The 56,110-nt window shown below is 70.1% G+C and carries 53 protein-coding genes and 1 riboswitch (1 of these 54 cut by a window edge); of the genes, 34 read left to right on the top strand and 19 right to left on the bottom strand.

All coding sequences use genetic code 11. The features are described 5' to 3' along the window. Positions 1–271 carry the 5' end (the start) of a bifunctional diaminohydroxyphosphoribosylaminopyrimidine deaminase/5-amino-6-(5-phosphoribosylamino)uracil reductase RibD gene (ribD, locus tag VJ693_RS16675; protein WP_324155932.1) on the bottom strand. 845 nt of this gene lie to the left of the window's left edge, so the window shows 271 of its 1,116 coding nt (coding positions 1–271); the start codon lies at positions 269–271; its stop codon lies beyond the left edge, outside the window. A gap of 203 nt (positions 272–474) precedes the next feature. Here ribD and VJ693_RS16670 point away from each other — a divergent pair, with 203 nt between their 5' ends. The 7 genes from VJ693_RS16670 (at position 475) to VJ693_RS16640 (ending at position 7,816) form a co-directional block, all read left to right on the top strand. Continuing rightward, a complete protein-coding gene (locus VJ693_RS16670; RefSeq protein ID WP_324155930.1) occupies positions 475–1,065 on the top strand; it encodes a GspH/FimT family pseudopilin in 591 nt (196 codons plus the stop codon). A gap of 96 nt (positions 1,066–1,161) precedes the next feature. After that, positions 1,162–1,710 carry a GspH/FimT family pseudopilin gene (locus VJ693_RS16665; protein ID WP_349255090.1) on the top strand — a complete coding sequence of 183 codons (549 nt, stop codon included), beginning with the start codon at positions 1,162–1,164 and terminating at the stop codon, positions 1,708–1,710. Next, positions 1,707–2,294: a type IV pilus modification protein PilV gene (gene pilV / locus VJ693_RS16660; RefSeq protein WP_324155926.1), complete on the top strand. Its 588-nt coding sequence runs from the start codon at positions 1,707–1,709 to the stop codon at positions 2,292–2,294. The genes VJ693_RS16665 and pilV overlap by 4 nt, the downstream gene beginning before the upstream one ends. Then, positions 2,294–3,154: a PilW family protein gene (locus VJ693_RS16655; RefSeq protein WP_324155924.1), complete on the top strand. Its 861-nt coding sequence runs from the start codon at positions 2,294–2,296 to the stop codon at positions 3,152–3,154. The genes pilV and VJ693_RS16655 overlap by 1 nt, the downstream gene beginning before the upstream one ends. Then, on the top strand, positions 3,154–3,705 hold the full coding sequence (locus tag VJ693_RS16650; protein WP_324155922.1) for a hypothetical protein: 552 nt from the start codon (positions 3,154–3,156) through the stop codon (positions 3,703–3,705). The genes VJ693_RS16655 and VJ693_RS16650 overlap by 1 nt, the downstream gene beginning before the upstream one ends. Before the next feature lie 20 nt (positions 3,706–3,725). Further along, positions 3,726–7,364 carry a pilus assembly protein gene (locus VJ693_RS16645; protein WP_324155920.1) on the top strand — a complete coding sequence of 1,213 codons (3,639 nt, stop codon included), beginning with the start codon at positions 3,726–3,728 and terminating at the stop codon, positions 7,362–7,364. Continuing rightward, on the top strand, positions 7,364–7,816 hold the full coding sequence (locus tag VJ693_RS16640) for a type IV pilin protein (protein WP_414652304.1): 453 nt from the start codon (positions 7,364–7,366) through the stop codon (positions 7,814–7,816). The genes VJ693_RS16645 and VJ693_RS16640 overlap by 1 nt, the downstream gene beginning before the upstream one ends. A gap of 30 nt (positions 7,817–7,846) precedes the next feature. Here the strand turns inward: VJ693_RS16640 and nrdR are convergent, their stop codons facing one another. From nrdR to VJ693_RS16625, 3 genes are all read right to left on the bottom strand, one after another. Further along, complete coding sequence (gene nrdR, locus VJ693_RS16635; RefSeq protein ID WP_324155916.1) at positions 7,847–8,290, bottom strand: transcriptional regulator NrdR; 444 nt, start codon at positions 8,288–8,290, stop codon at positions 7,847–7,849. 52 nt (positions 8,291–8,342) lie between these two features. Then, positions 8,343–9,593 carry a serine hydroxymethyltransferase gene (glyA, locus tag VJ693_RS16630; RefSeq protein ID WP_324155914.1) on the bottom strand — a complete coding sequence of 417 codons (1,251 nt, stop codon included), beginning with the start codon at positions 9,591–9,593 and terminating at the stop codon, positions 8,343–8,345. 72 nt (positions 9,594–9,665) lie between these two features. Further along, positions 9,666–9,806: riboswitch (ZMP/ZTP riboswitch) on the bottom strand. A 41-nt stretch (positions 9,807–9,847) separates the two neighbouring features. Continuing rightward, positions 9,848–10,756: a lytic transglycosylase domain-containing protein gene (locus VJ693_RS16625; RefSeq protein WP_324155912.1), complete on the bottom strand. Its 909-nt coding sequence runs from the start codon at positions 10,754–10,756 to the stop codon at positions 9,848–9,850. A gap of 268 nt (positions 10,757–11,024) precedes the next feature. Between VJ693_RS16625 and VJ693_RS16620 the strand changes: the two genes are divergently transcribed. The 4 genes from VJ693_RS16620 to VJ693_RS16605 all read left to right on the top strand — a co-directional run bounded on the left by VJ693_RS16620 (position 11,025) and on the right by VJ693_RS16605 (position 17,523). Then, a complete protein-coding gene (locus VJ693_RS16620; RefSeq protein WP_324155910.1) occupies positions 11,025–12,575 on the top strand; it encodes a UbiD family decarboxylase domain-containing protein in 1,551 nt (516 codons plus the stop codon). Between the two features lie 280 nt (positions 12,576–12,855). Next, positions 12,856–16,518, top strand: a complete 3,663-nt coding sequence (locus tag VJ693_RS16615) for a DUF748 domain-containing protein (protein ID WP_324155908.1) — start codon at positions 12,856–12,858, stop codon at positions 16,516–16,518. A gap of 29 nt (positions 16,519–16,547) precedes the next feature. Then, positions 16,548–17,090: a peptide-methionine (S)-S-oxide reductase MsrA gene (gene msrA / locus VJ693_RS16610; RefSeq protein ID WP_324155906.1), complete on the top strand. Its 543-nt coding sequence runs from the start codon at positions 16,548–16,550 to the stop codon at positions 17,088–17,090. Between the two features lie 25 nt (positions 17,091–17,115). After that, entirely contained in the window at positions 17,116–17,523 is a 408-nt protein-coding gene (locus tag VJ693_RS16605; RefSeq protein ID WP_324155905.1) for a response regulator, read from the top strand. On the opposite strand, the gene pdxH is transcribed toward VJ693_RS16605, so the two are convergent. Then, positions 17,524–18,159 (bottom strand): pyridoxamine 5'-phosphate oxidase, encoded by a 636-nt coding sequence (pdxH, locus tag VJ693_RS16600; protein WP_324155903.1) that lies wholly within the window; start codon positions 18,157–18,159, stop codon positions 17,524–17,526. A 136-nt stretch (positions 18,160–18,295) separates the two neighbouring features. Here pdxH and VJ693_RS16595 point away from each other — a divergent pair, with 136 nt between their 5' ends. Continuing rightward, positions 18,296–18,910, top strand: a complete 615-nt coding sequence (locus VJ693_RS16595; protein ID WP_324155901.1) for a nucleotidyltransferase family protein — start codon at positions 18,296–18,298, stop codon at positions 18,908–18,910. Position 18,911: 1 nt separating this feature from the next. Here VJ693_RS16595 and VJ693_RS16590 read toward each other — a convergent pair whose 3' ends face one another. Next, positions 18,912–19,499 carry a gamma-glutamylcyclotransferase gene (locus VJ693_RS16590; RefSeq protein WP_324155899.1) on the bottom strand — a complete coding sequence of 196 codons (588 nt, stop codon included), beginning with the start codon at positions 19,497–19,499 and terminating at the stop codon, positions 18,912–18,914. Positions 19,500–19,616: 117 nt separating this feature from the next. Here VJ693_RS16590 and edd point away from each other — a divergent pair, with 117 nt between their 5' ends. Both edd and eda read left to right on the top strand, forming a co-directional pair. Beyond that, positions 19,617–21,440 carry a phosphogluconate dehydratase gene (gene edd / locus VJ693_RS16585; RefSeq protein WP_324155897.1) on the top strand — a complete coding sequence of 608 codons (1,824 nt, stop codon included), beginning with the start codon at positions 19,617–19,619 and terminating at the stop codon, positions 21,438–21,440. A gap of 10 nt (positions 21,441–21,450) precedes the next feature. Then, complete coding sequence (gene eda, locus VJ693_RS16580; RefSeq protein WP_324155895.1) at positions 21,451–22,074, top strand: bifunctional 4-hydroxy-2-oxoglutarate aldolase/2-dehydro-3-deoxy-phosphogluconate aldolase; 624 nt, start codon at positions 21,451–21,453, stop codon at positions 22,072–22,074. 25 nt (positions 22,075–22,099) lie between these two features. Here the strand turns inward: eda and VJ693_RS16575 are convergent, their stop codons facing one another. The 7 genes from VJ693_RS16575 to VJ693_RS16545 all read right to left on the bottom strand — a co-directional run bounded on the left by VJ693_RS16575 (position 22,100) and on the right by VJ693_RS16545 (position 27,818). Beyond that, positions 22,100–22,906: an SDR family NAD(P)-dependent oxidoreductase gene (locus tag VJ693_RS16575; RefSeq protein ID WP_324155893.1), complete on the bottom strand. Its 807-nt coding sequence runs from the start codon at positions 22,904–22,906 to the stop codon at positions 22,100–22,102. Positions 22,907–22,922: 16 nt separating this feature from the next. After that, entirely contained in the window at positions 22,923–23,876 is a 954-nt protein-coding gene (locus VJ693_RS16570; RefSeq protein ID WP_324155950.1) for an MBL fold metallo-hydrolase, read from the bottom strand. 17 nt (positions 23,877–23,893) lie between these two features. Then, entirely contained in the window at positions 23,894–25,102 is a 1,209-nt protein-coding gene (locus tag VJ693_RS16565) for a hypothetical protein (protein ID WP_324155891.1), read from the bottom strand. 100 nt (positions 25,103–25,202) lie between these two features. Then, positions 25,203–25,628 carry a biopolymer transporter ExbD gene (locus VJ693_RS16560; RefSeq protein WP_324155889.1) on the bottom strand — a complete coding sequence of 142 codons (426 nt, stop codon included), beginning with the start codon at positions 25,626–25,628 and terminating at the stop codon, positions 25,203–25,205. Positions 25,629–25,643: 15 nt separating this feature from the next. Beyond that, positions 25,644–26,072 carry a biopolymer transporter ExbD gene (locus VJ693_RS16555; RefSeq protein ID WP_324155887.1) on the bottom strand — a complete coding sequence of 143 codons (429 nt, stop codon included), beginning with the start codon at positions 26,070–26,072 and terminating at the stop codon, positions 25,644–25,646. A 125-nt stretch (positions 26,073–26,197) separates the two neighbouring features. Then, positions 26,198–27,037 carry a MotA/TolQ/ExbB proton channel family protein gene (locus VJ693_RS16550; RefSeq protein WP_324155886.1) on the bottom strand — a complete coding sequence of 280 codons (840 nt, stop codon included), beginning with the start codon at positions 27,035–27,037 and terminating at the stop codon, positions 26,198–26,200. A gap of 109 nt (positions 27,038–27,146) precedes the next feature. Next, positions 27,147–27,818, bottom strand: a complete 672-nt coding sequence (locus tag VJ693_RS16545) for an energy transducer TonB (RefSeq protein WP_324155883.1) — start codon at positions 27,816–27,818, stop codon at positions 27,147–27,149. A gap of 438 nt (positions 27,819–28,256) precedes the next feature. On the opposite strand from VJ693_RS16545, the gene VJ693_RS16540 reads away from it, so the two are divergent. From VJ693_RS16540 to VJ693_RS16480, 13 genes are all read left to right on the top strand, one after another. Further along, complete coding sequence (locus tag VJ693_RS16540) at positions 28,257–29,411, top strand: DUF3182 family protein (protein ID WP_324155881.1); 1,155 nt, start codon at positions 28,257–28,259, stop codon at positions 29,409–29,411. After that, positions 29,398–30,201, top strand: coding sequence for an alpha/beta hydrolase family protein (locus VJ693_RS16535; RefSeq protein ID WP_324155878.1), 804 nt, complete (start codon positions 29,398–29,400; stop codon positions 30,199–30,201). The genes VJ693_RS16540 and VJ693_RS16535 overlap by 14 nt, the downstream gene beginning before the upstream one ends. A 92-nt stretch (positions 30,202–30,293) precedes the next feature. After that, positions 30,294–31,070 (top strand): endonuclease/exonuclease/phosphatase family protein, encoded by a 777-nt coding sequence (locus VJ693_RS16530; protein WP_324155875.1) that lies wholly within the window; start codon positions 30,294–30,296, stop codon positions 31,068–31,070. Then, positions 31,067–32,242 carry a cardiolipin synthase ClsB gene (clsB, locus tag VJ693_RS16525; protein ID WP_324155872.1) on the top strand — a complete coding sequence of 392 codons (1,176 nt, stop codon included), beginning with the start codon at positions 31,067–31,069 and terminating at the stop codon, positions 32,240–32,242. Before VJ693_RS16530 ends, clsB begins: the two co-directional genes overlap by 4 nt. After that, entirely contained in the window at positions 32,232–33,233 is a 1,002-nt protein-coding gene (locus tag VJ693_RS16520) for a YbhN family protein (protein ID WP_324155870.1), read from the top strand. The genes clsB and VJ693_RS16520 overlap by 11 nt, the downstream gene beginning before the upstream one ends. A 3-nt stretch (positions 33,234–33,236) precedes the next feature. After that, a complete protein-coding gene (gene ligD / locus VJ693_RS16515) occupies positions 33,237–34,121 on the top strand; it encodes a non-homologous end-joining DNA ligase (RefSeq protein ID WP_324155867.1) in 885 nt (294 codons plus the stop codon). A gap of 38 nt (positions 34,122–34,159) precedes the next feature. After that, on the top strand, positions 34,160–34,363 hold the full coding sequence (locus tag VJ693_RS16510; protein ID WP_324155864.1) for a hypothetical protein: 204 nt from the start codon (positions 34,160–34,162) through the stop codon (positions 34,361–34,363). Positions 34,364–34,447: 84 nt separating this feature from the next. Further along, entirely contained in the window at positions 34,448–37,222 is a 2,775-nt protein-coding gene (locus VJ693_RS16505; RefSeq protein WP_324155861.1) for an ATP-binding protein, read from the top strand. A 90-nt stretch (positions 37,223–37,312) separates the two neighbouring features. After that, positions 37,313–37,492: a hypothetical protein gene (locus VJ693_RS16500; RefSeq protein WP_324155858.1), complete on the top strand. Its 180-nt coding sequence runs from the start codon at positions 37,313–37,315 to the stop codon at positions 37,490–37,492. A 148-nt stretch (positions 37,493–37,640) separates the two neighbouring features. Continuing rightward, on the top strand, positions 37,641–39,122 hold the full coding sequence (locus VJ693_RS16495; protein ID WP_324155948.1) for a sigma-54 dependent transcriptional regulator: 1,482 nt from the start codon (positions 37,641–37,643) through the stop codon (positions 39,120–39,122). A gap of 198 nt (positions 39,123–39,320) precedes the next feature. Beyond that, positions 39,321–40,520 (top strand): glycosyltransferase family 1 protein, encoded by a 1,200-nt coding sequence (locus VJ693_RS16490; RefSeq protein ID WP_324155856.1) that lies wholly within the window; start codon positions 39,321–39,323, stop codon positions 40,518–40,520. Next, entirely contained in the window at positions 40,504–41,043 is a 540-nt protein-coding gene (locus VJ693_RS16485) for a phosphatase PAP2 family protein (RefSeq protein ID WP_324155853.1), read from the top strand. The genes VJ693_RS16490 and VJ693_RS16485 overlap by 17 nt, the downstream gene beginning before the upstream one ends. A 10-nt stretch (positions 41,044–41,053) precedes the next feature. Beyond that, entirely contained in the window at positions 41,054–42,199 is a 1,146-nt protein-coding gene (locus tag VJ693_RS16480) for a zinc-binding metallopeptidase family protein (protein WP_324155852.1), read from the top strand. Positions 42,200–42,243: 44 nt separating this feature from the next. Here the strand turns inward: VJ693_RS16480 and VJ693_RS16475 are convergent, their stop codons facing one another. Continuing rightward, the gene (locus VJ693_RS16475; protein WP_324155850.1) at positions 42,244–42,690 is read right to left on the bottom strand and encodes a response regulator; all 447 of its coding nucleotides are present in this window, start codon (positions 42,688–42,690) and stop codon (positions 42,244–42,246) included. A gap of 242 nt (positions 42,691–42,932) precedes the next feature. Between VJ693_RS16475 and VJ693_RS16470 the strand changes: the two genes are divergently transcribed. Both VJ693_RS16470 and VJ693_RS16465 read left to right on the top strand, forming a co-directional pair. Continuing rightward, positions 42,933–45,596, top strand: coding sequence for a PAS domain S-box protein (locus VJ693_RS16470; protein WP_324155848.1), 2,664 nt, complete (start codon positions 42,933–42,935; stop codon positions 45,594–45,596). 38 nt (positions 45,597–45,634) lie between these two features. Then, entirely contained in the window at positions 45,635–46,897 is a 1,263-nt protein-coding gene (locus tag VJ693_RS16465) for an AI-2E family transporter (protein ID WP_324155846.1), read from the top strand. On the opposite strand, the gene VJ693_RS16460 is transcribed toward VJ693_RS16465, so the two are convergent. From VJ693_RS16460 to VJ693_RS16450, 3 genes are all read right to left on the bottom strand, one after another. Continuing rightward, positions 46,803–47,252 carry a PEP-CTERM sorting domain-containing protein gene (locus VJ693_RS16460; protein WP_324155844.1) on the bottom strand — a complete coding sequence of 150 codons (450 nt, stop codon included), beginning with the start codon at positions 47,250–47,252 and terminating at the stop codon, positions 46,803–46,805. The two genes, VJ693_RS16465 and VJ693_RS16460, sit on opposite strands and share 95 nt — an antisense overlap. A 210-nt stretch (positions 47,253–47,462) precedes the next feature. Beyond that, complete coding sequence (locus VJ693_RS16455) at positions 47,463–49,694, bottom strand: amylo-alpha-1,6-glucosidase (protein ID WP_324155842.1); 2,232 nt, start codon at positions 49,692–49,694, stop codon at positions 47,463–47,465. Next, positions 49,687–50,748, bottom strand: a complete 1,062-nt coding sequence (locus VJ693_RS16450; RefSeq protein WP_324155840.1) for a glycosyltransferase family 4 protein — start codon at positions 50,746–50,748, stop codon at positions 49,687–49,689. The genes VJ693_RS16455 and VJ693_RS16450 overlap by 8 nt, the downstream gene beginning before the upstream one ends. A gap of 108 nt (positions 50,749–50,856) precedes the next feature. On the opposite strand from VJ693_RS16450, the gene VJ693_RS16445 reads away from it, so the two are divergent. Together VJ693_RS16445 and VJ693_RS16440 are read left to right on the top strand one after the other, a co-directional pair. Then, entirely contained in the window at positions 50,857–51,471 is a 615-nt protein-coding gene (locus tag VJ693_RS16445) for a LysE family translocator (RefSeq protein ID WP_324155838.1), read from the top strand. A gap of 12 nt (positions 51,472–51,483) precedes the next feature. Beyond that, a complete protein-coding gene (locus VJ693_RS16440; RefSeq protein WP_324155836.1) occupies positions 51,484–51,669 on the top strand; it encodes a hypothetical protein in 186 nt (61 codons plus the stop codon). On the opposite strand, the gene VJ693_RS16435 is transcribed toward VJ693_RS16440, so the two are convergent. Continuing rightward, the gene (locus VJ693_RS16435; RefSeq protein ID WP_324155835.1) at positions 51,670–52,638 is read right to left on the bottom strand and encodes a glycosyltransferase; all 969 of its coding nucleotides are present in this window, start codon (positions 52,636–52,638) and stop codon (positions 51,670–51,672) included. A gap of 554 nt (positions 52,639–53,192) precedes the next feature. Between VJ693_RS16435 and VJ693_RS16430 the strand changes: the two genes are divergently transcribed. After that, a complete protein-coding gene (locus VJ693_RS16430) occupies positions 53,193–53,489 on the top strand; it encodes a hypothetical protein (RefSeq protein ID WP_324155833.1) in 297 nt (98 codons plus the stop codon). Positions 53,490–53,510: 21 nt separating this feature from the next. On the opposite strand, the gene VJ693_RS16425 is transcribed toward VJ693_RS16430, so the two are convergent. Further along, the gene (locus VJ693_RS16425) at positions 53,511–53,831 is read right to left on the bottom strand and encodes an ATPase with chaperone activity (protein ID WP_324155832.1); all 321 of its coding nucleotides are present in this window, start codon (positions 53,829–53,831) and stop codon (positions 53,511–53,513) included. Between the two features lie 151 nt (positions 53,832–53,982). Between VJ693_RS16425 and VJ693_RS16420 the strand changes: the two genes are divergently transcribed. Together VJ693_RS16420 and VJ693_RS16415 are read left to right on the top strand one after the other, a co-directional pair. Beyond that, a complete protein-coding gene (locus tag VJ693_RS16420; protein WP_324155830.1) occupies positions 53,983–54,669 on the top strand; it encodes a DUF3348 domain-containing protein in 687 nt (228 codons plus the stop codon). Further along, a partial coding sequence (locus tag VJ693_RS16415) for a DUF802 domain-containing protein (protein WP_324155829.1) occupies positions 54,666–56,110 on the top strand: 1,445 nt, incomplete at its 3' end. The genes VJ693_RS16420 and VJ693_RS16415, both read left to right, overlap by 4 nt.

Raw genomic sequence — 56,110 nt, 5'->3', positions numbered from 1 at the left:
GGGTGCGGCCGTGGTGCGAGCAGGGCTCGAGGGTGACGTAGGCGGTCGCGCCGCGCGGGTCGTGCCCACGCGCTTGGGCATCACGCAGCGCCATCACCTCCGCATGCGCCGAGCCTGCGGCCTGGGTGTGGCCCTCGCCGATCCAGCGGCCGTCGGCGGCCACCAGCACGCAGCCGACGCGCGGGTTCGGCTCGCTCAGCCCGATGGCGCCCTCGGCCAGCGCCAGCGCGTGCAGCATCGGATCGGTCGGGGGACGGGCGGCGTTCAGCATCGCGGCCGAGTTTAGGGCCGGCGCTGGAGCATCCCCCCAAAGAGGGGGTGGCGGGGCCCCTTCAGGGGGAAAGACCTGGACCTCGCAGCTGCGAAGAATTCACGCCCAGAAGTACCGCGGCGGCACGAACCGCCACCGACAACGCGGCTGACCCATGACGGCTTCGAGGAAGGGGCCGGGACAGCCACTCGAGGAGGATCCCCATGTTCTCGCAGCAGCAGTCCCTGCGCCGCGCGCAGCGCCGTGCCCGTCAATCGGGCGTGACTTTGACCGAAACCGTGGTGGCGCTCGGTATCGCCGGCACGCTGGCGGCGATCGGCGTGCCTAGCCTGAAGCAGTTTCGCGACAAGGCGGCAGTGGATGCGCGCTACCACGACCTGAACTCGGCGTTGCGGCGGGCCAGGTCAGAGGCCATGATCCGCGGCGAACTGGTCAGCGTCTGCGCCCTGGATGGCGACAGCTTGGAGGCCGGGACGGCGAGGTGCATCGATGGCGGCCACGACTGGAGCGACGGCTGGCTGGTCTTCGTCGATCGGGACGACCGTGGTGAAGTCGAGTCCGCCGACAAGATCGTAGCCATCTACCAGGCGCCGGCGAATCCGGCGCCGGTGGTCGCGACGCTGCGCTACCTGACCTACCGCCCGAGCGGTGTACTGTTGAGCATTTCTGCACACTTTCGTTTCCTTCCGCCGGGGGAGGAACCGGTCGATGTGGCGGTGCCCGGCTCGGCGCTGGTGTGCGTCAACAAGCCAGGCAAGGCGCGGGTGGCGACCGAGGCGCAGTGCCGAGGTTGACGCATTCGGCGCCGAGGTCCAACCGCTCGTCGCCGGGTAATCGCCGCTCGTCCGACTGGCGTGCGGTCAGGCGGAGCCGCGACCGATCATGGCGATATGGACCGTCAGGTGCTTTCCCATGCTGGCTCGGCGAGCAGTCGAGCCCCCTCCAAACGCGGGTTTACCCTCGTCGAGATGCTGATCACGCTGGCCATCGCAGGCATTCTTCTGGCGATCGGGGTGCCGGCCATGACCAGCTTCCTGGCGATGCGCTCCTCGGTGGCCAATGCAGAGGAACTCGTCGAAGCCTTGCGTTTTGCCCGCTCGGAAGCAATCAAGCGCAGTTCTCAGGTGACGGTCTGCTCGACCACCGAGCCGGACGCGGCTGACCCGAGCTGTGGTGGGACAGGTGATTGGATATCGGGCTGGGTCGTGAAGCACACCGCGAGTGGTCGGGTGCTGCGCGTGCAGAACGTGGTTCGTGCGATGAAGCAGATCAATACGTCTGAGGACACGGTGAGTTTCGAGGCGACCGGCATCGCCAGCAGTGGTGCGACGACCTTTGAGTTCGTTCCCATCGGCGAGGAGGTTGATGACCGTGTGCGAACGGTTGAACTGAGCGCCCAAGGGCGGGTCCAGTTGCTCAAGGGGAGGGCGCCGGCGTGAGGCCCGTCACACATTCAGGCATCGGCGCGCGCCCGGCGCGCGGCGTGTCGCTGATCGAGGTGCTGGTCGCGATTCTGGTCGTGTCCTTTGGCATCCTTGCCCTGAGTGGCCTGCTGGGGGCTGCCACGCGATACGGCAAAACGAGCGAATACCGCTCGACGGCGACGCTGCTGGCGGCGGATATTGCCGATCGGATGCGGGCGAACATGCCGGCGCTCGATCCCACGGCCGATCTGCCCAACCCGCCCGGCGCCATCAATGCATACGACATCACGGAGGAGTGGCATGAACTGAGTGGCCCGCCGGCCGCGCAGCCCTGCAATCCCTGCACCCCGGCACAGATGGCCGCGATGGACAAGGCGGAATGGCAGCGCGCGCTGTACTACGGCCTGCCCAATGGCATGGGGTATCTCTCGTACAACAACACAGAACGTTCTGCTGACGTGTGGGTTGCCTGGTTGGATCCGGCTGCGTCTGGCGATGAGGCCCGGTTCGGCGACGGGAATCAGCGCCAGGAGTGCCCGCCGGGTTTTCGCAATCAATCGCCGCAGCCGCGCTGCATGTACTTCAGGGTAGGCCTGTGATGAAACCGCGTGCCCTTCTTCCGCGGCTGGCCGTCCAGGCTGGTTTCTCGCTGATCGAGCTGATGATCTCCATGGTCATCGGCATGGTGGTGGTTGGTGCCGTGTTGGCGGCCTATCTGGGCGCAGGCACGGGAAGCAAGGCCGGCCACGCGTTGTCGCAAGTGACCGAGGACGCGAGTCTGGCGCTGAATGTGCTGAGAAACAGCATCAGCATGGTGGGGTATGGCGCTCCGATCGCCGTCACGCCCGGCGGCAAGTTCCAGAAATGGTACGCGGGCACGGGGTTGCGAGGTTGCGACAAGGGCTTCACGAACCCCGAGGCTGCGACGATCGACCTGTTGAACTGTCCGGCTGGCGACGACGGTGGACCCGACTCGGTCGCGGTCGCCTACCAGGCCGACACCTGGAACAGCGTGAACAGTGGTGGCGTGCCATTGGACTGTCTGGGCAACACGCTGACCGATGCGGGCGGGGGGAATTACCTGAACTACGCCCGCTTCTACGTCCGCGACGGAAATCTGTACTGCCGCGGGCGGGTCCCCGGACAAGAGGACGCGTTGGTGGAGAACGTTGTCGACCTGCAGGTGCTGTACGGCGTGGCCGTGATGGCGACGCCCAACCAGGCGACGCACTACATGAAGGCCGACAACATGTTGTTCGATGCCTTGACCGTCGACGACTTCGACCGCGTGGTCTCCGTACGACTGTGCGTGGTGATCCGTAGCACTGACGAGGTGATGGACACGCCGATGGCCTATCTCGATTGCGGCAGCAACGAAGTGACAGCCGGGGACAGGCGACTGTATCGGTCGTTCACGACGACGGTCGTGCTGCAGAACCGGCTTGGAGGCATGATGTGATGGCAGCGGCGTCAATGCATGGGAAACGTCGCGCCAGCCGGGCGCACCGGCGCGAGCAGGGGGTTGCCCTGATCGTCGCGCTCGTGGTGCTGGTGATCATCGGCCTGACCTCGGCGTCTGTGATGCGAGGTGCACTCAGCTCGGATCTGGTGGCCAACAACGCCCGGACACAGACGCTGGCGGCGCAGGCAGCGCACATTGCCCTTCGCTTCTGCGAGGCGGACCTCGTCGCCGGCGGTGCCAACATCACGGTGTTGCCCATGTCCAATCCGCCCGCGTTCGAGAATCTCGACAACTGGGACGACCCGAACATGGCGTCAACGATGACGGCCGACTACATGCAGTCGGCTGACAGTACGTTCGCGCCGACGTTCCGCCCGCAGTGCATGGCCCAGCAGATGGATCTCACGGGCGACGGGATCTACACCCCAGGGTCGGACGCAATCCAGTTCACCGCCCGGGGCTTCAGCCCCGACTATGCGGCCGACGCAAACGGCAACACCGACAGCGGCTCGGTTGTCTGGGTGCAGTCGTTGGTCGTTGCTAACTGATCCGTTCAAAGGTGGCACCGATGCCCAAGCTCACAGCCTCCACGTCGATCCGCTTTGCCGCCCTGGTTTTGTCCGGCGCATCGAGCCTGCTCGCCTTTGTTGCCGCGCGAGCGGCCGAGCCGGCCCAGGTGCCGCTGACCAGCCGGGTTTCCGAGCCGCCACCGCCGAACGTGATGGTCACGATCGATGATTCGGGCTCGATGCTTGCCGATTTCATTCCTGAAGGAAACTTCGTCGTCGGCAAGACAGCCAAGTCGGTCAATCTGGCCAGCGGCTGGCTGGGCGGCTTCCCCGGCGATCAGCGAAAACTGGGCGGCGCCTCGCCGACCGGCAATTACCTCGATGGCGTGGTGACCGGACAGAAGAATGCATCGCTGACCAGCGACCCGGTCTATCAGATGCAATACCGGTCGCCTGACGTCAACGCCATTTGGTACAACCCCGACCTTCGCTATGACCCTTGGTACAAGCCGGATGGGTCGGCCCGTATGGCGAACTCGACGCCTTCCGCCGCACGCTGGGATCCGGTCATCGCCACGGGCACGTTCAACCTGACGTCCAACTCCAACTACAACACAAGGTGGTACGACAAGTACAACCACGTGCTGCTCAATGGCACGGCAAAGTTCTACCCCGGCCTGTATTACCGGCTCAAGACTGAAACGTCCGATCCGACGAGCTCGAGCAGTTACTACCGATACGACGTCAACGTCAACGGCGAACATACAAATACCCTCATTCCGAAGAATCCTGCTCGCACTGACTGCGCCGGCTCGGTGTGCACGCAGGCCGAGGAACAGCAGAACTTCGCGAACTGGTTCACCTACTACCGGATGCGGGAGTCCTTCACCAAGGCAGCGGTGGCGGATTCGCTGGTGTCCTTCAAGGACAAGCTGCGGGTCGGTTGGGGTCGAATCAACAAAACCACCTCGACGTCCATCGACGGCGTCAAGTTCACGCGCGTCGAGAAGGGGGTCCGCCAGCTCGACTCAACCCAACTCAATACGGTGCTGACTGGCGTCAATGGCATCCAGTCCTGGCCGAGCACGCCGCTGCGTCTGGCCCTGAAGGAGGTGGGGCGCTATTTCGATGAATCGACGGCCGGCCGGCCCACTGGCAGCCCCTGGCTTACCGATCCTACCAAGTCCGACTCTGGCAAGTACGACTGCCGACGCTCGGTCAACCTCTTGATGACTGACGGCTATTACAACGATGACACCGCGAACGTGCGAGTCGGGAACGTCGACGCTGTCAACGGTACGGACTACAAGGGCAGCAATCCGTTGGGCGCGTCACCGACGCTGTACGAGGCCAAGCGCCCCTTCATCGATGCGCCCGGAGCCTATTCGGACACGCTGGCCGATGTGGCGATGAGGTACTTCGTCAAGGACTTGGACGAGACGCTGGAAAACCGCGTCGCGCCGGTCAGTGGAGACATTGCCTTTTGGCAGCACCTGACTCAATTCATGGTCGGACTGGGCGTCAAGGGCACGCTGGATACGACCGACAAGACTCAGACGATCAAGCGCATCACCGACGGCACACTCAACTGGCCTGATCCGAGCAAGGGCAGTCCCCAGAAGATCGACGACATGTGGCATGCGGCCGTGAACACAGGCGGCGATTTCTATTCTGTCCGCAACGTCACAGAGCTGACCACTGCCCTGAAGGAAGCCTTTGGCAAGGCTGCCGGCAACGAAGCCAAGGAGGCTGGCGTGGCGACCGTGGCGTCGACGCTGGTAGCCAACAACGTCAAGTATGTGCCGAAGTACAAGTCGGTTGACTGGTATGGCGACCTGGAAGCCTGGCCGCTCGGCATTGACGGCAAACAGGGCGACGTGCCGAACTGGCGTGCAAGCGAAAGGCTGGCCAAGTTCCTGGACGTCGACGGCGGTCAGCGCAACCTTTTCACCTGGGACGGCACGAAGGCGGTTCCGTTCACTTGGGCCGGCATGGGCGACACCAACAAGTCGCTGGTCGGTTCGGAAGATTTGACGAACTACATCCGCGGCAGCCGCAGCAAGGAAGGTGAGAACCAACCCTTCCGCCTGCGCGGCACGAATCGCCTGGGCGACTTCGTCAACTCGCCGCCGGTCGTGGTGCGCGACCATGTCGATCTCGGCTATTCGGCCATCAACGACTCGTATTCCAGCTACCTGGCGGCGAAGAAGGCGCGTACCGACGCGCTGGTGGTCCTGGGCGGCAATGCCGGCATCCTGCACGGCTTTCGCGCCTCCGATGGCAACGAGGTCTTCGGCTTCCTGCCTCAAACCGGGCTGAAGGAGCTTGCGACCATCGCCTCGAAGGACTATGGCACCCAGGACAACTACCACAAGTTCTTCGTCGACGGGCCGATGTCCGAGACCGACGCGTACATCTCCACGCCCGGCAGCGCCGGCGTCGCCTGGTCCAACCTCGTCATCGGCAGCATGGGGGCCGGCGGCCGCACATTCTTCGCGCTCCATGTCCCGACGACCGACCCCACCACACTCGATTCGAATGCGGTGATTTGGGAGGTTGATGGCAAAGCCAAGGGCGACGGCGACGTCGGCTACATGTTCGCGGATTTCGCGGTCGGCAAGGTCAAGAACGGCGGGTGGTACGCCTTCGTCGGCAACGGCGTCTACAGCCCGAACGGTAATGCTGTCTTGCTGATGGTGAACCTGACCACCGGCGTGATCGAGAAGCGCATCACCGTTGGTAGTTCGGGCAACAACGGCTTGATGGGCGTGGCCCTGGTCAAGGACGCAAAGACCATGGAGGTCGTGGCGGCATACGCGGGCGATTTGCGCGGGGATCTCTGGCGCTTCGATTTCGAGGGACCAGCCCCGTCTGACTGGAAGGTCGGCTTCAATGGCGAGCCGCTGTTCGTGGCAAGCAGCCCGGATGGCAAGACCGTGCAGCCGATCGTGTCGCCGCCGGTGTACGTGAACCACACCAAGGGCGGGCGCCTCGTGCTATTTGGCACGGGCCGCCTGATCGATTCTGTCGATAGCGACAACGTCGACGTCCAAACCTTCTACGGGGTGTGGGACACGACGAAGGAAGGTGATTCCTCGGCGACTCTGGACAGCCCGTTCAAGGTATTCGATGTCGACCGCAGTTCATTGCATGTGCAGACGATTCACACTGACGCGGTGACCAATGTGGACGGTGGCAGCTATTACCAGGTCGACACGACGCCCGTCGACTGGAGCACGGAAATGGGCTGGCTCGCCGATCTGCCCTTCCTGGGGCAGCGGGTGATCTATCCAAGCATGGTCATCGGCCGTGACTATGTGTTGATCAGCACGATCGTGCCGGCAACCAAGGCCGAAGTTTGCCGGTCCAGTACGGGCGTCGGCTACAACTACATTCTGTCGGCCGAAGAGGGGCTGCAGTTGACGATACCGATCATCGACACCAACGGCGATGGTGAAGTCAACGACAAGGACACGATTGCCAGTGGCTACGCCACGACCAGCGATGGCCGCGACGCGCTGATCAGTGATCCAGACCATCCGTTGATCGACGGGGACGAAACCGGCGGGAAGGGCCAGATTTGTGATACGGGCAGCCAATGCAAGGTGATCGAATTGCCGCCGCCGCTGCCATCTCCGGGAGGTGTGACGATCAGGGATCGGGTCTGGAAGCAGCTTGTGACTCCGCCGAAGAGGTAATGAAGTACATGACACTCAGTTCGTCGATTCCATCCAGGCGCCTGGCCGGGCGGCAAGGCTTCACCCTGATCGAGATGATGATCGTCGTCGCGATCATCGGCGTCCTCGCAGCGATCGCCTATCCGGCCTATACCGAGCAGGTCCAACGGGGCAAGCGCGCCCAAGCCACGACTGCGCTGATGGAGGCAGCGCAGTTCATGCAGCGCTACTACGTGGCGAAGAGCACCTTCGCGGGGGCGAACCTGTCTGACGCGGGACTGAACCGCGCTCCGAAAGACGCGACGGACGAGACCTACACCTACACGCTGACGGTGGAGTCGCAGAACAATGACCGCAGCTTCACGATCACGGCCACGCCGCGGAGCACCGACAGCAAATGCGGCAACCTTACTCTGACCGACACGGGCCACAAGGACGCGACGGCCGGCAGCGCGGCCGACTGCTGGAAGTGACGACGAACCGGCGCTGTGCGCAGCGCCGGCTCAGATCTCCTTGATCAACCGGCTGAACTCGTCCACGTCCTCGAAGCTGCGGTACACCGACGCGAAGCGCACGTAGGCGACCTTGTCCAGGCGCTTCAGTTCGCGCATCACGAGTTCGCCGATGCGCGTGGACGGCACTTCGCGCAGGCCGCTGGCCAGCAGCTTGTCCTGGATGCGCTCGATGGCGGCATCGACCTGCTCGATGCTGACTTGCCGTTTGCGAAGCGCCAGGGTCATCGAGGCGCGCAGCTTGGCGGGGTCGAACTCGACCCGCGCGCCGCTGCGCTTGACGATCGCCGGCAGCGCGATCTCGGCGCGCTCGTAGGTCGTGAACCGCTTGTCGCACTTGGTGCAGCGGCGCCGCCGGCGCACCACGTCGCCCTCGTCGGACTCGCGGGTCTCGACGACCTGGGTTTCGACGTGGGCGCAGTAGGGGCAGCGCATGGCTCAGGCTTGGTCCGACCAGGCTCGATGGTGCCTCAGTCTGGCCCCGGCCTCAACGATAGACCGGGAAGTCGCGTGTCAGTGCGGCCACCTGCTCGCGCACGCGGGCGATGTTCGCTTCGTCATGCGGCTTGTCGAGCACGTCGGCGATCAGGTTGGCCGTCAGGCGGGCTTGCGCTTCCTTGAAGCCGCGCGTCGTCATCGCCGGCGTGCCCAGGCGGATGCCGCTGGTGACCATCGGCTTCTGGGGGTCGTTCGGGATGCCGTTCTTGTTGCAGGTCATGTGCGCTGCGCCGAGGATGGCTTCGGCCTCCTTGCCGGTCAGGCCCTTGGGCCGCAGGTCGACCAGCATCACGTGGCTTTCAGTCCGGCCGCTGACGATGCGCAGGCCGCGCTCGGTCAGCGTGTCCGCCAACACCTTGGCGTTGGCGACGACCTGGCTCTGATAGGCCTTGAACTCGGGCTGCAGCGCCTCCTTGAAGGCCACCGCCTTGCCGGCGATCACGTGCATCAGCGGGCCACCCTGGATGCCGGGGAAGATCGCGCTGTTGATCTTCTTCGCGATGGCTTCATCGTTCATCAGCACGATGCCGCCGCGCGGGCCGCGCAGGCTCTTGTGCGTCGTGGAAGTCACCACGTCGGCGTGCGGCACCGGGTTGGGGTAGACGCCGGCGGCGATCAGGCCCGCATAGTGGGCCATGTCGACCATGAAATAGGCGCCGACCGCCTTGGCCACGCGGGCGAACCGCTCGAAATCGATGCGCAGGCTGTACGCCGACGCGCCGGCAATGATCAGCTTGGGCTTGTGCTCGTGGGCCAGGCGCTCCATCGCGTCGTAGTCGATGGCCTCGCTGGCGTCCAAGCCGTAGCTGACAACCTTGAACCACTTGCCGCTCATGTTCAGGGCCATGCCATGGGTCAGGTGGCCGCCCTCGGCCAGGCTCATGCCCATGATGGTGTCGCCAGGCTGCAGCAGCCCGAAGAAGACCGACTGGTTGGCTTGTGAGCCCGAGTTGGCCTGCACGTTGGCGAACTGCGCGCCGTAGAGCTGCTTCAGGCGATCGATCGCCAGTTGCTCGACGATGTCGACGTACTCGCAGCCGCCGTAGTAGCGCTTGCCGGGGTAGCCCTCGGCGTACTTGTTGGTCAGCTGCGAGCCCTGCGCGGCCATCACGGCCGGCGAGGTGTAATTCTCCGAGGCGATGAGCTCGATGTGCTCTTCCTGGCGGCGGTTCTCGGCCTGGATGGCGGCCCAGAGGTCGGGGTCGACGTTGGCGATCGTCGATTGCGAGCGGTCGAACATGGAGGCTTCCTTCAATACGGGGCGGTTGCACCTGCGCGGACCGCACACCTCGGCATCGAGGCGTCGCAGTCGGCAGGCTGCCCAGGCGAACGGCTGTTCAAGGCGGCCAAAACGGCCGCCCCGCGCTTCCCGGTGGTGATCCACCTCGCAGCCTTCATTCCGTCGATCTTCGTGTCGCCGGTCGAGGCCCTATCGCCAGTTGCGCGTCGGCTCTAGTGTATCCCGCGGCACCGGCCGGTCGGGCCGCAGGAATTTCAGTTCGCCAGGGCGACGTGTTCCAGTTCGGCCGGCTTGGCGTCCGCGGCCGGCGCGGTGGCGCCGCCGGTTGCCGCAGCCGAGGCCGCCTCGGCTGCGGTAGCGGTCACCGCGGAAGGGTTCACGTTGGGCACGGTCACCGGTACCTGCTGGCCGGCGGCCACGCGGGCCAGGTGGCGCTGCTCCGCGAGCACCTTGGCGGCATAACCGCCGTCGTCCTCCATGTTGGCGCTGCCCACATAGAACCTCAGGCCCGCCTCGAGGCTGCCGGCGCGGGCGATGCACTCTTTCAGCACCTGGACGCCGACGCGCAGGTTGGTCACTGGGTCGAAAGCCGTCAGCTTGCCGCCGAAAACCTCGTACTTCTCGTTGTGCACGCGGGTCATGACCTGCATCAGGCCCTGGGCCCCGACGGGGCTTTGGGCGAACGGGTTGAAGCTCGATTCGATGGCCATGATCGCCAGGATCAGCGTCGGATCCAGGCGGGCCCGCTGGCCGACCTGCCAGGCTTCCTGTACCAGCCGGGCGACCGGCTCCGGCGCCACTCGGTAGCGTCGCGAGAGCCAGCTGGCCACCGCAGCCTGCTGCCTGTTCAAGCCGGCGGGGTCGGCTGCCAGGGCCTTGGCCAGCGCGGCGCTGTCGGCGTCGTCCGGCCCGGCCACGTAACCCGGGTCTTCGGCGCGCGCACTGTGGCGCTGCTGAAGCCAGTCCAGGGCCTGTTGCTCGACGCTGGCGCGCAAGTCGGCGCGGCCGGCGGCGAACACCAGCACCGCGACGACCAGCAGGCCGACCAGGGCGAGCATGTTGTGGCTGACCTCGAGCAGGCCATAGCCCACGTCGCGCAGGAAGATGCTGGCGGCGCGGCGGGCGGCCTGGGCCATGCGCAGCCACCAAAGGGGCTCGGTCATGTCCATCCTTTCGTCTATCGCACCAGCCGGGGCGGCACGGCGGGCAGGGCGCCCGGCCCCGTGCCGTGGGGCTGGTGATAATCGGCTGCCACCTCGCAAAGGTGCGCTGCAAAGGCAGGCGCGCCGGCGGCAGGGCGGGGTGCTTACCCTCTCGGTGCGCCGAGAGCTCGGCGCGGGTAAACCCTTGTTACGGTCGTTTCGGCGAATTGTAGGAAGGCTTGAAATAACCGGTCAAGCATATGATTTGCTCCTCTAACAACTTTTGATTATGAAGTATCGCGACTTGAGGGGCTTCATCGAGGGTTTGGAAGGCCTTGGCGAACTGCGCCGAGTGATCGAACCGGTGTCGCCACGCCTCGAGATGACCGCCTTGGCCGACCGCGTGCTGCAGGCCGGCGGCCCGGCCCTGCTGCTGACCAACGTGCCTGGTTACACGATGCCGTCGCTGGTGAACCTGTTCGGCACGCCGCGGCGGGTGGCGCTGGGCATGGGAGCCGGCGACGTGGCCGAGCTGCGAGATGTCGGGCGTCTGCTCGCCGCACTGAAGGAGCCAGAGCCACCCGCCTCGCTGCGCGAAGCCGGCAAGCTGTGGGACATGGCCAAGGCGGTGTGGGACATGAAGCCGGCGCGCGTCGGCTCGGCGCCCTGCCAGGAAGTCATCGTCGACGGGCCGGACATCGACCTCGCGCGCTTTCCGATCCAGCTCTGCTGGCCGGGGGATGCCGGCCCGCTCGTGACCTGGGGGCTGGTCATCACGCGCGGCCCGCGCGGGGTGCCGCGCCCGCGGTTGCGGCAAAACCTCGGCATCTACCGCCAGCAGGTGATCGGCCGGCGCCAGCTCATCATGCGCTGGCTCGCCCACCGTGGCGGGGCGCTGGATTTCCGCGACTTCGGGCGCGTCAACCCGGGCCGGCCGTTTCCGATCGCGGTGGCGTTGGGGGCCGACCCGGCAACGACGCTGGGGGCCGTGACCCCGGTGCCGGACAGCCTGTCGGAGTACCAGTTCGCGGGCCTGCTGCGCGGCGGACGCACCGAACTGGCCGACAGCGCGGTCGGCGAGGGCGACCTGAAGCTGCAGGTGCCGGCGCGCGCCGAACTCGTCTTCGAGGGGCACATCCCGCCGGCGCCCGCCGGCTACGAAGGCCGCAGTGAAGCCGGCGTGCCGCTGCGCGAGCTCAACGGTTATCTGCATGCGCTGGAAGGCCCGTTCGGCGACCACACCGGGTACTACAACGAGCAAGACTGGTTCCCGGTGTTCGAGCTGTCCCGCGTGACGCACCGCCGTGACCCGATCTACCACTCCACCTACACCGGCAAGCCGCCGGACGAGCCGGCCATCCTCGGCGTGGCGCTCAACGAGGTGTTCGTGCCGATCCTGCAGAAGCAGTTTCCCGAGATCACCGACTTCTACCTGCCGCCCGAAGGCTGCAGCTACCGGCTGGCCGTCATTTCCATTCGCAAGAGCTATCCCGGCCATGCCAAGCGACTGATGTTCGGCCTGTGGAGCTTCCTGCGGCAGTTCATGTACACGAAGTTCATCGTCGTGACCGACGACGACGTCGACATCCGCGACTGGAAGGAAGTCGTCTGGGCCATCACGACCCGCATGGACCCGGTGCGCGACACCACGTTGGTCGGTGAGACGCCCATCGACTACCTCGATTTCGCGTCGCCGGTCAGCGGCCTGGGCGGCAAGATGGGCCTGGACGCGACGAACAAATGGCCCGGCGAGACCAGCCGCGAATGGGGTCGCACGATCGCCATGGACGCGGCGGTCGAGGCCCGCATGGCGACGCTGGCGCAGTCGCTGCTGCGTTGACCGGGATCGCGTACGGCTCCACTGGATGGGCTTGTAAAGATGCTTGCCCGGCCGAGGGTGCTGTCGCACACTAAATGCGCCTCTTCGAGGCAACACCCTGTAAGCGCAATTCCAGCGCCTACGGAGCCCCGGCGAACTTCCCTGTCGGAGCCCCACTGAGTGGCATTGCCACTCACAGGCCCCTCCCCCCGCAAGGGTACGGAGGGGCTTCGTCATTGGGCGGCCGCTTCGTCCTTCGTCCCCCGTTTGGCATCATGCGGGCCTGTTTGACGAGATTTGCATGCCGATGCCATTGGCCCCATTGACGCGCGGCCGGCGCGTTCTGCTCGCCCTGGCCCTCCTGGTGGTGGCGCTGCTGCTGCTGGCCTGGCTCGTGCTGCCGCTGTGGCTGCGCGGCTTCGCCGAGCGGCAGGCCAGCGTGCTGCTGGGCCGGGCGGTCACGATCGCGGCGGTGCAGGTCAATCCCTTGCGGCTTCAGGTCGGCGTCGACGGCTTGGTGGTCGCGGGGCCCGCCAGTGGCAGCCGGCCGCTGCTGCGGCTTGCCCATGGCGAGGTGAACGCCGATCTGCGCAGCCTGTGGCGCGGGGCGCCAGTCATCGAGGCGGCCGAGCTGCGCGCGCCCGAGGTGAGCTTCAGCCGCTTGTCCGATGGCCGCTACGACATCGACGACGTGCTGGCCCGGCTGCGGCCGACGCAGCCGGCGCCGGCCGACAGCCCGCCACCGCGCTTCGCGCTGTACAACCTGAGGATCGTCGATGGGCAGGTGCGCTTCGACGATCGGCCAAAGGCGCGGGTGCACGAGGTGCGCGGCCTGCAACTCGGCCTGCCGTTCCTGTCCAACCTCGACGATGCCGTTGACGTCTTGGTCCGGCCACACCTGGCGTTCCAGCTCGACGACACCGCCTTCGACACCGGCGCCCAGGCGACGCCCTTTGCGCCCGAGCGCGCGGGGTCACTGACCCTGAAGACCGGCGACATCGACCTCGCAGACTGGCTGCCCTACGTGCCGGCGGGCCTGCCGCTGCGGCCGGTGGCCGGCACGCTGGCATTGGACCTGGCCCTGCAGTTCAAGGCCCCGCCCGGCGCCGCGCCGGAAGTCGGGCTGAAGGGCGGGTTGCGGGCGAAAGCCGTGCGCCTGGTCGATGCGGCCGATGCCACCTGCGCCGAGCTGGCTGGCCTGTCGTTGCAGGCAATCGAGGCCCAACCGTTGCGCCGTCACGTTGCCGTGGGCCTGGTGCAGTTCGACGGGCTGGACCTCCGTGTGCGGCGCGACACGCAATCCCGCATCAACTGGGTGCAGGCGTTCGCGAGCCCTGCGCCGGGCAGCGAGGCAGCCCCAACGGCGGCGGCGCAGGCGCCATGGCAGCTCGATCTGAGCCGGTTGATCCTGCAGAACAGCCGCCTGCAGTGGCAGGACGAGGCGGTTCGGCCTGCGGCGCAGGTGGCGATCGAGGACCTGCAGCTGCGACTCGATCGGCTGCGCTGGCCACTGGCCGAAGGCGGCGAGCCTGCCCGCCTGAGCGCGCGGGCGCGCCTGGCGCAGCCCGGCGTGACGCCTGTGGCAGCCGCCGGGTCGGCGCCTGGACTGCAGTTGGACGGCGAGTGGACGGCGGCTGGCGGCACGCTGCAGGCGCGTGGCAATGCCTGGCCACTGGGCTGGGCAGGCGCCTACCTGTCGCCGATGCTGAAGCCGCGCATCGAGGGCCGGCTCGGCTTCGATGCCACGGCACGCTGGCAAGGCGAACCTGGTGTGCAGCTGCCGACAGTCGAATTGACGGAGGTGCAGATCGATGATTTCCAGGCCACGGCGCCGGGTGAACGGCTGGCGGGTGCCGGCTGGAAGCAACTGCGTGTCGCTGAGGCCACGCTCGATGCCGTGCAGCGCCAGGTGACGCTGGGCCACGTGAGCTGGGACCGGCCTTCGATCCGCGCACGGCGCGACGCCGCCGGCCGGATCGACCTGCTGGGGTGGTGGATCGCCTCCGCAGCGCAGCCCGCCGCCCCCGCGCGTGAGGCGGGCGCGCCGTGGCAGCTGCGATTGCAGCAAGCCTCGGTCGACGGTGGCCGCGTGGTCTGGCAGGACGCCGCCGCCGGCGGGCCCGAGCCCGTGGCGCTGGATGTCCAGCGGTTGCAGCTCGGCCTGCGCGACCTCCAGTGGCCGGGCGCCCCCCGTTCGACCGCCCAGCTGCAAGGCAGCGCCATGGTCACGACCCCCGGCGACAAGTCGGCCGCCGGCCGGCTGAGCTGGCAGGGCAAGCTGGGCCTCGCCCCATGGGCATGGCGCGGCCAGGCGCGGGTCGAGCACTTTCCGCTGCACGCGGTGGCGCCCTACGGTGCTGGCGCGTTGCCGGTCACGATCGCGCATGCCGATGCGGGCTGGGCTGGCCAGGTCGGCGCCACCCTGGCCGACGCGGGCTTGAGCCTGACGATGAAGGGCGGTGCCCGCGTCACCGATCTCCGCTTGTACCCGCGCCTGGCCCCGGACGCCGGGCGCGGGGACGAACTGCTGAGTTGGCAGGCGCTGGAACTGCCGGGCGTGCAGGTCACGATCGCGCCCGGGCAGCGGGCCCGGGTCGAACTCGGCGAGGCCCGTCTGGCTGATTTCTATGCCCGGCTTTCGGTCAACGAGGCCGGGCACTTCAACCTTGCCGATCTGAACGCGGCCCCGGCTGCCGGCGGCGCGGCCGCGTCCGCAGCGCCCGCCGCCGCGGCATCCGCGGCGTCCGCGGCCGAGCCCGCGCTGGACCTGTCGATCGCCGGCCTGCAATTGGCGAACGGCAGCGTCGACTTCAGCGACCACTTCATTCGGCCCAACTACAGCGCCGCGCTGTCGGAGCTCAACGGCCGGGTCGGGGCCTTCCGCACCGGCACGCGCGAGATGGCGGCCATCGAGCTGCGAGGGCGCGTCGCCGGTACCGGGCAGCTCGAGATCCGTGGTGCGCTGAATCCGATGGCCAAGCCGCTCGCGCTCGACGTGCAGGCCCGCGCCAGCGAGCTCGAGCTCGCTCCCTTGTCACCCTATGCCGGCAAGTACGCGGGCTACGCGATCGAGCGCGGCAAGCTGTCGATGGACGTGAGCTACCGCATCGACGCCGACGGCCGGCTCGAAGCGAAGAACCAGATCGTGCTGAACCAGCTCACCTTCGGCGATCGCATCGACAGCCCCGATGCGACCAAGCTGCCGGTGCTGCTGGCCGTGGCCTTGCTGAAGGACCGCAATGGCGTGATCGACCTGAACCTGCCGATCGGCGGCTCGCTGAACGACCCGCAGTTCAGCATCGGTGGCGTCGTGGTCAAGCTGATCGTCAATCTGCTGACCAAGGCCCTGACCGCGCCGTTCGCGCTGCTCGCGGGTGGCGGCAGCGAGGACCTCAGCTTGCTCGAATTCGAGCCTGGCACCGCGCGCCTGGCCGATCGCGCCGCCCCGGTGCTCGACAAGGTGGCCCGCTCCTTGACCGAGCGGCCGGGCCTGCAGATGACCGTGACCGGCGTGGCCGACCCGCAGACCGAGCGCGAGGCGATGCAGGCCGCCTGGCTCGACGAAAGGCTGGTGGCCGAACTGCGCAAGGAGCGCCTGCGCGCCGGCGTGGCGCCCGAGGCCGCCGCCTCGGCGCCGACATCGTTCAGCGTCGATGACCGGGCGCGTCTCGTGCGCCGGATCTATGCGGACAGCAAGCTGCCGAACAAGCCGCGCAACGTCATCGGCCTGGCCAAGGACATCCCGGTGCCGGAGATGGAGGCCCTGCTGCGAGCGTCCTTCGTCGTCAATGCCGACAATGCCCGGGAGCTGGCGCTGCAGCGCGGACTGGCCGTGCGCGATGCGTTGATCGCCAAGGGCCTGCCGAGCGAGCGGCTCTTCCTGGCGGCGCCGAAGCTGCGCGCCGCCGGCGAGGGCGAAGCCGCTTGGACGCCGCGCGTGCAGCTCAGCCTGGCGACACATTGACCCCGTTCACGGGCCCGACAGGAGTCTTCATGGACAAAGCACCCACGACCGACACCATCACCCTCGCCGGCGGCTGCTTCTGGTGCCTGGAGGCGGTGTACGAGCAGGTCCGTGGCGTGGTCTCGGTCGAATCCGGCTACAGCAATGGCCGGGTCGTCAACCCGAGCTATGAAGCCGTCTGCAGCGGCGACACCGGCCACGCCGAGGTGGTGAGGGTCCAGTTCGACCCTGCGGTGGTCAGCCTGCGTGAACTGCTCGAGGTGTTCTTCAGCATCCACGACCCGACCACGCGCGACCGGCAGGGCAACGACGTCGGGTCGCAGTACCGCTCTGGCATCTACACCCACAGCGAAGCCCAGGCGGACGTGGCGCGCGGGGTGATCGCCGAAGTGAACACGGCCACCGGCGGCCGGGTCGTCACCGAGCTCGAGCCGGTAGCCAACTATTGGCGAGCCGAGGCCTACCATCAGCACTACTTCGTCCAGCACCCGGGGCAGGGCTATTGCGCCGTTGTCGTCGCGCCGAAGGTCGAGAAGTTCCGTCACAGCTTCAAGCGTCTGATGAGGGTCTGAGGCAGGAAGGGCTGAGGGTTCAACCATGCCGAACGACCCGGGCAGCGCGCCGATACTGCGGGTGCTCTACATCGAGGACAACCCGGTCAACGAGATGCTGGTGCGCGAGATGCTCGGCCTGCGCCCCGGCATTGCGCTGGACAGTGCGCCCGACGGCGGCAGCGGCATCGCATGTGCGCTCGCGCAGCGGCCCGACCTGATCCTGCTCGACCTGCAACTGCCGGACATGAGCGGCGTTGACGTGCTGCGCGCGCTGCGCCCCGAGCCCTCGCTGGCCCAGTGCCGCTTCATCGCGCTGTCGGCCAACGCGATGCCCGACGACGTGTCGCAGGCCCTGTCGGCCGGCTTCAACGAATACTGGACCAAGCCGCTGAACCTGCAGCGGTTCCTGGCGGACATGGATGCCCTCGCCAGGAGGCTGGGCCGCGCGTGATCAGGGGGCGAGGCGCTCGCGCACCCAGGCGCCGTCGACCAGCCGATAGCACAACCGGTCATGCAACCGCGACTTGCGGCCCTGCCAGAACTCCCAGCGGTCCGGCAGCAACCGGAAGCCGCCCCAGTGCGGCGGGCGCGGCGGGTTCAGGCCATGTTGGGCGGCCGCCTTGGCGACATTGCCCACCAGCACCGCGCGCGACGAGATCACCTGGCTCTGCGGCGAAGCCCAGGCGCCCAGGCGTGAATCCAGCGGGCGCGAGCGATAGTAGGCATCGGACTCTTCCTCGCTGACCTTCTCGACCCGGCCCTCGATGCGCACCACGCGCTCGAGCTCGACCCAGTGGAACTGCAACGCGGCATAGGGGTTGCCTGCCAGCTCGCGGCCTTTGCGGCTGGCGTAGTTGGTGTACCAGACCACGCCTTTCGCATCGAAGCCCTTGATCAGCACGATGCGCGTCGAGGGGCGTCCATCGGGCCCGACGGTGGCCAGCGTCATCGCGTTCGGCTCAGGGAGCTTGGCGGTGATCGCCTCTTTCAACCACGCAGAAAATTGCTGCCAGGGCTCGACGGCCGAAGCGGATTCGTCCAATTCGGCCAGCTCGTAGCTTTTCCTCAGTGCGGCAAGATCGTCCATGAGAGGGAGTGTAGGGGCTAGGCCTTAGGTGATCGTCCCACTGGAACCCGCCCTCCATCGATCCCATCCTAGTCGCCACGTCAACCACAAATGCGTTGGGCAGGGCCCCGGGGCCTACAGGGAACGGATGAGAAACATGAAGACGCCACCGACCATCATCGTGCTCGGCGCCGGACGTGGCAGCCGGTACACCGGTGCGCGGCACAAGCTGGCCGAGCCGCTCGGTAGCGACAGCGTGCTCAAGCTGACGGTGAGCAACGCGCTGGCCAGCGGCTTGCCGGTGGTCGTGATCACGACGACACACTTCGCCGACGACGTGGCCGACCTGGTCGCCAAGCGCGACATCGTCGTGCTCGACCAGGGCAGCGGTGTCGCACCTGGTGGCATGGGCGATTCGATCGCCGCAGGCGTGGCCGCGCGGCCGGCCGCGGGCGGCTGGCTGGTGATGCCGGCCGACATGCCACTGGTGCGCCCCGCGACGATGGTGGCGGTGGCCAATGGCCTGGGCCCGCACCCGGTGGCCTACGCGCAGCACCTGGGCCGGCGCGGCCACCCGGTGGCGTTCGGCGCGGAACTGTTCTCCGAGCTGGTGCGCCTGAGTGGCGACGAAGGCGCGCGGCGCGTGCTGGCGCGCTACCCGGGGTTGGCGGTCGAGGTCGATGACCCCGGCGTGCTGCTCGACATGGACACCGAAGCCGACCTCGCCAGCATGCGGGCGAGGGTCGCCGCCCAGTTGCCTGTGCGGCCCTGAGTCAGTCCCCCGCCAGGCGCATCAGGCGCTCGACCTCGCGGTCGCGAATCCCGCGGCGGCGCAGTTCCAACGCGGTTTCACGCAGGTAGTCGAGCGTGGTGCCGAAACGGCCCTGCGCCTGCGCCAGGATCTGGCGCATCTGCGCGTCGGCCAGCCGACCGGTGTGGCTCGGGCTGTTGTGCTGCAGGGTGAAGGCCAGTGCCGTCACCGGGCCCTTGGGTGTGCGGCAGGCAAGCCAGCGCGGGTCGTAGACGCCGGTGGGCATCTCGCGCAGCCAGAGGCGCCGCAGTTCGACTTCTACGCGCTGGGCGGGCACGCGAAACACCGCGCCGCGGCATGAGCCGCCCGCCATCAATGCGAACACCAGGCCCGGTTGGACGGGCGTGCCGCGGTTGACGCGCGATCGCATGCGGAATGCCCTGTGCCAGCCATGCACCTGGGCCGGCCATTCCGCATCGACTTCGAACTCGCGCCGCCACAGCAGCGAGCCATAGCCGAAGATCCACAGCGGCTCGCGGCCGCCCCATTCGTGCAAAGTGCGTTCGAGCAGCGGCGCCGGGTCGCGCAGCATGATCGCCTGATGCTCCATGACAGGAATCTAGCGCAGCCAGTGCAGGCTTCCCACGATGGTTTGACCATGTAACCAAGTTACCTGATAATCAAGCTCAGAGTTACACGACCGGAACCCTCTTCGAACGAACCGCTCATGAATCCATTGCACCCCTCGCTGGCCGAGGTCACCGCACGCATCCGCGAGCGCAGCAGGCCGACGCGCAATGCCTACCTCGCACGCGTGGACGCGCTGCGCCAGCGCCCGCGGGGCGCCGACCGCATGGGCTGCGCCAACGTGGCGCACGCCTTTGCCGCGATGCCGGGCGACGACAAGCTGCGCATCGTCGCCGAGAAGGCGCCGCACATCGGCATCGTGACCGCCTACAACGACATGCTGTCGGCGCACCAGCCCTACGAGACCTACCCGGCGCAGATCCGTGCCACCGCCCACCGGCTGGGCGCGACCGCCCAGGTCGCCGGCGGCGTGCCGGCGATGTGTGATGGTGTCACCCAGGGCTACCCCGGCATGGAGCTGAGCCTGTTCTCGCGCGACACGATCGCGATGGGCACGGCCATCGCGCTGTCGCACGACGTGTTCGACGCGGTGCTGCTGCTGGGCATCTGCGACAAGATCGTGCCGGGCCTGCTGATCGGCGCGCTGCATTTCGGCCACCTGCCTTGCGTATTCGTGCCGGCCGGCCCGATGGGCTCGGGCCTGTCGAACAGCGACAAGGCCAAGGTGCGCGAGCAGGCCGCGCAAGGCCTGGTCGGCCGTGGCGAGCTGCTGAAGGCCGAGCAGGCCGCCTACCACTCGGCCGGCACCTGCACCTTCTACGGCACGGCGAACTCCAACCAGATGCTGCTCGAGGCGATGGGCCTGCACGTGCCCGGCGCCGCGTTCGTGCACCCGCACGATCCGCTGCGCGCCGCGCTGACCGACGAGGCCGTGGCCACCGCGCTGAGCCTGCGCGCCGGCCAGCGCGACCTGCCGATCGGCCACCTGGTCGACGAGCGCAGCATCGCCAACGCGATGGTGGCGCTGCTGGCCACCGGCGGCTCGACCAACCACCTGATCCACTGGGTCGCGGTAGCGCGGGCCGCGGGCATCCTGATCGACTGGAACGACTTCTCCGAACTTTCGGCGGTGGTGCCGCTGCTGGCGCGTGTCTACCCCAACGGCAGCGCCGACGTGAACCAGTTCCAGGCCGCCGGCGGCCCGGCCTTCGTGCTGCGCGAGCTGATGCAGGCCGGCCTGATGCACACCGATGCACACGCGGTGGCCGCAGGCGGCATGGAGCGCTATGGGGAAGTGCCGGCGCTCGAGGGCGAGCAGCTGCGCTGGAGCGAACTGCCCGCACAAAGCGGCGACGCGAGCGTGTTGCGCGGCGTGGCCGATCCGTTCTCGCCCACTGGTGGCCTGGCGCTGCTGCAGGGCAACCTGGGCCGTGCGGTGATCAAGGTCTCGGCGGTGCCGGCGGATCGGCAGGTCATCGAGGCGCCGGCGCGCGTGTTCGACAGCCAGGAGGGCCTGCACCAGGCCTTCAAGGCGGGCGAGCTGGATCGCGACGTGGTGGTCGTCGTGCGCTTCCAGGGCCCGCAGGCCAACGGCATGCCCGAGCTGCACAAGCTGACGCCGCCGCTGGCGGTGTTGCAGGGCAAGGGCTACCGCGTGGCGCTGGTGACCGACGGCCGCATGAGCGGCGCCTCGGGCAAGGTGCCGGCGGCGATCCACCTGAGCCCCGAGGCGCTGGCCGGCGGCGCGCTGGGCAAGGTGCGCGATGGCGACCTGATCCGCCTGGATGCCCAGGCCGGCACGCTGCAGGCCCTGGTCCCCTCCGCCGAATGGGACGCGCGGGTGCCGGCCGAACGCAGCCCGGCGATGGCCGACGAAGCCGGTCATGGCCTGGGACGCGAGCTCTTCGCCGGCCTGCGCCGCAACGTCAACAGCGCCGAAGAGGGCGCCTGCACCTGGCTCTGACATTTTCATGATGAACACGCTTGAACTTGCTTCGTACGGACCGGTGATTCCGGTGATCGTGATCGACCGCCTCGACGACGCGGTGCCGCTGGCGCGCGCGCTGGTGGCGGGGGGGGTGAAGGTGCTCGAGGTCACGCTGCGCACGCCGGTGGCGCTGCAGGCGATCACGGCGATGGCGCGTGAGGTGCCGGGGGCCATCGTCGGCGCCGGCACGATCCGCAGTGCGGCCGATGCCCGCGCGGCCCGCCAGGCCGGTGCGGTGTTCGGCGTCAGCCCGGGCTACACGCCAGAGGTCGGCGCGGCCTGCCGCGAGATCGGGCTGCCGCTGCTGCCGGGCGTCGCGACGGCGAGCGAAGTGATGGCGGCGCAGGCCGACGGGCTCGCGTTCCTGAAGTTCTTCCCGGCTACCGCGGCCGGCGGCATTCCGATGCTGAAGGCGCTGGCGGGGCCGTTCCCGGACGTGGTGTTCTGCCCGACGGGCGGCATCACCCTGCAGACGGCGCCCGAGTTCCTGGCCCTGCCGAACGTGAAGGTCTGCGGCGGCTCGTGGCTGACGCCGGCCGATGCGGTGAAGGCCGGCGACTGGGCGCGCATCACGCGCCTGGCCGCCGAGGCCGCCGCACTACGCGGCTGAAGCTCGGCCGGCCGGCCTGACAGCACTACACCGGCACGGTGTAGTTCAGCGCCATGCGGCCGCCGTCGACGTGGACGATCTCGCCGGTCATGTAGCGCGCCGCGTCGCTGAGCAGGAAGGCGACCACGTCGGCCACCTCGTCCGGCTCGCCCAGTCGCTTCATGGGCGTGCGCCCGAGGATGCGCTTCTTGGCCTCGTCGCCGGTCAGCACGGCCTCGCGCGCCAGCTCGGTGGCGATGGTGCCGGGCGCCGCGGCGTTCACGCGGATGTGGTGGTCGGCCAGTGCCAGCGCCATGGCGCGCGTGAGCTGGTTGATGCCGCCCTTGCTGGCGTTGTAGCTCGCGATGCTGGCGATCGCCATCGAGCCGTTGACCGACGACATGTTGACGATCGCACCGCCGCCGCCTTGCGCCACCATCTGCCGCGCGACGGCTTGACCGACGAGGAAGGCGCCCTTCAGGTTCACGCCGATCACCGCATCCCAGTCTTCCTCGGTCACCTCGAGGAAATCGGCGGCGCGGAAGATGCCGGCGTTGTTGACGAGACCGTCGACGCGGCCGAAGGCGAGCACGGTGGCCGCGAGCGCGGCATCGACCTCACCTTTGCGGGCGACGTTGCAGGGCATGGCCTGGGCCTCGGCGCCCGCATCGCGCAGGCGCTGGGCAAGGGCCGTGGCGGCGGTGGCATTCACGTCCCACAGCGCGAGCTTCGCGCCTTCGGCGGCGAAACGCTCGGCGCAGGCCGCGCCGATGCCCTGGCCGCCGCCGGTGACGATGATCACGCGGCCGGCCAGGCCGAAGTTCGGGCGGGAAGAAGACGGTGAGGGGGCCATCGGGGCGGCTCCGGTTTCAGCGGCGCTCGCGGTCCAGCCACACGCCCATGCCTTGGGCGTTGAGCTCGATGTCGAGGGCGAGCGTCGCCTCGATGGCCTCGTCCGGCAGCGTGCAGCCGTGCGCGCGAAGGCTGCGCCGATAGAGCTGGCGCAGGCCCTCGCACAAGGCCTGGTGGCGCTGCGGATGATCGCGCAGGCCTCGGCCGAGCGCCACGACCTCGTCGAGCAGCGCGAGCTGATGGCGGCCCAGCTCGGCCACGTTGCCGAGCCTGCCGTAGTGCGTCAGGTAGACGGCCTCGGGCGTGCGCGCGAGCAGGCGCTCGACCGAGGCACGCAGCGCCTCGGGCTGGAACTGGACCGGCGTCGAGGTCGGGAAGATCCAGGGCTGGCCGGCGGCGTTGTCGAGCTCGCGGTACGACAGGCCGAAGGTGTCGCCGGTGAACCAGCCGCGCGAGACCGGATCCCAGATGCAATGGTGGTGCAGTGCATGGCCGGGCGTGTCGATGAACTCGAGCCTGCGGCCGCCGAGGGCCACGGTCATGCCGTCGGTGGTGGTCTGCACGCGCTCGGGGTCGACGCCGACGAGCTGGCCGTAGGAGCGGTCCATCTCGGCCTGGCCGTACACGGCGAGCGCACCCTGGTAGAGCGCGCTCGGGTCGATCATGTGGCGCGCGCCGCGCGGGTGCACCAGCAACCGAGCCCGGGGCAGCGCCTGCATCAACGGGCCGACACCGCCGGCGTGGTCCAGGTGCACATGGGTCGGGATGACCCAGTCGACCGCGTCGATGCCCAGACCCAGCGATTCGAGCGCGCCAAGCAGCCGGGGCAGGGCGTGGCGCGTGCCGGTGTCGATGAAGGCGGCGCGGCCGCGGTCGACGATCAGGTAGGCCGCGTCGAAGCGCGGCCGCTGAAAGCCGGTGTCGACGGCATGCACGCCGTGACCGAGTGCTTGCAGCGTGTCGGCCGGCATCGACAACGGCGGCCGGCTTACTGGCCGGCCAGGATGGCGTACAGCCGGCCGACATCGGCCGCACCGTCGCTGCCCTGCACGCTGCGCAGCGTGTGCTGCGCCTTGGCGCGCGTCTTCGGGCTTTGGGCCAGCGCCTGGCCCAGGCGCAGCTTGGCGTCTTCAGGTCGCTTCAGGCTGCCTTTGGCGATGCCTTGCTCGATCAGCGAGGCGCCTTGCTCGGCCTGGCCCAAGCTGGCCAGCACCGTGCCGACCTGGACCAGGGCGTTGCCGTCCTTGGCGGCCTGGGCGGCGGCGATTTCCTTGTCGATGCCGGCGCGGACTTCCGCGTCCTGCTTGTTGGCGAGGTCGCGCAGTCGCTTGTGGCGCTCGGCCTCGGCACCGGTGCCCAGGGCGCCAGACGCGAAGCCCTTCTCGACGATGGTCTTGGCCTCGGCCGGGTAGCCGCCTTGCAGCGACAGCTGGGCCAGCTCCATGAACTCTTCGGTCTTCGCGAGGTTGCCGGTGGCCAGTTTGAGCCGCATGACGTCGATCGCGAAGCGGTCGGAGAAACCGGGCTTGCGCGGCAGGCGGCCCAGCAGCACCGACCAGTACTCGCGCTTCGGGTAGTACGCGACCAGCTTCTCGAGCGTCGCGCTCTGCGCGGCGTTGGCGTTGGTGCGCTGCTGCGCATCCTGCAGGCGCAGCAGATCGTCTTCGCTCGGCCGGCGGCCGGCCTGCTCGGCGGCCGAGACGGCGGCGGCGGAATCGCGCGCGATGGAGGCGTAGTCGCCGCTCTGGCCTTGCAGGTAGCTTTGCAGCTGCTTGAGCTGGGCGCTGCTCGCTCCGGCCTGCAGCGCGCGGTTCAGCCATTGCGTGGCCTTGGCGTTGTCGCGCATCTGCGAGTAGATGAACGCCAGCGACTCGGCGACCTGGGCCTGTTCGCCGCCGCCGAGCTTGCCGCTGTTGTAGGCCGACTCGAAGGCCTGCGCGGCCGTGGCGTTGTCGCCGGCGCGCTGGGCTGCCGAGCCGCGCATGCGGTCGATCATCAACTGCTCCTGGGCGCTCTTGCCGCCGACGGCGTCGGCCTCGCGCACCTTGGCCAGGGCGTCCTTCGCCTTGCCGGCGCGCAGCAACTCACCCGCCTGCTGCAGCGGCTTGCCGACCTCAGGGCGGACGTTCTGGGCGTGGGCCAGGGTCAGGCAACCGGCGGCCATCAAGGCCAGCGTCAGGGCGCGCAGGGATTTCATGGGCATGGGTTCCGAAGGGATGTGTTGTGCCTGTCAAAAACGCAAACGGGGACCGAACCGCTGACGGCCGATCCCCGGCAGGGTCGTCATCGAGCGATATTCAGTTCATGAACTGCTCGTTGCCGACGATACCGATCTTGGTGACGCCCAGGCGCTGCGCCTCGGCCATCACCATGGCCACGTACTTGTAGGTGACCAGCTTGTTGGGGCGCAGGTGCACCTCGGGCTGGTCGGGCAATTGTGCGGTGCGGTACAGGCGAGCCTGCAGATCGGCGCGCGTCGGGACCAGCTCGTGGTTCCACGCGATCGTGCCGTCGAAGTCGACGTCGATCTCGACGACCGTCGGCGGCGTCGGCGGCGGTGCGTTGTTGGCGTTGACCGGCATGTTCATCTTCACCGCATGCGTCTGCACGGGGATCGTGATGATGAACATGATCAGCAGGACGAGCATCACGTCGATCAGCGGCGTGGTGTTCATCTCCACCATCATGTCGTCTTCGCCGGCGGAGCCTACGCTCATTGCCATGATTCGTGTCCTTCCTCAGTTCTTGGCCGGGGGCTCGGTGATGAAGCCGACCTTGGCGATGCCTGCGCGCTGGCAGGCCACGATCAGGCGGCCCACCGATTCATAGCGCACGCTCTCGTCGCCGCGGATGTGCACTTCCGGCTGCGGCTCCTTGACGGCTTCCTTCTTCAGCGCCTCGACCAGCGCCTCGGTGTCCGGCATGCGCTTCGTATTCCAGTAGACGTCGCCGTCCTTCGTCACGGCCAGCAGGATGTTCTCCGGCTTGGTCTGCGTCGGCACGTTGATTTCCTTGGGCAGGGTCAGCTGCACCGACTGGGTGACCACCGGGATCGTGATCAGGAAGATGATCAGCAGCACCAGCATCACGTCCACCAGGGGCGTGGTGTTGATGCTGGAGTTCATCGTCTCTTCGCCGTCTTCCGGCGAACCAACGCTCATGGCCATTGGTCAATCCTTTCTAACTGCCTCGAACCCAGCCAAACCAAGGGGTTTGCGCGGATCCGGCTCCGCCGGTCCGCTGCAAGAACCCCCTCGGGGGGCAGCGGCCGGATGGGAGCGTGGGGGTTCGTTCAGCGCTTGCCGGCCAGCAGCACGTTGTGCAGGTCGCCCGAGAAGGCGCGCACGCGCTCCATCGCGGTCTTGTTGCGGCGGATCAGCCAGTTGTAGCCCATCACCGCGGGCACCGCGACGGCCAGGCCGAAGGCGGTCATGATCAGCGCTTCACCCACCGGGCCGGCGACCTTGTCGATCGAGGCCTGGCCCGAGATGCCGATCGCGGTCAGCGCGTGGTAGATGCCCCAGACCGTGCCGAACAGGCCGACGAACGGCGAGGTCGAGCCGACGGTCGCGAGGAAGGCCAGGCCGTCCTGCAAGCGGCTGTTGATGTTGTCGACCGAGCGCTGCACGCTCATGCCGATCCACGTGTGGCGGTCGATCTGCTCGGTCAGCGTGCCTTCGTGGTGCTCGGCGGCCTTCAGGCCCTGCTCGGCCATGTAGCGGAAGGCGCTGGCTTCTTCCAGGCCCTCGGCGCCCTTCTTGACCGAACCGGCGGTCCAGAAGGTATCGAACGCGGCCTTGGCACTGACCATCAGCTTGCGCTGCTCCCAGACCTTCGTGAAGATGATGTACCAGCTGCCCATCGACATGATGACCATGATGATCAGCGTGCCGCGGGCGACGAAGTCACCTTGCGTCCACAGCGCTTCGAGGCCGTAGGGGTTGTCGATGGTTTCCTTCTTCACCTCGGGGGTCGGCACGCCGACCGGCGCAGCCTCGGTGGCCGGGGCAGCGGCCGGGGCCGAGGCGGCGGAATCCTGAGCCAGCGCGTCGACCGGGGTGATGGCGACGGCACCCAGCAGGGCGATGCAGGCGGCCAGGAAAGGGGCGCGCACAAACTTCAGAAAGGACATGGTTCCTCCAGAGGGAGCAAGGTTCTGGGCGTCGGGCCGTGTCAGGTTGACCCGTGGGCGCCCGTCATGAAAACTAAAGAATCGTCTGGTCGCTGGCGAGCCGGCAGGCTTACTCGAGCTTCCAGTCGTAGACCACCGTGGTTTGGCCGCCCACGGGCTTGCCGTTCTCGTCGACACCGGGCTTGAACGAGCAGACGCTGAGCGCTTCGACGGCCGCCTTGTCCAGCGCGCGGTGTTCGCGGCTCGAGCCGGAGGGCTTGATGATGTCGGCCTGCTTGACCTTGCCGGATTCGTCGACGAAGAAGCGGATGTGCGTGGAGCCGGAAGCTTCCGCACGGCGAGCCGATGCGGGGTATTCGGGCTTTTCGCAGCTCGACACGTTCAACTGCGCCGGGCGGGCCACACGCGGGGCCGGCGGGGCGGCCGGCGCCGGGGGCGCGGTGACCACCGGGGCAGTAGGGGCCGGCGGCGGTGCGACTGTGGTGGTGGTGATCTGCGGGGCCGGGCTCGGCGGCGGCGTGATGTTCACTTCCGGCGGGGGCACGAAGACCGGCGGCGGCGGCATGTTCTTCGGCGGCGGCGGCAGATTCTCGGGCGGAGGCGGTGGAGGAGGCTTGATCTCCTCGATGATCTTGGTCTCGATGGGGGCCTTCACCACCTCGACCACCTTGCGCGCCAGACCGCTGACCAGGGCGTAGCCCAGCAGGATGTGCAGCACGATGACAACGCTGAGCCCGACGGGATGTTTGCCGGGGTTGCGCTGCGCTTCTGCGTAGTCCACTCGTTTCCTCCAGTCGCCCGGTTCGGGGCGCTGTCTTGTCAATACGCAGCCTCATGGGCTGTGGGATCGCGGACTATAGCTCGGAGTTAATCTCGATCAACATAGGCTTCACCCTAATGATTCACACCTGAAACCCGAGGTTTGCCGAACGGAATGTGCCGGTTGGCGGGTGTGACCGAGTGTTGCGTGTCCAATCCGAGCCGTTTCCGAGCCTTTGCGCGATACGAAGCGGTCTTTCTAGCAAGGGGCATTCCTGCTTTTTGCGCTCGGGTACGTGCTGGTTACAGGGCAGGTCGATGCCAGGCATGGCACGTGCGGCGGCGGGCCCGGCAAGCTCCTACACGCCGTCGCGCCGGCCGCCGACAGGCGGGTGCCGGGAGGCTTCTTACGCTGCGGCTGCATGACATGAGCGGCTGCCCGGTCGCGAAGGAGACCTCCATGCCCACCGTCGTACTCGCCGCGCCGCCGCGCCGGCCGGCAGCCGCCCTGAGGCCCGAGGTCGCCTTCTTCCGAAGCGGCGGCCGCAGCGGCCCGCACGATCACGACACCGCCGCCAAGGCGCGCGTCGCGCAGTCGATCGCCGAGTTGCTCGGGTGGGAGTTCGTCGGCGAACTTGATCCGGCACTGCCGTCCCGGCGGCGAACCTACCTGGTGCCCACCGACACCCTGCCGAGCTTCGCCGACGCACGGCGACTCGGCGTTCGCGGCCCGGGCGACCTGTTCGGCGGTGTCGTGCCGCAGCCTTTCGCCAGCACCAAGGTGATTTCGCACCCGCTGGTGCGGCCGGACAGCCCGGCGCCGCGCGGCTGGTCGGCGGCCTGCGGCAGGCAGATGCAAGGGGCGGTGCTGCCCGGCTATTCGGTGTTCACCGCCGGCGATGCGCGTATCGCGGCCATGCAGATGCTTCAGCGCGGCGCGATCCGGCTGAAGGATCCGGCCGGCGTCGGCGGTGTCGGGCAGTGGGTCGTGCGCGAGCTCGGCGAACTGGAAGCCCATCTCGAGCGATTCGGCGCCGAGCGCCTGGCGCGCCACGGCCTGGTGCTCGAGCGCAACCTGCGCCACGTGACCACCTACAGCGTCGGCTGCGTCGAGGTCGGCGGGCTGCGTGCGGCCTACCACGGGACGCAGGACCTGACGCACAACCATCAGGGCCACGAGGTCTATGGGGGCTCTCGGCTGGTGGTCTCGCGCGGCGGGCTGGAAGATCTGCTGTGCGAGGCGCTCGACCCGGGCGTGCGCCGGGCGGTCGAGCAGGCGCTGGCCTTCCACCGCGCGGCGATGACCTGCTTCAAGGGCTTGTTCGCCTCGCGCTGCAACTACGATGTGGCACAGGGAACCGACGACGACGGCAATCCGTGCTGCGGCGTGCTCGAGCAGTCGTGGCGCATCGGCGGCGCCAGCGGTGCGGAGGCGGCGGCGCTGCACGCCTTCCAGGCCGACCCGGCGCTGGCCCGCGTGTGCGCGTCGACCTGCGAGCGTTATGCCGACGATGCCCAGCCCCCGCCGGGGGCCTGGGTGCTCTATGACGGCCCCGACAGCCACGGTGGCCGCTTGGTCAAGTTTGTCGAGGTGAACCGGGATGTCGACGCTTGAGGAAACCATCGAGATCCGGCTGGACGGCGCGAGCATCGCGGGCACCTTCGTGACCCCCGGCACGCTGATCCCCGGCGTGCTGTTCGTGCACGGCTGGGGTGGCAGCCAGGAGCAGTACCTCGCGCGAGCCCGGGATGTGGCCGCGCTCGGCTGCGTGTGCCTGGCCTTCGACCTGCGCGGCCACGCCCAGAACCGCGCCCTGTTCGAGACGGTGTCGCGCGAGCAGAACCTGCAGGATGTGCTGACCGCCTACGACACGCTGGCCAAGCGCCGCCACGTGGACCCCGGCGCGATCGCCGTCGTCGGCAGCAGCTATGGCGGCTACCTCGCGGCCATCCTGAGCGCGCTGCGGCCGGTCAAGTGGCTGGCGCTGCGCTCGCCGGCGCTGTACATCGATTCCGGCTGGGACAGCCCCAAGCTGCAGCTGCACAAGGACCAGGACCTGCGCACCTACCGCCAGCGCCTGGTGCTGGCCCACGAGAACCGGGCGCTGCAGTCGCTGCAGTCCTTCGAGGGCGACTTGCTGCTGATCGAATCGGAGCGCGACGACATCATCCCGCGGACCGTGCTGACCAGCTACCGTGAGGCCGCCACGCAGACCCGCTCGCTGAGCTATCGCTGCCTGGACGGCGCGGACCATGGCCTGACCAGCGAACGCGACCAGGCGGCCTATTCCAAGGTGCTGGGCACCTGGCTGAAGGAAATGGTGCAGGGCGCGCGCCGCGGCGCCGCCGTGCCGCCGGTGCCGATCGACGGGCACGCGCCCGAAACACCGCCGCGCACCGACTGAAGCGGGCCGCCGCCGTCGTCGCGGCACGCACTGGCAGCGCTTGGGCGCGCTTTCCTACAGGCGCGGCGGGGGCCGGCAGCTACAAAAGGGCCATGTCCGCGACCACCGCCGCCGCCCCGCTGAAGCTGCGCGTGCTGACCGTCAACACGCACAAGGGCTTCACGCTGCTCAACCGGCGCTTCGTGCTGCCCGAGCTGCGCGATGCAGTGCGCAACGTCAACGCCGATGTGGTCTTCCTGCAGGAAGTGATGGGCCAGTACGACGGCCGCCCGGCGCTCGGCGCCAGCTGGCCGCAGACGCCGCACTATGAATTCCTGGCCGACGAGATCTGGCCCCAGTTCGCCTACGGCCGCAATGCCGTCTACCAGGAAGGCGACCACGGCAACGCGGTGCTGTCGAAGTACCCCATCGTCGACGAACGCAACCACGACGTGTCGATCGGGCTGGACCGGCACGAGGCTCGCGGGTTGCTCCATTGCACGCTCTCGGTGCCGGGTTTCGAGCGGCCTGTCCACGCGATCAGCGTGCACCTGGGGCTGCTCGAGGCGCACCGGCGACACCAGCTCGAGGCCTTGTGCCGTGTGGTCGTCAACCTCGTCCCGACCGGTGTGCCGCTGCTCGTGGCCGGCGACTTCAACGACTGGCGCGACCGGGCTCACCGTGTGCTCGACCGATGCGCCGGGCTCCAGGAGGTCTTCGTGAATGCCCATGGTCGCGCCGCGCGGACCTTTCCCGCTTGGTTCCCGATGCTGCGGCTGGACCGCATCTACGTGCGCAACGCGCGTGCCCACCGCCCGGTCGCGCTGCCGAGACATCCGTGGGCCCGCCTGTCGGACCATGCGCCGCTGGCGGCGGAGGTGCTGTTGTGAAGCCGCGTTGGTGGGCCGGCAACCGGGTGCGCCTGCTGGAGAACGGCGAGGAGTACTTCCCCGCCGTGTTCGAGGCCATCCGCCAGGCCGAGCACGAGGTCATTCTCGAAACCTTCATCTGGTTCGAGGACAAGGTCGGCCACGCGCTGCACGAGGCGCTGCGCAGCGCGGCCGAGCGCGGCGTGCAGGTCGACGTGCTGGTCGACGGCTTCGGCTCGCCCGACCTGACGCCCGAGTTCGTGGCCCGGCTGACGGCCGTCGGTGTGCGCCTGCGGGTCTTCGATCCCTGCGTCAAGCTGCTGGGCCTGCGCTTCTCGATGCTGCGCCGGATGCACCGCAAGATCGTCGTGATCGACGGGCGGCGCGCCTTCGTCGGCGGCATCAACTACTCGGCCGACCACCTGGCCGATTTCGGCCCGCAGGCCAAGCAGGACTACGCGGTCGAGATCGAGGGGCCGGTCGTCGACGAGATCCGGCGTTTCGCGCACTCGAGCACCCACCCGCCGCCGCAAGCGCAACGGCGCGCGCCCCCGCCCGAGCCCGTCGGCCGGGCCGATGCGTTGTTCGTGCGGCGCGACAACCTGCACCACCGCAACGACATCGAGCGCTACTACCGCATCGCCATCCGCCGCGCGCAGCGCCAGGTGCTGATCGCCAACGCCTACTTCTTCCCCGGCTACCGCCTGCTGCACGAAATGAAGCGCGCCGCGCGCCGGGGCGTCGACGTGCGGCTGATCCTGCAGGGCGAGCCTGACGTGCCGCTCGCGCGCACCGCCGCCCGCATGCTGTACGACTACCTGCAGCTCGGCGGGGTCAAGGTCTTCGAGTACTGCGAACGTCCGCTGCATGGCAAGGTCGCGGTCGTCGACGACCAGTGGGCCACCGTGGGCTCGAGCAACCTCGATCCCCTGAGCCTGTCGCTGAACCTCGAGGCCAACGTCGTGCTGAACGACCGCGGCTTCGCGCGCGGGCTGCGCGAGCGTCTCGAGCGCCTGATCGAAGAATCCTGCCATCGGGTGCCGGTGCCCGTCGACGGGCACATCGGCTGGTGGAGCGAGCTGCGCGGCTTCGTCGTCTTCCACTTCCTGCGCCGCTTCCCGGTCTGGGCCAGCCGGCTGCCACGCCACCGGCCGGTGACGGCGAGCGCCACCGAGGGCCCGGATGGCCGCTGACCTCGCGCCAGCGGCGGGCCCCGGGTGCGTGGCTTGGCGCCGCGGCCTGTGGACGGTCTTCCTGTTGTTCACCACCGGCCTGATCGTGCACCTGGCCGGCTCGCTGGATTGGGCTGGCGCCTTTGCCGCGCTGCGCGCGCTGCCGCTCGGCACGCTGCTGGCGGCGCTGGCCTGCGCGGCAGCGGGCCACGCGATCTATGCCAGCTACGAGATGCTCGGCCGGCCGTTGCGGCCCACCCGCTGGCGCGGCCGCGCCGGCCAAGCTGGCACTGCGGCCACGCGCGCCGTGCCGGCGCGCTGGATGCTCGCGGTCGGCTTCGTCTCGTTCGCCTTCAAGCTCAACCTCGGCACCGTGGTCGGCGGCGTGGCGCTGCGTTACCGGCTCTACGGCCGGCTGGGCCTGGCGTTCGACGAGACCACGCGCATCCTCGCCGCCAGCGTGTTGACCAACTGGATCGGCTACGTCGCGCTGGCCGGCGCGCTGCTGCTGGCCCAGCCGCCGCTGCTGCCGGCGGGCTGGGGGCCGGGCCCGGGGGCGCTGCGCGCGGTCGGCGCCGGGCTGCTGTTGTCTGCGGTGGCGTACGCCGTGGCCTGCGGGCGTGCCGAGGGGCGCGAGTGGCACTGGCGCCGACACGCGCTGAGGCTGCCCTCGCTGCGCGTGGCGCTGCTGCAGTTCGGGCTGTCGGCGCTGCACTGGCTGCTGACGGCCGCGGTGTGCTGGGTGCTGCTGCAGCGGCAGGTCGATTTCGCCAGCGTGCTCAATGCGCTGCTGGTCTCCGCGGTGGCCGGGCTCATCACCCACGTGCCGGGCGGGGTGGGCGTGATCGAGGCGGTGTTCATCGGCCTGCTGCAGTCGCGCGTCGGCCAGGCCGAGCTGCTCGCCGCGCTGCTCGGGTTCCGGGCGGTCTATTACCTGCTGCCGCTGATGCTGGCGGTGGCGCTGTTCTTCGTCGTCGACAGGCGACGCGCGGGGATGAACGCAGGAGCGTGATCGATGCTGCGCATCTCCCACCCCGACCGCGTGATCGACCCCTTGACCGGCCTGACCAAGCTCGATCTGGTGCGCTACTACGAGAGCATGGCCGATCGCATGGTGCCGCACCTGAAGGGCCGTCCGGTGGCCGAGGTGCGGGGGCCCCAGGGCATCGGCGGCCAGCAGTTCTTCCAGCGGCACGACCCCGCCGCCGAGGACGACGAGGCCCCGCTGCAGATCGCCAGCGCCGAGCAGCTGCTGGCCGCAGCCCAGCTCAACGTGATCGAATTCCACACCGGCAACGTGAAGCTGCGGGCACCGGCCAAGCCCGACCGCATGGTGTTCGACCTCGACCCGGGCGAGGGCCTGGCCTGGCCCCACATGCAGGAGGGCGCCGAGCTGGTGCGCGCCTTGCTGCACGAGCTGGGCTTGCAGGGCTGGCTGAAGACCAGCGGCGGCAAGGGCCTGCACGTGGTGGTGCCGATCGCGGCGCGCTGGAGCGCCGACATGGTCAAGGCCGTGACCAAGGCGACTGTCGAGCGCCTGGCGCAGACCCTGCCCGAGCGCTTCGTCGCCAAGAGCGGCCCCGCCAACCGGGTCGGCAGGATCTTCGTCGATTACCTGCGCAATGGTGAGACGGCGACGACCGTCGCCGCCTTCTCGGCCCGCGCCCGGCCGGGGCTGGGCGTGTCGATGCCGATCCACTGGGATCAGCTGCGCGAGCTCGAGAGCGGCGCGCAGTGGACCGTGCAGACCGCCCGCGACCAGCTCTCAGTCGAAAAGCACGACCCCTGGGCCGGCTACGCCGATGCGCGGCAGTCGCTGACGGCGGCCATCAAGACGCTGGGCCTGAAATTTGCCCCCAACGCCGCGGGCCCCGCCAGGGGCCGCTCCCGGAAATCCTGAAGCCGAGACGCTGTCATCCCCACGCCGAGGAAACCGCAATGTGCGATGAACTGGACCTCGATGGCGTGCGCCGCTGGTTTTATGGCGGCACGCCGCCCGCCGGTGACGGCGGGTCCGACGATGCCGAGGCCATGGACGGACGGGCCTTCGCCGCGGCCGTCATGGCGCTGGCCGAGGCGCGCGCGGGCCTGCCCGCCGCGCCTGATGAGCCGGCGCCGCGGGCTCGTTCGCGCGCGGCCTGAGCTCGCCTTCGTGGCGCCGGGCCGCCGTCGGGCGGCCGGTTTGCGCTACGCTTGCCGCTTCGCCATCACGGTGCGACGCCGCCCATGGGTGCTCGACGGTTCTTCCTGTCCGCCTGGCCTGGCTACGCCGTGGCGCTGGCCGTCACCGCGCTGGCGCTGGGCCTGCAGTGGGCCTTGCGCCCGTGGCTTGACACACGCAATCCGTTCATCTGCTTCTGGCCGGCCATCGTGCTGGCCGCGGTGCTGGCCGGCCGCGGGCCGGGCTGGCTGCCGCTGATCGCCGGCCTGGCCAGTGCCGTGCGGTGGCTCTCGCCGGCCGGCACGCTGGCGGTCACGCTGCCGTCCGACCGGATTTCGCTGCTGCTGTTCGCCGTCTTCGGCGCCTCGCTGATCGAATTCGGCACTGCCCTGCGCCGCACCGGTGAACGCGCCGTGGCCGCCGAGGAGCGGCTGGTGCTGGCCATCCAGGGCACCGGCATCGGCGTGTTCGACATCGACCTCGTCGCCGAGACGGCCTACGCCTCGCCGGCGCTGGCGCGGCTGGTCGGCCTGCCGGTGTCGTCGTCCGCGGTGCCGCTGGCCAGGTGGGTCGAGCGCGCGCCGCCGGCGCTGCTGGCCGAGAGCCGCGCCAGGCTGGCCGAGAAGCTGCGCGAGCATGCGCGCAGCTACGAGCGTGAGCTGCAGGTGCCGCAGACCGGGGGCGCGCCGCTGTGGATGCTGTTGCGCGTGCACCTGAGCTGGTCCGGCGAGCGCGTCGTGCGGCTGCGCGGCGCCTGCGTCGACATCACCGAGCGCAAGGCGGTCGATGCGCAGTTGGCCCGCACCCGCGCCGACCTGAGCCAGCAGGTCGACGACCTCGACCGCATGCACGATCTCTCCAGCCACCTGCCCGAGGCCGGCTCGCTGCACGAGCAGCTGCAGATGGTGCTCGAGACGCTGGCGCACTTCCACGGGGCCACGCGCGGCATCGTGTCGCTGTGGGATACGGCCGCCGGCGGGCTGGCGCTGCAGGCCCAGCTCGGCTTCGACGATGCCGAGCTGCGGCGCCTGGCGGTCGTGAGGCCGGGGCAGGGCGCCTGCGGCCTGGCCTGCGCCGGGCGCGAGCGCGTGGTGATCGCCGACACCGAAACCGACGATCGCTTCGCCGTGTGGCGCGACTTCGCCCGCGAGCAGGCCTTCCGCGCGGTGCACAGCACGCCGCTGCTCGGCCAGGACGGCACCGTGCTGGGCATGATCTCGGTGTTCCTCGACACCGCACGCGAGCCGACCGAGCGCGAGCGCGCGCTGGCCGACATCTGCGTGCGCAAGGCGGCGGTGTTCTGCGAGCGCGCACGCGCCCAGGCGGCGCTCGAAGAATCGCAGGGGCGTTTCCGCGCGGTGCTCGAAGCCTCGGCCGTGCCTTTCATCCTGCTCGCGCCGCAGCGCGACGAGCACGGCGAGATCGTCGACTTCACCTGGAGCTACGTGAACCGTGCCGCCGCCGACGTGCTGGAGCGCCGCGCCGAGGACCTGGTCGGCCACCGCATGCTCGAGCAGCTGCCGCGCCACTGGAAGGACAGCAGCGCCTTTCGCCAGTACATGGCGGTGGCGCGCGAGGGCGAGGTGCGCGAGTTCGAGATGCACACCCGGCTGCGCGGCGGCGACGGCTGGCTGCATTGCATCGCCTCGCCGATGCGTGATGCGGTGGCGGTATGGTTCAACGACATCACCGACCGCAAGCGCAACGAGCAGCTGCTGCGCGAGGCCGACCGCCGCAAGGACGAGTTCCTCGCCACGCTGGCGCACGAGCTGCGCAACCCGCTGGCGCCGATCCGCCAGGCGGCGCTGCTGTCGACCTCGCGCGGCGCGACCGAGGCGCAGAAGCGCTGGAGCCACGAGGTCATCGACCGGCAGGTGCAGCACATGGCGCTGCTGCTCGACGACCTCCTCGACGTCTCGCGCATCACCCGCGGCGTGCTGGCGCTGCGCAAGACCGGCACCGAGCTGGCGGCGGTGATCGCCAGTGCGGTGGAAACCGCGCGCCCGATGATCGACGGCATGGGCCACGCGCTCGAGGTGAACCTGCCGCCCGGGCCCGAGCACTTCGAGGCCGACCCGCTGCGCATCGCGCAGGTGGTGGCCAACCTGCTGACCAACGCGGCCAAGTACACCGACCGCGGCGGCCGCATCCGCCTGGACGCCACGCGCGCCGGCCGCGAGATCGTGATCGAGGTCAGCGACGACGGCATCGGCATCTCGCCCGAGTCGCTGCCCGAGGTGTTCCGCATGTTCTCGCAGCTGAACATGGCCGGCGAGCGCTCGAGCGCCGGGCTCGGCATCGGCCTGGCGCTGTCCAAGGGGCTGGTCGAGCTGCACGGCGGCAGCATCGCGGTGCGCAGCGAAGGGCCCGGCACCGGCAGCACCTTCACCGTGCGCCTGCCGGTCGGCCAGGTGGCGGTCGACGGCGACCCGCTGGGCAGCCCGCAGCCGGCCGCGGCGACGCCGCGCAGGGTGCTGATCGCGGATGACAACCGCGACGCCGCCGACAGCCTGGCCGCGCTGCTGCAGCTCGACGGCCACGAGACGCGGCTGTCCTTCGACGGTGACGAGGCCCTGGCGGCGTACGAGCGCTTCGCGCCCGATGTCTGCCTGTTCGACATCGGCATGCCGGGGCGCAACGGCTACGAGCTGGCCCGCACGATCCGCGGCCTGCCCGGCGGCAAACGGCCGGTGCTGATCGCCATCACCGGCTGGGGCCAGGAGAACGACCGCCGCCTCGCGATGCAGGCCGGCTTCGACCACCACCTGACCAAGCCGGTCGACCCGCGGCGGCTGGCGCGCCTGTTCGAGGCCGGTGCGCCGCTCGGTGCCGGCGCGTAACGGCTTCAGGCAATTCGTACGCGCCCGCGCCGTGGCGTGGCGGGCACGCTGTTTGCCCCTGAACGGGCCCGTTCGGAACCCCGCACCGCCATGAGCCTGTTGCCCCCGCGCCGCCGCGCGACCGCCTTCCTGGTGCTGGCGATCGCCGCCACGGTCATCCAGGCCGGCTGCGACCGCAAGCCCACCGACCCGCCGCGGCCCTCCGACCCCGATCGCAGCATGCCGCGGCCGATCACCGCGGCGCCCGCCGCCTCGGCGGCGAGCCAGTGAAGCCCGGTGCCATGCCCGCCTCGTGAACAGGGGATAAGCCCCTACGCGGGGATACACGGCGATACACCGCGCAGGCGGTCTGCGCCATGATCGTGGCTCATGCCAAACGAGGCGCGCCGGCCGCGCGCCGAGCCGCGAGGAGCCGTCCCTGTCCCACGTCCTGATCGTCGACGACGACGCCGACTCCGCCGCCACGCTGCGGGATCTGGTTGCGCTCGAGAACTTCTCGGTCGCGGTCGCCCACACGCTGCGCGATGCGCGGCGCCAGATCGCCATGCAGTCGCCCGACCTGGTGCTGCTCGACCTGCAGTTGCCCGACGGCAGCGGCCTGGACCTGTTTGCCGATCCGGAGCTGGTGGCCAGTTCGGAACTGGTGCTGATCACCGGCCACGCCAGCCTGGAAACCTCGATCGAGGCGCTGCGCCTGGGCGCGGCCGACTACCTCGTCAAGCCGATCGTGATGAAGCAGCTGCACGGCGTGCTGTCGCGCTTCATGAAGCCGTCGGCGCTGAAGGCCGATGTCGCGCGCCTGAACGCGGGCCTGGCCAGCGGGGGCCCCTTCGGCCTGCTGTGGGGCCAGGCGCCGGCGATGCTGCGCGTGTACGAACAGATCTCGCGCGTGGCCGGCACGGCCGTGACCGTGTTCGTCACCGGCGAGAGCGGCACCGGCAAAGAGCTCGTCGCGCAGACGGTGCACGACCTGTCGCGCCGGCGCAGCCGGCCCTTTCTCGCGGTCAATTGCGGCGCGATCTCGCCCAACCTGATCGAGAGCGAGATCTTCGGCCACGAGAAGGGCAGCTTCACCGGCGCCGACCGGCAGCACCTGGGCTTCTTCGAGCGCGCCAACGGCGGCACGCTGTTCCTCGACGAGATCACCGAGATGCCGCTGGAGCTGCAGGTCAAGCTGCTGCGCGTGCTCGAGACCGGCCGCTTCATGCGCGTGGGCTCGACCCAGAGCCAGGAGGCCGACGTGCGCGTGATCGCCGCCACCAACCGCGCGCCGCAAGACGCGGTGAGTGCCGGCAAGCTGCGCGAGGATCTGCTGTACCGCCTGAACGTGTTCCCGATCGAGCTGCCGCCGCTGCGCGCGCGGATGTCCGATGTCGGCCTGCTGGCCCAGCACTTCCTCGACGGCATCTGCGCGCAGGAGGGCGCGGTCAAGCGCTTCAGCGCCAAGGCGCTCGACCGCCTGGGCTGCTACCCCTGGCCGGGCAATGTGCGCGAGCTGCGCAACGCGGTGCAGCGTGCCTACGTGATGGCCACCGGTGATGTGATCGACGACGAGTGGATGCCGCGCGCGCAGCAGGCCCTGCAGCCATCGGCCGCGGCCGCATCGGCCCCGGCCGAGGCCACGAGCGAGCCCGCCGTGGCGGCCGAGCCGCCGGCGTCGTTCGCACCCGAGCCCGTCGCCGCACCCGCCGCCGCGCCGGCCGCGATGCCGGGCGCCGACAGCGTCACGCTGCCGATCGGCATCACGATGGCGCAGGCCGAGCGCCTGCTGATCGAGGCTACGCTGCGGCACCACAAGTACCAGAAGGAGCGCACGGCGGCCGTGCTGGGCATCAGCCTGAAGACGCTGTACAACCGGCTCAAGGAGTACGCCGCCGAGTCGAGCGAGAGCGCCAACTGAGCGCCCCTGGGGCGCCTTGCCAGGTCGGGCGCCCGCGGTTTGCCGCAAGGCTTACATCCACGGGCGTGCTCGCGCTGGGCGAATGCCTGGCCATGCCGGAAGGCCACAGCGTGATGCGGGAACAGGGCTTGCTGGCTCGAAGCCATGCCGGTGACGCAGCCGGCCACCCCCCGCCCACCACGCAGCGAAGGCCCTGTCGTGCACATCGCCTACATCACCGAAACCTATCCGCCCGAAATCAACGGCGTCTCGCTGACCACGGCCCGCACGGTGCAGCACCTGCGCCAGGCCGGACACGCGGTGCAGCTGATCCGGCCGCGCCAGCCGCACGAAGCGGCGCTCACCTTCGACGACACCGAGCAGCCGGGCGACCACACGTTCGACAACGGCGAGTGGCGCACCGCCGGCGCGCCGATCCCGATGTACCCCGGCCTGCGCTTCGGCTGGGCCACGGTCGGTGCCTTGCGCGAGCGCTGGCTGCAGCGGCCGCCGCAACTCGTGCACGCCGCCACGCCGGGCCCGCTGGCCTGGGCCGCGCTGCGCGCCGCGCGCGCGCTGGGCATCGCCACGACGTGCGACTTCCGCACCAACTTCCACGCCTACAGCCGGCACTACCGGCTGGGCTGGCTGCAGCCGGCGGTGCTGGCCTACCTGCGCCAGCTGCACGCGATGGCCAGCCGCAGCTTCGTGCCGACGCGCGCGCTCGCGCTCGAGCTGGCGGCACGCGGCTTCGAGCGGCTGCGTGTGGTTGGACGCGGCGTCGATGCCGGCATGTTCACGCCGGCCCAGCGTGACGACGGCCTGCGCGATGCCTGGGGTGCCGGGCCCGGCGACACGGTGCTGCTGCACGTCGGGCGCCTGGCCGCCGAGAAGAACGTGGCGCTCGCGCTCGACACCTTCGAGCACCTGCGCCGCAGCCACGCGCGGCTGCACATGGTCGTGGCCGGCGACGGGCCGCTGCGCAACAAGCTGGCGGCGGCGCACCCGGACGTGCACTTCGTCGGCCTGCAACGGGCCGGCGCGCTGGCCCGCTGCTACGCGAGTGCCGACGTGTTTCTCTTCCCCAGCCTGACCGACACCTTCGGCAACGTGGCGCTCGAGGCGCTGGCCAGCGGGCTGGTGCTGGTCGCGTTCGACAGTGCCGGCGCCGGGGCGCTGGTGCACCACGACTACAACGGCTTCCTCGCCGAGCCGGACGATCCCGCCGCGTTCATCGCCGTGGCCGAGCAGGCGCTGGCGGCCGCGGGGCGCGGCAGCATCGTTCGCCAGCGGGCGCGGGCGCTGGCGTTGCGCAGCGATTGGGACACCGCGCTGCTCGCCTTCGAGCATCAACTGGCCGAGCTGGTCGATGCGGCCACGCCGCGGCGCGAGCAGGTGGACGATGCCGCGCTGGTATGACCATGGCCGCCTGGTCGGCGTCGAGCTCGACCGGCGCTGGGCGACCGCCTTGCACCAGCACGCGGCCCAGCCGGCGCTGCTGCGCTTCCTGCTGTGGTGCAGCCGCCTGGGCGACGGCCCGATGTGGTTCGCGCTGCTGGTCGTGCTGCCGCTGGCCGGCGGCACCCACGGCGCCCACTGCGCGGCGCTGCTGGCCGCCTCCGGCGGGGTCAATCTCTCGATCTACTGGACGATCAAGCGCGTCACGCGCCGAACACGCCCCTGCCAGCAGTGCCCTGGCATCCGCGCCTGCGCGCCGATCCCCGATCGCTTCAGCTTCCCCAGTGGCCATTCGCTGCATGCGGCGGCCTTCGCGCTGCTGATCTCGGCGTTCTACCCGGCGCTGGCGCCGCTGCTGTGCTTCTACGCGGTGCTCGTCGGCCTGGCGCGCGTCGTGCTGGGCCTGCACTACCCGAGCGACGTGATCGGCGGCGGGCTGATCGGGGCGGCGACGGCCGCCGTGGTGCTGCTGCAGCTGGGCTGACCGGCCGCCGATGCCACACCCTGTCGCGAAGCCGCTGATCCCCCGGGCCTACCACTGCCGCTGCGGCCGGCCGGTCTTCTTCCGCAACAGCGAGTGCCTGGCCTGCCACACCGCGCTCGGCTACGACCCCGTTCGCCGCCTGCTGCTGCCGGTCGAGCCGCTGACGGGCGAGGCGGGCGCGCCGGGCCTGTGGCGCGCCGTCGGCGGCCGGCGCGGCACGCGCCGCTACCGCCGCTGCAGCCACCTCGCATCGCCGGCGGCCTGCAACTGGCTCGTCGAGGCCACCGACCGCCACGCCGGCACGCCGCCGCTGTGCCGGTGTTGCCGGCTCACGCGCATGCTGCCCGACTTGTCGCAGCCCGAGAACAAGGTGTACTGGCTGCGCATCGCGCGAGACCAGCGGCGGCTCGTGTCGACCTTGATCGGCCTGGGCCTGCCGGTCCAGTCCAGGGCCAGCGAGGATCCGAAGCAAGGGCTCGCGTTCGACCTGCTGCGCGCGGCGCCCGGCGGGCCGCCGGTCGTCACCGGCCATGCCGACGGCGTGATCACGCTCGACGTCGAGGAGGCCGACGACGCGCGGCGCGAGCAGCGCCGCAGCGCGCTGCACGAGCCGTACCGAACGCTGCTGGGCCACCTGCGGCACGAGAGCGGGCACTACTACTGGCAACGGCTGGTCTTGCCGGGCCGCTGGCTGGAGCCCTTTCGTGCGCTGTTCGGCGACGAGCGGCAGGATTACGCCGGCGCGCTGCAGGCGCACTACCAGCACGGCGCCCCGGCCGACTGGGCGACGCGCCATGTCAGCGCCTACGCCAGCAGCCACCCGTGGGAAGATTGGGCCGAGACCTGGGCCCACTACCTTCATCTGCGCGACACGCTGGACACCGCGCGCAGCTTCGGCCTCGACGGCGAGAGCGTCGAGCTGAACTACGAGCGCTTCGGGCTCGAGGCGCTGGGCGAAGGCGGCGCCGGCGATGCCGGCGCGCCGGCCTTCCTGGCCCTGGTGAACGGCTGGATGGAGCTCACCGGCGTGCTCAACGAACTGTCGCGCAGCATGGGCGTGCCGGATTTCTACCCCTTCGTGCTCTCGGCCGCCGCGCTGCGCAAGCTGCACCTGGTGCACCGTGTCGTCGGCGCACCCTTGGCCGCGCCGGCCTGAGCGCCCCAGGCCGGCCTTCAGGCCCTCACCCCTTCATGCGCGGGTCATGCCCGCATCTCGGCGCCGCCGGCGGCGGCGGGCCGCCGCTGCCAGGCGCCACGCGCATCGGGCAGCACGTTGTCCAGCCGGCCGAGCACGAAGCGCAGGTCCAGCGGCTTGTGCCAGGTTTCGATGAAGCCGTTGCGCGAGGCGTCGAACTCGGCTTCGGCGGTGACTGCGACGGCCGGCACGTGGCGCCAGCGAAAGCGCGCGCGCAAGGACGCGAGCAGGTCGCTGCCCCAGCAGTCGGGCAGGCGCAGATCCATCAGGATCAGCGCCGGGCGCAAGCTGGCGCCCAGCTGGGCGGCCTGCGCGCCGTCGCTGGCTGCCACCAGCTCCAGGTGCGGGCGCAGCTTGAACAGCGCCTGCATCAGGAACAGGTTCGTCGGCTCGTCTTCCACGTACAGCACCTGGGGGCGGCCGGGCCGGCCGTACAAATCTTCATCAAGCATCAGCAGGCTCCCTAGACGGTTGCTCGATCCCAACAAGGCCGAATAGTGGCAATCGGCGTGCCTGCCGGTCCTGAAGGGCTGCAGGGGCCCGCTGCCCGGTGGCCGCCAAGGCGGGTGCAGCCTCTGGTGGTTCCCTGCGCAAACAGGGGCTGGCGCGCGTCATCCGTTCGGCAAGCTTTGCAGTGCCGGCCCGGGCGTTCCGGCGTGCACAGGAACGTCGATTGCTCGACGGAGGGACTCCGGTGGATACCTCTCACAGCCCCGCCGCCGGTGCAGGCCACGACCCTGCCGCGAAGCCGGTGGACCCCTTGACGGACGCGGTCCGGCAACGCGCCGAAGTGCGCGTGGGCACGCCCGTCCGCCCCGCCGACGGCAGCGCCGCCGAGGTCGATCGGCTGGTGCACGAATGGGGCGTGCAGCAGGCCGAGCTCGAGATGCAGAACGCGGAGCTGCGCCAGGCGCAGCGCGCGCTCGAGTTGTCGCGTGACCACTACCTGCAGCTGTACGCGCGTGCCCCGGTCGGCTATGTGACGCTGGACGCGCAAGGTGGCATCGTGGACCTCGACGACACCGCCGCGATGCTGCTCGGCAGGGCGCACCCGGACATGCCGGGGCACCTGCTGGCCGAGTTCGTCGACGCGCCCGACCGGGAGCGCCTGCAGCGCTACCAGGCCGGTGTGGTCCGCGGCGACCCGGGTTCGCCGCTCGAGTTGAAGCTGGCGCCCGACGGCGGAGGCGCCGGCCCCTGGGTGATGCTGGACATCGTGCCGCAGGTCGAGCCGGCGCGGCAGCCGACGCGGTGCCGCGCCGCGCTGATCGACATCACCGAGCGCCTGCGCATGCGCGATGGCGCGGCGCGCCTGGCGGCGATCGTCGCGTCGTCCGAGGACGCCATCGTCAGCCGCGATCTGGACGGCCGGATCGACTCGTGGAACGACGGCGCGGCGCGCCTGTTCAGCCACGCGGCCGAGGAGATGGTCGGCGCCACGATGGACGCCCTGGTGCCCGAGGAGCTGCGCGCCCAGGAGGCCGGGCTGCTGTGGCGGCTGCGCGATGGCGAGACGGTGGCCCACCTCGAGACCGAGCGGATGGCGCGCGGTGGCGTGCGGGTGCCGGTGTCGATGAGCCTGTCGCCGATCCGCGACGAGCGCGGCGCGGTGGTCGGCTCGGCACTGATCGCCCGCGACATCAGCGAGCGCCGCCGCGCCGATCGCGCGCTGCGTGAGCGGGTGCGCCAGCTGGACGTGCTGTCGCAGGCCGGGCAGGCGCTGATCCTGGGCGAGCAGGATGCGGCGACGATGCGGCGTGAGCTGTTCGAGCGCGTGCGCGCCGCGGTCGGCAGCGAGATCTGCCTCAACTACGGCACCAGCGACGATGGCGAATCGCTCCTGCTGCTGTCCGCCTACGGGCTCAGCGAGGCCCACGAGGCCGAGTTGGCACGGGTGCCGATCGGCGGCTCGCTGACCGGCCTGGTGGCGCGGCGCGGCGAGAAGCTCGTCATCGAGAACATGCAGCAGTGCGGGCTGCCCGAGGCGGCGCGGCTGAAGGCCGCCGGCGTGCGCTGCTTCGCCGGCTATCCGCTGCTCGCCCACGGCCGCGACTACGGCGTCGCGGCCTTCGCATCGACCAGCCGCGACCGCTTTCGCCGCGGCGATGTGCTGGTCATCAAGACACTGTGCGACCAGCTCGCGGCCATGCTCGAGCGCAGCCGCCTGATGGCCGAGCTGCGCGCCAGCGAGCGGACCCTCAAGCGCGCCGACAAGGCCAAGGACGACCTGATCGCGACGCTGGCGCACGAGCTGCGCAACCCGCTCGCGCCCATCCGCAACGCGCTGGGCATCCTGCGCCGCGCCGACGATGTCGACCGGGCACGGATCGACTGGTGCCGCGACATCATCGAGCGCCAGGTCGTGCAGATGACCCACCTGCTGGAGGACCTGCTCGACGCGAGCCGCCTGGTGCGCAACAAGATCGAACTGCGCGTCGAGCGGCTGGAGCTGGCGCGCGTGATCGGCCAGGCCGTCGAGGCCGCGCAGCCGCTGATGCACGCCCAGCGGCACCGGCTGCGGGTCGTGCTGCCCGACGCGCCGATCGTCGTGCATGGCGACCTGACGCGGCTGACCCAGGTCTTCGCGAACCTGCTGAACAACGCGGCCAAGTACTCCGACGCAGGCAGCGAGATCGTGCTCGCCGCCGAACGCGCGTCCGGGGGCGAGGGCGGCGGCGGGGTCCGCGTGTCGGTGCGCGACCCGGGCATCGGCATCGCACCGGAGCAGCTGCCGGTGATCTTCGAGATGTTCGCCCAGCTCCGGCCCGCGCTCGAGCGCGCGGGCGGCGGCCTGGGCATCGGGCTCGCGCTGGCCCGCGGGCTGGTCGAGCAGCACGGCGGCACGCTGCAGGCCGCCAGCGACGGGCCCGGCCGGGGCAGCGAATTCACCGTGTGGCTGCCGGTCGGGCAGGGCGAGGCCGCGAGCGCGGCGCGGCACCCGGGCGCCGAGGGCGGCCCCGAGCTGGCGCCGCACCGCGTGCTGGTCGTCGACGACAACGTCGATGCGGCGCAGACCCTGGCCGCGATGCTCTCGCTGCACGGGCAGGACGTGCGCACGGCGTTCGGCGGCCTCGAGGCGCTGGAGGTCGCCGCCCAATGGCGGCCCGATGCGGCGGTGCTCGACATCGGCATGCCCGGCCTGAACGGCTACGAGCTGTGCCAGCGCCTGCGTGCGCAGGCCCGCGGCCACACGCCGCTGCTGATCGCCTGCACTGGCTGGGGGCAGGAGGCCGATCGCGACCGCGCCCACGATGCCGGCTTCGACTTCCACCTCGTCAAGCCGATCGAGCCGGCCGTGCTGCTGCGCCTGCTGGCCACGCTGGACGACGAGCCGCCGGCGCCCTCGGCGCTGCCCTGAGCCCGGCTGCGGGCACGGGCCTTGCCATGGCGAGGCCCATGACAGGCGACCCCGCGGCCGGCGCCCCGGCCCGGGTCCAGCGGGTGCTGGCCGGGCTGTTCGTCGTTGCGCTCGTGCTGCTGCTGAAGGAAGCTTCGGCGCTGCTGGTGCCGGTGGCCGCGGCGCTGGTGCTGACCTTCGTCTTCGCGCCGGTGGTCCGGCTGCTGCGGGGCTGGGGCCTGCCCGAGACAGTTGGTGCCGGCCTGGTCGTGGCCGCGCTGCTGGCGGTCGGTGCGCTCGGTGCGAGCACGCTGGTCGAGCCGGCCACCGAGTGGTGGGACCGCGCGCCCAGCACGCTGGCGCAGGTCATGGCGCGCGTCGACCGCCTGCGCCTGACGATGCCGCCGGCGATCGCCCCTGCCTCGGCGCCGGCCACCCGGCCGCGGCCTTCGCCGCGCCGCGTGGCGCCGGAGGTGACCGAAGCCCCGGCCAGCGCACCGGCGCCGGCGGCCGGCGCCGACCCGATCAAGGAGCAGCTCGCCACCGAGGGGGTGGCGCTGACGCGGGCCTTCGTCGGCCGCTTCCTGGCCTTCTGCCTGTCGGCGGCGGCCACGGTGTTCCTGCTGTACTTCCTGCTCGCCTCGGAGCACTGGGTGGTCCAGCGCAGCGTCCAGGCGATTCCGCGGTGGCGCACGCGCGCGCTGGTGCTGGGCGGGCTGCGCAGCGTGCAGCGCGAGATCTCCCACTTCCTCGGCGCGCTGGCGGTGGTCAACCTCGGCGTCGGCATCGCGATGGGGCTGGCCGCCTGGGGCCTGGGGCTGCCCAACCCGGTGCTCTGGGGCACCGTGGCCGGCGTGCTGAATTTCATCCCCTACCTCGGCCCGATGATCTCGGCCACCTTGCTGCTGATGGCCGGCATCCTCACCTTCGACACGCTGCCGGCCATGCTGGCGCCGCCGGCCGCGCTGCTCGCTATCCACGGCATCGAGAGCAACTTCATCAGCCCCTTCTTCGTCGGCGCGCGGCTGTCGCTGAGCCCGGTGTCGATGTGCCTGTCGGTGATGCTGTGGGGCTGGCTGTGGGGCATGGCCGGCGCGGTGATGGCGGTGCCCATGCTCGTTGCGCTGCGCGCGCTGTGCCGCCGGCACCGCCGGCTGCGCCTGCTCAGCGCCTACCTCGAGGGTGCCGCGTCCCCGGCGCGCTGGTGGGCCGGGGGCGACCGGGCCGCTAGCCTGCCCGGCGGCGGATCACGAAGGCGATCGCGCCGATCCCCGCCAGCATCATCAGCAGCACCGAGGGCTCGGGGACCTGCGAAACGTTGATGAAGCCGTTCAGGCCGTTCGTCTCGATCGCGATGTTGTCCGCCAGCGCGGGCCCGGTGGCGCCACCCGGCGGTGGCAGCGGCACCGGATCGCTCGCGCCGGGCACCAGCGGCGGTGGCGGCAGGCGACCGAATTCGATCTCCCCCAGCGGCGCGGGCGCCGGCGCCTGCAGGCTGCCGCTGGCGGTGGCGAAATCGACCTGGCGGGCCCAGGCCTCGGTGCCCACGCGCAGGTCCGTCTGGCCCGGTGCCTGCCAACCCGTGCCCTTGACCATCGGCGCCCAGGTGTCGACCTGGCCGGTGGCGGTGCCCGTTGCGAGCGTCAGAGTGGCCGCTGCCAAGATCGTCAGCTTCATACGAGTCTCCTTCGTTTGGGGAACACGATCCCTCACCCGACCCCTGCCGCAGCTCGGGGCCGGCATGTGAAAGCATGGCAAGGGGCAGGCCCGGGGCCACTCGCGGCGCCAGCCCCGGGGCGCCGCGCGCCACGGGGCGGTCGAGGAAGTTTTTTCTGCACGGGCGGTGCGGCGCAGCACCGCGGCGGGCCGGCGTGCCCGCCCGGCTGATCACATCGAGACGACCAGCTTCACGTCGCCCTCGCGCCGGAGCAGGCGCACGCCCACGTCGTTGTCGTGGCGGGTGATCTCGACGTCGATGCGCCCTTGCGGCAAGCGCAGGCCCTCCAGATGCACCTGGCGCAGGAAGGCCGGCATGATCGGGTCGCGGAAGTACACCTCGCCGCGCAGGCCGTTCACCTCGAGCCCGAGGCAGGCCTGCAGGCACAGCAGCGGCGCCGCGGCGGCCCAGGCCTGAGGCGAGCAGGCCTGCGGGTACAGCGTGGGCGGCTCGCCGGGATGTCGGCCGAATCCGCAGAAGAGCTCGGGCAGGCGGTGCAGGTCGAAGTGCAGCGAGGCTTCGAACAGGCCTTCGAGGATGCGCGCCGCGGCCGCGCGCTGGCCGTAGCGTGCCATGCCGGCGGCGATCAGCGAGTTGTCGTGTGGCCACACCGAACCGTTGTGGTACGACATCGGGTTGTAGCGCGCCGCGGTCGACGCGACGGTGCGCACGCCCCAGCCGGAGAAGCTGGGCTCGGCCATCAGCGCCTCGACCACGCGGCGGGCATGCTCGGCGCCGGCGATGCCGGTGAACAGCACCTGGCCGGCGTTGGAGGCCAGGACCTCGCACGGGCGCTTGTGGCCATCCAGCGCGAGCGCGTAGCTGCCGAGATCCTCGCACCAGAAGGCCTGCTCGAAGCGCTCGCGCAGCGATTCGGCCTCGGTCTCCAGCGCCTGGGCGCGCTCGGCCAGGCCCAGCGCGCGGGCCATCACCGCGGCGGCGCGCCGGGCCGCGTACACATAGCCCTGCACCTCGCACAGCGCGATCGGCGCCTCGGCGAGCTCGCCGTCGGCATGGAAGACGGCGTCGTGCGAATCCTTCCAGCCCTGGTTCGTCAGCCCGCGTTCGGTGCGGCGCGCGTATTCGACGAAGCCGTCGTGGTCGACATCGCCGTGGCGGTCGATCCACTGCAAGGCACGCTCGAAGTGGGGCCACAGCGAACGAACCAGGTCGAGGTCGGCGGTGCGCTCGAAGTAGGCGCCGCCGAGCATCAGGAACAGCGGGGTCGAGTCGATCGAGCCGTAGTAGCGCCCGAAGGGCACCTCGCCGGTGGCCGCCATCTCGCCGCCGCGCGTCTCGTGCAGGATCTTGCCGGGCTGCGCATCGCGCGCATCGTCGGCCGCGTCGGCCTGCATCGAGGCGAGGTAGCGCAGCACGCCCCGCGACAGCTCGGGCGACAGCCACAGGCTTTGCAGCGCGGTGATGATGCCGTCGCGCCCGAACGGCGTGCTGAACCACGGCACGCCGGCATAGGGGTAGCGGCCCAGCGGGGTGTCGGTGGTCAGCATGTCCAGGTCGGCCAGCGAGCGGTGCGTCCACTGGTCGAACTGGCTGTTGGAGGTGCGCAGCCGCGGCGCCAGTTCGTTCGCGGCCTGCATCTCGGCCTGCAGCAGCTGCTGCGCCGCCTCGCACCACATCGGCTCGGACGGCGGCTCGTTCGGACACGCCATGGCCGCCTGCTCGGCCGGGTCATCGCCTTCGCAGCCGACGGTCCAGCGCAGGACGCTGGCGGTGTGCGGCGCCAGGTCCAGCTCGAAGTCGGCGCGATCGGCCCGCAGCATCGACGCGGGGGTGTCGAAGGCCACGCGGGTGCGGCGCAGGCGCCCGTCCAGGCCTTCGTAGCCGAGCAGCACCGTGCCGCCCTCGATGCGAGGCGCCAGCGAGCGACCGCGCTGCGAGCGGCCCATGCCGCGCGCCTCGAAGATGTCGGCGAAGTCGGCGCCGAAGGCCACGTGCAGCCGAAAGCGCACGCGCCCGCCGCCGTAGTTGTGGATGCGCAGGCGATCGCACAGCATCCCGCGCCACAGCAGCTGGGTGCGCAACAGGTGCAGCTGGCCGTGCTGCAGGTCGTGCGGCGGGGCCTCGTCGCCGCTGCCTTCCATCTCCGGGTTGGTCAGGTGGACGAAGAGCACCGCGTTGTCGTCCTTCACCGCGGAGCCCAGCAGCATCAAGGGGCAGGGCGGGCGACCGAGGGTGCTGATGCGCAGGCTCAGGCGCGACAGGTAGCGCGTGTCCTGGTGGAACAGGCCGTATTCGGTCAGGCCGTCGGCCTCGGCGTCGCCCAGGCGATCGAGCACGGCGAAGCTGTCGCCGTGCTTGAGCACGCGGTTGCGCAGGTCCAGCCGCGGCGATGGCGAGCTGATCTGGTAGTCGTCTTGCGGCGTGTCGGCGCGCTCATCCATTCGACGCCTCCATCGGGCAGGGGCCCGCCGTCCGGCGGACCAGCCGTTCATACACCGACAGGTAGTCGCGCGCCATGCGCTCGGCGGTGAAACGCTGCTCGAAGCGCCGGCGGCAGCGCCGGCGATCGAGCCCGACGGCGTCCTCGATCGCGTGCACCGCCTGGTCGAGGTCATCGACGATGCAGCCGGTCAGCCCGGGCTCGATGATCTCGGGCACCGAGCCGCGCCGGAAGGCCACGACCGGCGTGCCGCAGGCGATGGCCTCGATCATCACCAGGCCGAAGGGCTCGGGCCAGTCGATCGGGAACAACAGCGCGGTGGCCTGGCCGAGGAAGTCGCTCTTCTCGCGCTCGCCGATCTCGCCGATGAACTCGACCAGCGGGTGCGCCAGCAAGGGCCTGATCTCGGCGTTGAAATAGGCCTCGTCCATCGGGTCGACCTTGGCGGCGATGCGCAGCGTGCGGCCCAGGCGCGCTGCGATCTCGATCGCCCGATCGCAGCCCTTCTCGGGCGCGATCCGGCCGAGGAAGGCCAGGTAGCGGCCCGGCCCGGGGTGGAAGCGAAAGGCCTCGTGCGGCAGGCCGTGGTGGACCGTGGCCAGCCAGCAGGCCCAGGGCGCCGGCGTGCGCTGCGCATCCGAGATCGACACCAGCGGCACGTCGGGGAACTCGCGCAGCGTGGCCACGGCCTCGGGCAGGTCGAGCCGCCCGTGCAGCGTGGTCAGGTGCGGCACGCCCAGGCCGCGCAACATCGGAAAGTGCATGCAATCGGTGTGGAAATGGATGACGTCGAAGGCCCCGCGGCGCCGGTACACCTTGTCCAGCAGCGCGCGATGCGGTTCCTCGTGGTCCAGGCTGCGGCCGTCGAGCCGCAGCCCGTGCGGCGAGCCGGCGACGAGGCGGGCGCGCGTCACCGAATCGGCGGTGGCGAACAGCGTGACCTCGTGTCCCTGCGCGACCAGCGCCTCGGTGAGGTAGGACACGACGCGCTCGGTGCCGCCGTACAGGCGCGGCGGCACGCTTTCGAACAAGGGGGCAACCTGGGCAATGCGCATGTGCTGCAACCGGCAAGCCCGGTGCCCGCTCGCCACGCCGGGCCGGTGGTGGCATGCTCGCGGCTCAACGGCCCGCCCCGGCGGGCATGGCCCGAAGGAACCCTCGCGATGGACATCCACACCTGGCTCATCTACCTGCTGGCCGCGATCGGGCTGTCGCTCTCGCCCGGGCCCAACGGGCTGCTGGCGCTGACGCACGGCGCACTGCACGGCCAGCGCAAGGCGCTGTACACGATCAGCGGCGGCGCACTCGGCTTCGTCGTGCTGATCGCGCTGTCGATGTTCGGCATCGGCGCGCTGCTGCAGGCCTCGCTGGCGTGGCTGACGGTGATGAAGTGGGTCGGCGGCGGCTACCTGGTGTGGCTGGGCATCCAGGTCTGGCGTGCGCCGCCGATCGGCATCGACGTCGATCGCGCCGCGGTGGCGCCGCGCGGCGGCGGGTCGATGTTCCGCCAGGGCCTGCTGTCGGCGCTGACCAACCCGAAGGCGCTGCTGTTCTTCGCGGCCTTCCTGCCGCAGTTCATCGACCCGGCGCGCGGCCTGGTGCTGCAGTTTGCGGTCATGGCCGGGACCTTCGCGGTCATCGAGATCGCCACCGAGCTGATGATCGCCAGCCTGGCCCAGCGCATCAGCCCCTGGCTGCGGCGAGTTGGCCGGCGCTTCAACCAGGCCTGCGGGGGCATCTTCGTCGTGATCGGCGTGGCCCTGCCGCTGCGCAGCTGAGGACGGCCCGCCATGAGAGTGAAAGCCTATGTCCTGACGACCGGCGTCCTGTTCGGCCTGCTGGTGCTGGTGCACCTGTGGCGCTTCTCGCTCGAGGGCCCGGGGCTGTGGCGCGACCCGTTCTATGTCGTCAGCACCATCGTGCCGGCCGGGCTGTTCGTCTGGGCGTGGCGCCTGTACCGCTCGCTGCCGCGCTAGTCAGGCCATCACCAGCCGGAACGCGGCGTTCCAGTCGGCGACGAAGCGCTCGATGTTGAAGCGGTCCTGCGCGGCGCGGCGGCCGGCTTCGCCCAGCGTGCGGGCCCAGCCGGGGTTGACCAGGAGTTGCTGCATGCCGGTGATCAGGCGGTCCAGCCGCGTGTCGGCGATGCCGTTCTGGCCGTTGTGGATGACGCTGGCCAGCTCGGTCGTGGCCAGCGCGACGACTGGGGTGCCGACCATCATCGCCTCGATCACCGCCAGGCCCAGGCTGGCATAGCGGGTCGGGTTGAAGAAGAAGCGGTGCTGCGCCACGCGCTCGGGCAGCGCATGCTCGGGCAACTCACCCTCGCCGCCGCAGCGCTCGCTGCCCGCGCCGATCAGCGACAGTGGAATGCGCCGCGCCACGTGGCGGTACAGGTCGAAGCCCAGGCGGCGGCCGTGCAGGTCGATGTCGTTGACGACCGCCAGTCCGCTCGTGCGCTCGCCGCTGTAGCGCGCCGGGTGCAACAGCTTCACGCCGTGCTCGATCACGCGGGTGATGACCTGGCCGCTGTTCCACATCAGCGCGTTGAACGGCGTCACGTGAACCAGCAGCACGTCGGTGTCGTCCATCCAGTGCGGCGTGTCGCTCGGGTGCTCCTGCGGCGGATCGTGCTCGAGGTAGATGCGCGGCAGCCGGCGCTGCGTGGCGCTCAGCAGGCGGTGCTGCTCGCTGGCCCAGGCCTCGCGCGACTGGAACAGGACCAGGTCGAACGCGGCGTCGCGCACGGCCTCGGCCGGCAGCCCGTGCACGTTCGCCCCCCAGGGCAGCATGCCGGCGTGGCGAGCCGATCGTTCGGCATCGGTGACGAGGTAGAAGTCGTGCGGCGCCTGGCTCAGGTAGCGCAGGTAGTGGCCGTGGTGGTGGTCATCCAGCGGCCAGGTCAGGATGCGCAGCCGGCGCGATGGGTCGCGAAGCAGGTTCATGAGGGATCCGGCGGCACAAGGGCAGGCCCACGCCGGAGCAAGCCGCATTCCCGCGGGATGCCCGGCATCCAAGCCCCTGGCCTCGTCGCGCGGCCTGGGGCCGGTTAGAGTCGACTCGGTTCACGGTCTCGAACGCTTCAAGGAGCTGGTCATGGGTGGACGCAGGAAGCTGGACTTTCCTCCGGGTCTCGAGGGGGGCCTCGAGCATGACGACGAGGACCATCGCCTGGGCGAAACGGGCCAGACCGGGCCGGAGGCACCGGGTGATGTCAACCGTGGCCATCCCGAGCAGGGTGGCACGAAGCCCGAGGACGAGGAGCCGGGTCAGTCCGCGCCGGCCTCCTAGGCGCCGAACGAGAGAGCTCGAGCCAGCGCCTTCGCCTTCATTTCCGTGAAGGCTGCCGCAAAGGGCGATGCAGCCCTTGTGCAGTGCAGCAACATGCGGCTACACTCCGGGAAAACCCTTAGTGGTTTTCCATCATGGGCTACCCCTCACAAGGGGGACTGCCGATCGCCCCGATCGGCCGCCGTTTGCCATGTCCAACGGAGTCTTTATGAAGCACTTTGCCCTCTCTGCGCTGGCCGGCCTCGCGCTGTCCCTCGGTCTGTCGACCGCGAACGCTTCGGTGCTCGACACCGCCACCACCTCGGCGGCCAGCCAGGCCGAGCTGTACGGCGTGTTCCACGACCGCCAAACGAACTTCGTGTTCGTCAAGCTGCCCCGGGGCTGGGCTTTTGCCGGGCGCGACGATCTCGCGGGCCAGCACGACGTGTTCCACGACGCCGCCACGGGCTTCGTCTTCGTCAAGCTGTCTGGCGGCTGGAAGTTCCTGGGCCGCGCGACGGCCTGATCACCGCGTTGCCGTCCCGCCTCAAGCCGGGGCGGGCGGCAGGAAGTCTTCCCAGCCCAGCAATTCGGCCAGCCGCCGGCCAACCCAGGCGGCCTCGGGCTCGGTGATCTCGATCGCGCCGGCCACCAGGCCGGCGTGGATGCGGGCGAGGACGTCGGCCTGGGTGACCTGCAACTCCCAGTGCTTTGCGCGCGCCGTGTCGACGAGCAGGTTGGCAAGGTCTTCGCAAAACCCGTAGCGCTGCTGGATGAACTCGCGCGGCTGGTTCGGCTTGAGCCGGCCAGCCTCGGCGAACAGGGCCATGAACGAGGGTGGCAGGACGGGCGGGGTGTCCTCAGTCACGCTGGGGTCTCCAAGCATCTTCCAGCCGGGGCGCACTCGCCACTGACACCGCTGGCGCAAGCATACTGTACATATTCACAGTATATCCCGGGCGGCAGGGAGCAGGCGGGTAGTAGACTGCGCGGCTTTCCTTTGAACCTCTGCTGGCGATATGTTGCGAGGCTCACCGCGCAGCGCGATCTCCGGCGTCACCGGCTTGGCGCTCGTCCGCTTGCTCACCCGTCTGACCGACGTCGACGCCCCCGGATCCCGACAATCCTTCGCCGAACGGCTGAGCCAATGGCTCGGCTGGACCGACGCCATCGCGCTGTCGGCCGCGTTGAATGGCGGCCCGGGGCCGACGCCCACGGGTATGCGGTCGGCCGTGAGCGCCGACGAGAGCGAGTTCACCCGCGTGCGAAACGCGCTGGTGAAGGCGGCCGCCAACGATGACGCGCCCATGAACACGACAGCCGACTTCGTGCCGTTCCGCCGGCGCTACCACGCGCAGCAACAGGCCATGGAGACGAGCATCGGCCCGCTGCGCGCGCGCCTGCGGGCCCGGCTCGCGGGCCGCTCACCCGCGATGGCGCGCCTGGCGGCGGTGGACGCTGTCATGGAGCAGGTGCTGGGCGCGCGCGAGCGGACCCTGCTGTCGACGGTGCCCGTGCTGCTCGAGACGCACTTCGAGCGGCTGCGCCGGTCCGAAGCCGACGCTGCGCCCGCGCAGCCGGGCGGGTGGCTGGACGCGTTTCGCCACGACATGCACAGCGTGCTGCTCGCCGAGCTGGAGGTTCGCATGCAACCGGCGCAAGGGTTGCTGGAAGCCCTGCGCGCGAGACAACCCGATCCCTCATGACCCGATTCCTCCATCACGCCGCGTTCGTCGCGGGCCTGGCCGCCGTGGGCTGGGTCGGCGCCGGCTACGTCGGCGCGAACACTCTCGCACTGGCCATCACGCTGCTGGTCGGCGCGTTCTACCTGGCGGGCGCGCTGGAGCTGCACCGCTTCCGGCGCGACACGCGCAGCCTCGCGCAGGCCGTGTCGAGCCTGGCCGACGCGCCGCCGAGCCTGGGCCCCTGGCTGGCCCAGGTGCCCGCGCCGATGCAAAACGCCGTGCGCCTGCGCATCGAGGGCGAGCGCATCGGCCTGCCGGGCCCGGCCATGACGCCGTACCTCGCCGGCCTGCTGGTGCTGCTGGGCATGCTGGGCACCTTCCTGGGCATGGTGGTCACGTTGAACGGCACCGGCCTGGCGCTGGACAGCGCGACGGACCTGCAGTCGGTGCGCGCTTCGCTTTCCGCCCCGGTCAGGGGCCTGGGGCTGGCCTTCGGCACCTCGATCGCGGGCGTGGCCGCCTCGGCTGCGCTCGGCCTGATGTCCGCCCTGTGCCGCCGCGAGCGGCTGCAGGCTGCGCAGCAGCTCGATTCGAAGATCGCCACCAGCCTGCGCGTTTTCTCGCTGGCCCACCAGCGCGAGGAGTCGTTCAAGCTGCTGCAGCGGCAGGTCGAGGCGATGCCCCAGCTGGTCGACGGGCTGCAGGCCATGATGGTGGCGCTGGAGCGGCAGGGTCAGGCGATGAGCGAGCGTCTCGCGGCGGGTCAGGAGGCCTTCCACCGCCACGCCGAGGCGAGCTACACCGCGCTGGCCGCGTCGGTCGACCGTTCGCTGCAATCGAGCCTGACCGAAAGCGCCCGCCTTGCCGGCGCGACCATCGAGCCGGTCGTCCAGGCCACGATGGCCGGCATCGCGCGCGAGACGGCAGCACTGCAGGCCACCGTGGCGCAGGCCGTGCAGCAGCAGGTCGACACGCTGTCGAGCCGCTTCGAGGGCGCCACCGCCGCCGCCGCGCAGGCCTGGGCCGGCACGCTGGCCGAGCAGCAGCGCACGAACGCGGCACAGTCCGCCGACCTGCGCGCTTCGCTCGATCGTTTTGCCGACACCTTCGAGCAGCGCTCGGCCTCGCTGTTGCGCAGCCTGGGCGAGGCGCATTCGGGCCTGCAGGCCGAACTGGCGTCGCGCGACGCGCAGCGGCTGGGCGCGTTCACCGAGGCGCTGCAGGCGGTGGCCGCCTCGCTGCAGCAGGAATGGCGGCAGGCCGGCGCCCAGACACTCGGCCAGCAGCAGCAGATCTGCGAGACGCTGGCACAGACGGCCCGCGGCATGTCGGCCGAGGCGGAAACGCACGCCAGGAACACGATTGCCGAGATCGCGCGGCTGGTGCAGGCCGCGTCGGAGGCCCCGCGCATCGCGGCCGAGGTGGTGGCCGAGCTGCGCCAGAAGCTGTCGGACAGCATGGC

The sequence above is a fragment of the Ideonella sp. genome (assembly GCF_035254525.1).
Classification (GTDB): Bacteria; Pseudomonadota; Gammaproteobacteria; order Burkholderiales; family Burkholderiaceae_C; genus Ideonella.
This window is presented reverse-complemented; position numbering and strand designations above follow the sequence as displayed.

Coding starts and splice junctions, on each gene's coding strand:
- glyA (WP_324155914.1), bottom strand. CDS start 9,593: ATGTTCGACCGCTCGCAATCGACGATCGCCAACGTCGACCCCGACCTC.
- VJ693_RS16665 (WP_349255090.1), top strand. CDS start 1,162: ATGGACCGTCAGGTGCTTTCCCATGCTGGCTCGGCGAGCAGTCGAGCC.
- VJ693_RS16510 (WP_324155864.1), top strand. CDS start 34,160: ATGTGCGATGAACTGGACCTCGATGGCGTGCGCCGCTGGTTTTATGGC.
- VJ693_RS16480 (WP_324155852.1), top strand. CDS start 41,054: ATGCCACACCCTGTCGCGAAGCCGCTGATCCCCCGGGCCTACCACTGC.
- VJ693_RS16530 (WP_324155875.1), top strand. CDS start 30,294: ATGTCCGCGACCACCGCCGCCGCCCCGCTGAAGCTGCGCGTGCTGACC.
- VJ693_RS16540 (WP_324155881.1), top strand. CDS start 28,257: ATGCCCACCGTCGTACTCGCCGCGCCGCCGCGCCGGCCGGCAGCCGCC.
- VJ693_RS16475 (WP_324155850.1), bottom strand. CDS start 42,690: ATGCTTGATGAAGATTTGTACGGCCGGCCCGGCCGCCCCCAGGTGCTG.
- VJ693_RS16445 (WP_324155838.1), top strand. CDS start 50,857: ATGGACATCCACACCTGGCTCATCTACCTGCTGGCCGCGATCGGGCTG.
- VJ693_RS16550 (WP_324155886.1), bottom strand. CDS start 27,037: ATGTCCTTTCTGAAGTTTGTGCGCGCCCCTTTCCTGGCCGCCTGCATC.
- VJ693_RS16500 (WP_324155858.1), top strand. CDS start 37,313: ATGAGCCTGTTGCCCCCGCGCCGCCGCGCGACCGCCTTCCTGGTGCTG.
- VJ693_RS16455 (WP_324155842.1), bottom strand. CDS start 49,694: ATGGATGAGCGCGCCGACACGCCGCAAGACGACTACCAGATCAGCTCG.
- VJ693_RS16435 (WP_324155835.1), bottom strand. CDS start 52,638: ATGAACCTGCTTCGCGACCCATCGCGCCGGCTGCGCATCCTGACCTGG.
- VJ693_RS16555 (WP_324155887.1), bottom strand. CDS start 26,072: ATGGCCATGAGCGTTGGTTCGCCGGAAGACGGCGAAGAGACGATGAAC.
- VJ693_RS16605 (WP_324155905.1), top strand. CDS start 17,116: ATGCCGAACGACCCGGGCAGCGCGCCGATACTGCGGGTGCTCTACATC.
- eda (WP_324155895.1), top strand. CDS start 21,451: ATGAACACGCTTGAACTTGCTTCGTACGGACCGGTGATTCCGGTGATC.
- nrdR (WP_324155916.1), bottom strand. CDS start 8,290: ATGCGCTGCCCCTACTGCGCCCACGTCGAAACCCAGGTCGTCGAGACC.
- VJ693_RS16625 (WP_324155912.1), bottom strand. CDS start 10,756: ATGACCGAGCCCCTTTGGTGGCTGCGCATGGCCCAGGCCGCCCGCCGC.
- VJ693_RS16440 (WP_324155836.1), top strand. CDS start 51,484: ATGAGAGTGAAAGCCTATGTCCTGACGACCGGCGTCCTGTTCGGCCTG.
- VJ693_RS16520 (WP_324155870.1), top strand. CDS start 32,232: ATGGCCGCTGACCTCGCGCCAGCGGCGGGCCCCGGGTGCGTGGCTTGG.
- VJ693_RS16505 (WP_324155861.1), top strand. CDS start 34,448: ATGGGTGCTCGACGGTTCTTCCTGTCCGCCTGGCCTGGCTACGCCGTG.
- VJ693_RS16620 (WP_324155910.1), top strand. CDS start 11,025: ATGAAGTATCGCGACTTGAGGGGCTTCATCGAGGGTTTGGAAGGCCTT.
- VJ693_RS16615 (WP_324155908.1), top strand. CDS start 12,856: ATGCCGATGCCATTGGCCCCATTGACGCGCGGCCGGCGCGTTCTGCTC.
- VJ693_RS16640 (WP_414652304.1), top strand. CDS start 7,364: ATGAAGTACATGACACTCAGTTCGTCGATTCCATCCAGGCGCCTGGCC.
- msrA (WP_324155906.1), top strand. CDS start 16,548: ATGGACAAAGCACCCACGACCGACACCATCACCCTCGCCGGCGGCTGC.
- VJ693_RS16460 (WP_324155844.1), bottom strand. CDS start 47,252: ATGAAGCTGACGATCTTGGCAGCGGCCACTCTGACGCTCGCAACGGGC.
- VJ693_RS16570 (WP_324155950.1), bottom strand. CDS start 23,876: ATGCCGGCCGACACGCTGCAAGCACTCGGTCACGGCGTGCATGCCGTC.
- VJ693_RS16465 (WP_324155846.1), top strand. CDS start 45,635: ATGACAGGCGACCCCGCGGCCGGCGCCCCGGCCCGGGTCCAGCGGGTG.
- VJ693_RS16450 (WP_324155840.1), bottom strand. CDS start 50,748: ATGCGCATTGCCCAGGTTGCCCCCTTGTTCGAAAGCGTGCCGCCGCGC.
- VJ693_RS16655 (WP_324155924.1), top strand. CDS start 2,294: ATGAAACCGCGTGCCCTTCTTCCGCGGCTGGCCGTCCAGGCTGGTTTC.
- VJ693_RS16575 (WP_324155893.1), bottom strand. CDS start 22,906: ATGGCCCCCTCACCGTCTTCTTCCCGCCCGAACTTCGGCCTGGCCGGC.
- VJ693_RS16670 (WP_324155930.1), top strand. CDS start 475: ATGTTCTCGCAGCAGCAGTCCCTGCGCCGCGCGCAGCGCCGTGCCCGT.
- VJ693_RS16595 (WP_324155901.1), top strand. CDS start 18,296: ATGAAGACGCCACCGACCATCATCGTGCTCGGCGCCGGACGTGGCAGC.
- VJ693_RS16590 (WP_324155899.1), bottom strand. CDS start 19,499: ATGGAGCATCAGGCGATCATGCTGCGCGACCCGGCGCCGCTGCTCGAA.
- VJ693_RS16645 (WP_324155920.1), top strand. CDS start 3,726: ATGCCCAAGCTCACAGCCTCCACGTCGATCCGCTTTGCCGCCCTGGTT.
- pdxH (WP_324155903.1), bottom strand. CDS start 18,159: ATGGACGATCTTGCCGCACTGAGGAAAAGCTACGAGCTGGCCGAATTG.
- VJ693_RS16565 (WP_324155891.1), bottom strand. CDS start 25,102: ATGAAATCCCTGCGCGCCCTGACGCTGGCCTTGATGGCCGCCGGTTGC.
- VJ693_RS16560 (WP_324155889.1), bottom strand. CDS start 25,628: ATGGCAATGAGCGTAGGCTCCGCCGGCGAAGACGACATGATGGTGGAG.
- VJ693_RS16650 (WP_324155922.1), top strand. CDS start 3,154: ATGGCAGCGGCGTCAATGCATGGGAAACGTCGCGCCAGCCGGGCGCAC.
- VJ693_RS16420 (WP_324155830.1), top strand. CDS start 53,983: ATGTTGCGAGGCTCACCGCGCAGCGCGATCTCCGGCGTCACCGGCTTG.
- ligD (WP_324155867.1), top strand. CDS start 33,237: ATGCTGCGCATCTCCCACCCCGACCGCGTGATCGACCCCTTGACCGGC.
- VJ693_RS16535 (WP_324155878.1), top strand. CDS start 29,398: ATGTCGACGCTTGAGGAAACCATCGAGATCCGGCTGGACGGCGCGAGC.
- edd (WP_324155897.1), top strand. CDS start 19,617: ATGAATCCATTGCACCCCTCGCTGGCCGAGGTCACCGCACGCATCCGC.
- VJ693_RS16485 (WP_324155853.1), top strand. CDS start 40,504: ATGCCGCGCTGGTATGACCATGGCCGCCTGGTCGGCGTCGAGCTCGAC.
- VJ693_RS16430 (WP_324155833.1), top strand. CDS start 53,193: ATGAAGCACTTTGCCCTCTCTGCGCTGGCCGGCCTCGCGCTGTCCCTC.